Source organism: Yersinia thracica (assembly GCF_902170565.1).
GTDB lineage: Bacteria > Pseudomonadota > Gammaproteobacteria > Enterobacterales > Enterobacteriaceae > Yersinia > Yersinia thracica.
In genome coordinates, this window is sequence record NZ_CABHXX010000067.1 from 1 (window position 1) to 57,671 (window position 57,671).

Consider the following 57,671-nt stretch of genomic DNA (forward strand, 5'->3'; position numbering starts at 1 on the left):
GTCTATAGTTAATAATAAGTAAATAATTGAATCGTTGCACCAAAATGATATTTTTGCACCATTTTGGGGTGTCAATTTGGTGCAGTGATTGCAGCCTAAGTATTTGGCGACTAATTACTTAGAGAAAAGTCTTTATTTTTAAATAACTTGCATTTCTGGCACGTTTTTTTCATATTGCACACTGAAACATAAAAATGGATCCCCATGCCCCACGTCATTGAGGTTGCAGTTTGACTGCAATATCGACAACAAAGGGTATATCCACAAAAGCACAAAGGAACTCCCACTTATGAAGTCACTTGTCAAAGTTTCATTGGCCGCTCTCGCGCTGGCCTTTGCCGTTAGCTCCCACGCCGCAGAAAAAGAACTGATTGTTGCTACAGACACCGCTTTCGTCCCTTTTGAGTTCAAACAAGGGGATAAATACGTCGGTTTCGATATCGATTTATGGGATGCCATCGCGAAAAAACTGGATCTGAAATACACCCTGAAACCAATGGATTTCAGTGGCATCATTCCTGCGTTGCAAACCAAAAACGTGGATCTGGCACTGGCTGGGATCACTATCACCGACGAACGTAAAAAAGCCGTCGATTTCTCTGATGGTTATTACAACAGCGGCCTGCTGGTGATGGTCAAAGCGAATAACAACGACATCAAAGGCGAAGCTGACCTGGCAGGCAAAGTGCTGGCAGTGAAAAGTGGCACCGGCTCCGTCGATTATGCTAAAGCCAATATCAAAACCAAAGACTTGCGCCAATTCCCGAATATCGATAATGCGTATTTGGAATTAGGCACCGGCAATGCTGACGCTGTTTTGCATGACACCCCCAACATCCTTTACTTCATCAAAACTGCCGGTAATGGCCAGTTCAAAGCGGTGGGCGACTCCATTAAAGCTCAACAGTATGGTGTAGCTTTCCCACAAGGCAGTGACCTGCGCGAAAAAGTTAACGTAGCTCTGAAATCCCTGAAAGAAGACGGCACTTACGCTGCAATTTATAAAAAATGGTTCGGCGTAGAACCTAAGTAATTTATTTTTTGCCGTTTTTAGACCAGGAGAATATCCATGCAGTTTGAATGGAGCGCTATTTGGCCCGCCATCCCAATCCTGCTTGAAGGCGCCAAGTTAACCCTATGGATTTCGGTCCTGGGGTTGCTTGGTGGCCTGATTATTGGGGTTATAGCAGGTTTTGCCCGCGCCTATGGCGGTTGGCTGAGCAGAAATATCGCATTAGTGTTTATTGAGTTGATCCGTGGCACGCCGATTGTGGTGCAGGTGATGTTTATCTACTTTGCGCTGCCGATGATGATGCCGGTGCGCATCGATCCCTTCTCAGCAGCCGTTGTGACGATCATGATTAACTCAGGCGCCTATATTGCGGAAATCACCCGTGGTGCAGTGCTGTCAATCCATAATGGGTTCCGTGAAGCCGGTCTGGCGTTAGGTTTGTCCAAACGCGATACCTTGCGCTACGTGATTGCGCCTTTGGCTCTGCGCCGCATGTTACCGCCATTGGGTAACCAATGGATCGTCAGTATCAAAGACACCTCACTGTTTATCGTGATTGGCGTAGCCGAACTGACTCGCCAGGGTCAGGAAATTATTGCCGGTAACTTCCGCGCCATGGAAATTTGGAGTGCGGTTGCGGTTATCTACCTGATAATCACCTTGGCTCTGAGCTTTGTTCTGCGCCGGTTAGAAAGAAAGCTGAAAATAATATGATTGAATTCAAAAACGTCTCCAAACACTTTGGTAAAACCCAAGTGCTCCACGACATCAATCTGAATATCACCAAGGGAGAAGTGGTGGTGATTATTGGTCCTTCCGGCTCGGGTAAATCCACCTTGCTGCGTTGTATTAATAAGCTGGAAGTCATTACCAGTGGTCAGTTGATTGTTGATGGCCTGGATGTCAATGATCCCAAAGTGGATGAACGCCTGATTCGCCAGGAAGCGGGTATGGTGTTCCAACAGTTTTATCTGTTCCCACATCTGACTGCGCTGGAAAACGTGGCATTTGGCCCGGTTCGCGTGCGCGGTGCTTCTAAGGAAGCCGCCAATAAACTCGCGATGGCGTTATTGACCAAAGTCGGGTTGGAAGACCGCGCCCATCATTATCCGGCAGAGTTGTCCGGTGGCCAACAGCAGCGTGTGGCTATCGCCCGTGCATTGGCGGTAAAACCTAAGCTGATGCTGTTTGATGAGCCGACCTCGGCACTGGATCCTGAGTTGCGTCATGAAGTTTTGACCGTAATGAAGGATTTGGCCGAAGAAGGCATGACCATGGTCATCGTCACCCACGAAGTGGGCTTTGCGCAAAAAGTGGCATCGCGCCTGATCTTTATTGATAAAGGCCGGGTAGCACAGGATGGTGACCCAGATAGCTTGATTTCAAATCCACCCAGTGAACGTTTACGGGAATTCCTGCAACACGTCTCCTGATGTGTATTTTATCATCACGTTAAAATCACGACGTTAAAATCACGACGTTAAAATCAAGAGATGGCGGGTATCTTCACTGATATCCGCCATTTTTTATGCTGACAGCCGGTTATACATGAGTTTGCTGATTCTTGACCTGAGAAAACGCCGTCATCAACTTCACCACATCCTGCATCCCAATATTCACCTGATGAATAACTTCACCGGCATCTTGGGTCAGTGTAACCCCGCCTCCGGCCTGCTCCACACAAACGCCCATCCCCTTGATGGCCGCCATAACACCATTCTGAATAGTCTTGGTCATATGCTCGATTTCAGTGGCCGCCTTACGTGAGCTTTCTGCCAGAATTCGCACCTCACTGGCCACCACAGAAAAACCTTTGCCGTGTTCACCCGCATGGGCAGCTTCTATTGAAGCATTGATCGCCAATAAATTAGTTTGCGAGGAAATTTTGCGAATGGCTTCCACGATGGTGCCAATCTCTTTCGAGCAACGCCCTAACTCACTGATAACAAGCGAGGTTTCGCGCGCTACAGATTCCACTTCCTGCATACCGCGCACCGCCTGTTGAACAATCGCCGCCCCTTGTGATGCCGAGCGGTCAGTGGTTAATGATAAATGGTGTACATCGCGAATCAGGTTTTCTTCGTGTTCCTGCTGCAACATCAATTGTGTAATATCCTGAGCAATCTTCACCACTTTGAGCACCTGCCCCTCTTTATCCATAATCGGGTTATAGCTCGCCTCCAGCCAGACCCGCTCGCCGCGGCTATTCACGCGTTCAAAGCGCCCGACAATAAACTCACCTTGAGCTAATCGCTGCCAATGCTGACGATATTCATCTGAGTGCGCAAATTCAGGGAGACACAAAATCTGATGAGACTGATGCTGAATATCGGCCAGTGAATAACCAATAACATGGAGCAAATTATCATTGGCGTCCAAAATAATGCCCTGCGGCGTGAAAGTAATCATTCCCATTGAACGATTAAGCGCAGCTAATAAACTCTGGTGCTCCTGAGATTGCACAATACGCTCAGTCACATCACTGGCAATCTTAATAATTTCCATCACTCGCCCTTGATTATCGAGCACCGGCGTATAGGTTCCTTGCAGCCAGATAATAGAGCCATCTTTACGAATGCGCTTAATATTATCGGTAATAGGGCGCCCTTCATTGAGCAATTGCCAGTGACGACGATAAGCATCACTTTGCACATAATGCGGGTCACAAAACAGTTTATGATGCTTCCCGAGCACCTCCTCCCGTTGGTATCCCATTGCTTGTAAAAATAAGGTATTAGCGTGTTTTACTGTGCCATCCGGTTTGAAAATAATCATGGGGACTGCACTGTCAATCGAGGTCAGTTCGGCGCGCTTCGATGCATGAGATGAGCTGAAATTGAACAACATAAGTCGCGTCCTTATGGTGAAAGATTGAGCTGCAAATAAGTCATGTGACCATCAACGTGTTTGCACGACAAAAAACCAGAAAATCAGAATAGAATTTTCTTTAAGTTTTATTCTTCACCCTGGACGATGAGATAGTTGGTTAATAAAAATAAACACCGAAAAAATCAAAATAAAACCTACACTTGTCAGCTATTGTGCGGACTAAGAATTATCTTAATCAGCATAGCCGAAAGTATTTAGATTGACAGCCAACTGGGCAATATTGAAATAAAACAGTAGATAATAGGGCAATATCCAGATAATCGAATATTGCCTATAGGCGGCCTGTAAATATATCCCGATGAATGAGGTTGCTGTTATAGCCCGGAGACTGGCGGGGCGACTGCACCGATGGGCACTCAGGTCGCTTACGCCACTTGTATCTTAGACCCTACGACCCATTCGGCACATTTCCCCGCAAATCAACTTTGTCAGCAGTCTGTAAATCTATTTATTTTCAGACCAACGTGCAGTCAGTGATTCGGGTAAGTGTACGCAGCCAACACCCCTGCGGCGCCAAGGACGACGGGGATTACCAGCGCTCGGCTTTCCAGGCGACCTGCTGCTCCGGCGTCAGGAAAGTCCATGCCACAAACCGGCTGACTTTCTGCCCCTGTGCCATATCAATGGTACGAACTTCAACCGCATTGGCATAACGCAGCGCGTGATAAATCGCCGGTAATGTGGTTTTTTTCGAAATAAGTGCAGTAAACCAGAAGCAATTTTGTGCTTTCGTCGCGCTCTCTGCCACCATGCGGCTAACAAAACCTTCTTCCCCGCCCTCACACCACAGCTCACTATTTTTTCCGCCAAAGTTTTGCACCGGCTTGGCGGCAACTTCACCTTTACCCAACTTGTGCAATTTACGGCGGGTGGTGGCGGCCGCTTCTTCTGCTGAAGCATGGAACGGCGGGTTACACAATATAGCATCGTAACGTTCATTCACCGCCAGAATGCCTGCGAAAATCGCCTGCGGATCTTTTTGTTGCTTAAGTCGCAGAGTATTTTTCAGTGTTGGATTCATGGATACCACCATTTTCGCCGCACTGAGGGCTTGCGCGTCAATGTCAGTGCCGGTGAAACGCCAGCCGTATTCCCGTTGACCAATAATGGGGTAAATGCAATTGGCACCGACGCCAATATCCAGCACCGTAATATTCTTACCTTGCGGGATAACACCGTCATTGCAGCTAGCTAATAAATCAGCCAGATGATGCACATAATCCGCACGACCAGGAATGGGGGGGCACAAAAAGTCTGCTGGAATATCCCAATATTCAATGCCATAGAAATGTTTTAACAATGCCTTGTTCAGCATTTTTACCGCCAGCGGGGAGGCAAAATCGACAGAAATATCACCGTAGGCATTCGGGGCCAAAAAAGGGATTAATTCAGGACAACTGACTGAAAGCGCATCAAAGTCATAACGCGAGCGATGACGGTTGCGCGGATGCAATCCACTTTTTTCTTTAGGGAATACTTTTTTGTTTTCCATCGTACTGACTCTCTGATAGGCATTTTCTGGCGCGTAAGATAGCATAAATTCGCGGTGAGCGGGCCAGCAGCGCAAGAGACAGCTCACTATCTGCCGATTTATCTCAAAGATTGCCGATGGTGTTCACTTTGATTTTTTATGTCCTGAGGATATGAACCTAAACAATTATCAATCAAATAATCTGAACGATTAACTCAATTCTATCCGGTTTTAAAATCTCCGCAAGGGCGTAACATAGCTTCTATCGAAAGGGAACGCCCTTTCAACCTTAAAAACCGAATAGGAATACATCATGAAAAACATCAAAAATTTCGTTGCAGTTATCGCCCTGTCTACTCTGTCTTTCGCTAGCTTTGCCGCAGAACACATCAACAGCCAGGATGCGGCTAAATTAGAACAAGTCGGTGTTATCTCCGTCAGTGGCGTCACTGACCTGAGCAGCTTGAAAGCACAACTGGCCGAAAAAGCAGATGCTGCCGGTGCTAAAGCTTTCACTATTACCTCAACAACCGGTAATAACTTGATGCACGGTACTGCAACCATTTATAACTAATTGATCTTTAGATGATATTGCAGCAATGCTAGCCACTCTTATTGAATCGTAGCATTTCTACAAAAGAAAAAGCCCATCAGCCAACCTGATGGGCTTTTTTATGTCAACAAAACACTGAATCACATTGCCAGGAGCCGGGCATTTATTGTGCTGGCAAATGTGCGGCACATGGCCTCATCACCTTGCTGATTATCAGCCAGTTGCTCATCCCCATCAACCACCCGCATAGTCACGTTTAAGTCAAAATCTGCTGCCGGTTGTGGGCGCATTGCCGCCAGTTCAATTGTTTTCAGGGCTTCATCCCAAGCTTCTTCAACGGTTTGATTACAAACCTTAGCCAGATAATCTGGATTGAAGCCTTCCCCTGTCAGACTGCGCAATGCTTCATCGTGAGTGACACTGTTGCCGGGCCGCCAATAATGCTCGGCGAGATCGGGGCCAATAGCGGGGTTGTCCGTCAGATAACCATCGCGTTTGAGGAAGAATGCTCGCGTTTGTTCTACCGCCATCAATGCCAATAAATAACCTTGATAGGAGCAAGCAGACTCCATTGATAATAAATGCGGAATAGCCAGTGTCGGGCGTGGGCTACCACTGACACCCAGAATTTTTAATTCAATGTCTCGGGCCAATTGAGTTATTGCTTCTGGTGTGCGTTGTGCATCATCCCACTGATAAAGTTGCCATTCAAAATAGGGCACTAATAAAATATGTCGGTCATTAAAAGCTCGCATGGGTTGCCGCGCCTGAATGCTTTCCTGAATCAATGCATCGGGAACCGATTCGCCCTGACTGTTCTTAGCATAACGTTTCAACCAATCGGCATCATCAAGCAAGCTATCGCAGAACATGGATTGCGTTTCGGCGTAGGCCATTGAAGTTGGAGGGAATTCTTGTGAAAAACAGGGAGCATTTTGCACAATATTAGAAAAATGGGCCGCATGCCCACCTTCATGAAATAAGGTATTTAGCCCCGACGCCCCACTTCCGACCTGATCGGGCTTGGCCAAACTGGTGAAATTGATGCGCGCCGGGACCCAGTGACCTTGGTCGACAAAAGGCGGCACCGGCCCATGCATAAAACCATTTTCATATTTCCCTTTACGCACCAGAAGATCCAAATTCATCTGTGCGCCGCGGAAACCAATATGCAGCCGCTTAAAGCTATTAACCCAGCGGTCAAGTGACTCGGCAAAGGGAAAATAAGGATCGAGTAGGCGGGTGACATCTCCCCCGCTGGCAAAGCGAATATTCCACGGTTCCAGCGTTTCAGGGCCTTTTTCCTCAACGAGTTGCTGCAAGCTGCGCAGATTAGCCGCGCGAGTTTGTTCCTCGAAAGGCTCCAAAATGGCAAATAACTGTTCCGGTGTCATCTGCTCGGTTTTATTCACTTTGTAATCAAAGTAATTGCGATAACCCAATTTCCGCGCAAAACGATTACGCAAACTAATTAATTCTGGCAAGCCATTGTGCAATAGCCATTGCTCCAACTCCCGTAATGCCAAGTGCGAACTGTGCCGACATTCTGCATTTTCATTGGTGCCCTGGTTAGTCAATAACTCACCCAGAGAGGCGGAAACCCGCTCACCAGCAGCATTTAAATGGGTTAGAGTAAAGCTTTTACGCCGCAGGTAAAGGGATGATTCTGCAGCAATAATTTCATCAAGTAGGGCTTGCGTGTTGGGATCTTCAATAGCATTACAATCAAAAAAGCGATACCACCCTTGCAACCCGTGCAGTAATGCATCGCGATCCGCGGTGGATGGCTCGTTTTCTAACTGGGCTATCTGGTCACGCAATTCTTTTAAACGGTGGCTTTGTGCGATAAAACGCTTATAAACACTCTCGGCTACAGAAAATTGCTGAGCAATATCTTCCTCACCTAGCCCCATATAGTTCTGCCAAAAAAGATCTTCTTTGGCCTGATGGACGGCAAGATAATCCTTGTTCAGAGCAGTAAAGTACTCCAAAGCTTGTCGCATAGTATTCCTTTTCAGCAATGATTCATTAATATTAATTTAAGCTGGGAAAACCCAAACAATAATGAGTCTAACATCCGCAAAAAAAGACAACAAAACATGATTAACTTAAATTATTAAAATCATTTAAATCAAACACCAATGAAAAAATAAACACAAAAAAAACAATCTTAAATATAATATTAATCCTACCCACTAAAAATATACATTAACTATAACCATCTACCGAATAATAGTAATGCCTTATAGGTCATTAATCTGTTGCCGTGCCAGCTCGACAGTCTCCGCCCGCCCAACGGCCACTAAACAGCAAGCAAGCTGTTTTTGGATAGAATCAGGAATGGGTGCAACACCGGCTAAACAATCTTCAATCCAGCGGGCGGTAATGACAGCCTCTTTCGACGAGGGTAATGCCAGCCCGGTTGGCTCGGGTTGGCGTTCCAACAAAATTTGCTGCTCACCATTATTGATATAATGAATGGGTGGGCAACGTAATGGGTTGGCATAAACCTCTCCTTCAGTCCCTTGCTGTAACAGGGCCGGTGCGCTGATCGCCTGGAAGAAACCGCCGACTTTTTGCATATATTCTGGATGAGAAACACTGGCAAGGCGCAGCGCTTGATCCTGAACAAATGGCGTTGCCAACTTAGCCAATGTGTGACTGCTATTTCGCACCCCCATACGCCAGCGTTGCTGTAATTGCTGGTCTAATTGAGTGGACAATGCTGAAACCGGAATAAACACCGGCAGCCCATCATCCAGGCGCTGTTGAGCCTCTGTTGCGCTGTGTGACCAAGGAATGTTCAGATGTTGAAAAATCTCGGCGCTGGTCACCCGGCTACTGTCTTCTGTCACGCCGTGTACCACCACCGGTAGCCCAAGGCGGGATAGTAATAACGCCAATAATGGGGTGAGATTAGCTTGTTTACGCGCGCCGTTATAGCTCGGAATAACCACGGGTAATGGGCGACTTTGCGGTGCCCGCAGTGACATCACCTGTTCCTGCATCGCTTGATAAAAACCCAAAATCTCCTGTTCAGATTCACCTTTAATACGAAAGGCAATCAGAATGCCACCCAGTTCCAGCGCCGGTACTTGTCCGGCCAGCATGGCTTTATACAGTTCATAGGCGGTCGCCTGATCCAGATCCCGGGCATGATTTTTACCGCGCCCAATCTCTTTGATAATTTTGCTGTAATCCATGGTGCGGTATTTCTCCTATCAATGTTCCGTAACGCTATACCCGTCATCCTGCAAGTTGCCTGTGTTGGCTTTCTTCATTACAGGGTCCATCCATGGGCCTTGCCTCTGCGAGGCCGCTGCAACTCGAATTATTTAGAGTATAAATAAGTTGAATACTCTTGAAACTTTATCACTGATAGTGATGAATGTGCCCGAAATTGTTACCACGGTGAATGTGGAGTAAAGGCCCCGACCAAGGCGTCACCCGCTAACCAACGGGGCAACAAAGCAATCAAGGGCAGCTAAAGCACGAACGCAATCGGCATAGAAAATGCGGCCCTCATCAGTCAAAGATAAACTCATAAGCGCACTGATCACCGCTCCTCCAGCCGAGCAACAGCTTTACCGACAGTTGATCGAGACATTTGGCTTGTCCTCTTTAAGCGCAGGTTTAAGGTGTTCTGAATGGATGGCGCTTTATTCAAGAGGCCGCGGTGCCCGCCCTGCCTTGATTATGGGGGTTATTGGCCGTAAGTTGGCGGGGAAAACAGGCCACGGCAGAGTGTGACCCGCAGCAATGAGCTGAATATCTCTATGGATTGTCCAGCTCTTCGGGCGGGCTGAAGAGTACTTGATAAATAGCGCCGCCCAAGGCTCCCCCCACCAAAGGGGACAACCAAAAAACCCATAATTGTTGTAAGGCAATTCCACCGGCAAAAATAGCCACACCGGTGCTACGAGCAGGATTTACCGAGGTGTTATCCACTGGAATACTGATTAAATGAATTAGTGTATAACACAGACCAATGACTAAGGGGCCGACAACTGCCGGGAAAGCTGTATCCGTCACCCTCATAATCACCATGACAAAAACCATGGTTAAAATCACTTCGGCCAGCAATACCGAGGGTAAACTGTAACCTCCGGGGGAGTGCACGCCAAAGCCGTTACTGGCAAACCCGGCACTGGCATCAAAACCGGCTTTGCCACTGGCAATTAAATATAAAACGGTTGCGCCGGCTAATCCCCCAAACACTTGCGAAAGAATATAAGGCAATAATTGCGCGCCGGAGAAACGGCCACCGACCCATAAACCGAGTGATACCGCAGGATTAAAATGCGCACCAGAGATATGCCCTAATGCATAGGATACCGTGACCAGCGTCAGCCCAAAAGCCAGCGCCACACCGAGAAACCCAATCCCCGCCTCCGGGAACATTGCCGCCAAGACTGCACTACCACACCCGCCTAACACCAGCCAGAAAGTGCCAATAAATTCAGCCATTAGCTGTTTCATACTGATCGACCTCAGTCCGCTAAATATATTGATAGCAGTTAGCATCGCCGCTAATCAATAGCCAGCAATCTACACCGAAGGTCCCATCTGACGTGTTAGTGTCTGCTTACCTGCGGCTGGTATAAGCTTAGTCACTGAATTTATGTCCATCAGAGAAGATTTCAGATCAAATGATTTTTTTGAGAAATTATCGACAAAAAGAAGAAAAATTTGCAGGGGTATTACAGTTAAATTCGGGGGAAGTTCAAATGTCCGAGGGGCAACCTCGACGATGAAGAATCACTCGCCCCGCGCTGATAACCAAACCCTATTATAAAGACGCCCGTTTTTTCCGCACTCTCTTACCCGCCTTCGCGGCCACTTTCACCGGCGGTGCAGGAATACTTTTTCCCTCTGGCATATCTGGCTGCTCAATGGGGAAAATCGGCAACGCCGCCAATAACCGCGAACCATAGCCCTTGGTTAACAAACGCCGGTCATAAATAACAATTTCACCGTGACATTGGTGACTTCGAATCAAACGCCCGACCTGCTGTATCAAGTTAAATGAAGCACTTGGCAAGCTTTGCACTTCAAACGGATAGCGTTTCAATGACTTAAGCCATTCGCCCTCGGTCAAAATAACCGGGCTGTCGATAGGAGGAAATGAAATTTTGTGAATATGAACCTGAGTCAATAAGTCCCCTTTCAAATCCAGCCCCTCAGCAAAAGATTGCAAGCCAATCAACACACTGGCGGTGCCATTCTTCACCCGCTTACGGTGCTCTTCAACCAGCCGATAGCGCGGTTGATCGCCCTGAACTAACAGCATTAAACGCAAATCGGTGACATGGCTGAGAAAAGTTTGCATCGCCCGATGACTGCTAAACAGGATCAACATGCCTTTATGTCGCCCACTGGCTTGCTGCGCGCGGAAGAAATGCGCCATTTCTGCCAAATGCTCAGCTTCATGAGCCATCGTCGGCTCAAAGCGCATTTTGGGAATAATCAGCTTCCCTTGCTCAATATGATTAAAGGGTGATGATAAGGTTTCAAACCGGTCTCCGGCCTTTTCGCTCAAACCGCTCAATTCCTGCAAACGTGCAAAACTATTGAGTGAACGCAATGTGGCTGAAGTGACTATTACATGGGGCACTTTGCGCCACAGCATTTTATCTAGTTGATCACTAACACGAATTCCCACGCAATGAAAATAGAGATGAGTTTGGTTTTCGCGATAATCCCGGGTAATCCACTTGGAAATCGGTGCATTCGATGCTTTTTCCATCGCGGCTAAACGCCAAAGCTTACTCATGGCCTCGAGATAGCCCAATGTCCGGCTCATTTGCAAAATGGCACGATGTAACCGCACAATATCGTGCTTACCGGTTTGTTCACTCAAGTCATTAAGAACAAACTCAGCCAGGCCACGTAGGGCATCCGTCAACTTGAATAATTTGGCACAATCTTCCGTCAAACTGCCCGGTAATTCGCCCATTTCGAAGCGATATACAGCCGGACTACCCTCGGCGGGTAAAAGTTGACTAACTTGCTGCTCTACACTCAACATTAGCTCACGCAATTGCTCGCAATGATCCTTCAAACGCTCAGGATTCGCCAGGCCCGGTGGGCTTTTTGGCCGGTATTGCACCATGCATTGATCTACCAGCCGAGTCATCATATCCAACTGCATATTGGCAAAAACAGCGGTGATTTCACCCTCAATTTCTAGCGCATCCCGTGCCACATCGGGCAGATGATGGCCCTCATCCAACACCAACAGCAGCTCTTTGGGATTGGGCAATACGGATTCAGTTTCCAATGCCGCCATGACTAATGCATGGTTGGCGACCACCACATCAGCATTTTCAATTTCTTTGCGGGCAATAAAAAATGGACATTCACGAAAATAATGGCAATTACGCCCGAGGCAGTTGGCCTTATCAGTACTTAATTTGGCCCACAAACTGTCACTGAGTGATAGCTGATGATGGTCACGCAGACCATCCCAAACATGACTATTCAAAGACTTAGACAGGGCCAGACACGTGACCTGTTCCTCACCATTAGCAGGAGCTAATTCATCACCGAGAAAAAGTGATAAATCCCCTTGTCCGGACACATCAGTGCACATCGCCGCAAGATTACGCGGACAAACATACCGCCCGCGCCCAAAGGCACCGGTGAACTTGAGGTCAGGAATAATCTTCTTCAACAGCGGCAAATCTTTACTGTAAATCTGATCCTGCAATGCCACATTTGCGGTACTCACTACCAGTGGCTTGCTTTCTGCCCGGCTGACGGCAATGCCGGGGATCAGATAAGACAGAGTTTTGCCAACCCCCGTCGGGGCCTCAATAGCCAAGTGACGGCCTGCATCACCGGCCAGTGTTTTTGCCACTTCGGCGATCATCTGGCGCTGTGGAGCACGGGAAATAAAGTCCGGGATCTGCTGCGAAAGAGCCTTATACCACTGACTAATTTGTTCTTTTACTGCCGGGGATAACGCCATGCATATCTTATCTAAACTGAGTGTTGCCCTATTGTCCCACACCGCAACGCTCACGTCAGCCCGAAAGCACCACATGCATTAGATGAAGTATCAGTTTAGTGCAAATAAAAATGAACAATATTTACGCAAAAACGCAGTTATTTATACTTTGTCATAAATATATCACACAGATGCGGTAAAAATTCTGCGCTGGATGAATTCAGACAGATATTGAATACAGCAAAAAATTCTACTATTGGCGTCTTTTCAAATAAGAGAAACAGGGCATAAATATGAAACGTAATATTCTGGCAATCCTGATACCGGCTTTATTAGTTGCCACTTCTTCACACGCAGCAGAAATCTACAATAAAGATGGTAATAAACTTGATTTATACGGAAAAGTGAAAGCGCTGCATTATTTTTCTGATAATAGTAAAAGTGATGGTGACAAATCTTATGTTCGCCTTGGCTTTAAAGGTGCCACCCAAATTACCGACCAATTAACCGGTTATGGCCAGTGGGAATATAACTTTGCCGCTAACTACGCTGAAAGCCAGGAAACAAAAGACAACAAAACACGCTTAGCATTTGCGGGTTTACGTTACGGTAAATTAGGTTCAATCGATTATGGTCGTAACTACGGCGTATTATATGACATTGCCGCCTGGACCGATATGCTGCCGGAATTCGGTAATGACAGCTACACCAGAACCGATAATTTCTTGACTGGCCGTACTACTGGCGTGGCAACTTACCGTAATACAGATTTCTTCGGTCTGGTTGATGGGCTGAAATTCTCCCTGCAATATCAGGGTAAAAACGGCAGCGAATCCGACAATACAAATGGCCGTGCAGATGCGACCAAACAGAATGGTGATGGCTTCGGCATGTCCTCCAGCTATGCGCTTGGCGCGGGTGTCAGTGTAGGTGCAGCTTATTCCTCATCTAACCGCACCACAGCACAGAAAGAAGGTCGATTTGGTAAAGGCGATAAAGCTGATGCATGGACAACTGGCCTGAAATATGATGATAACGGTGTTTACTTAGGGGCAACTTACGCTGAAACCCGCAATATGACACCTATTTCTGGCACTGCGGTTATTAATAATGTTTCAACTGGTGTAAGTGGTTTTTCTAATAAAACCCAAAATATTGAATTGGTCGCACAATATCAGTTTGATTTCGGTTTAAAACCTTCTTTGGCTTATATTCAATCTAAAGGAAAAGATATCGAAGGTGTTGGCGATGCTGACCTGGTCAAATACATTGACATCGGCGCTATATATTACTTCAATAAAAATATGTCAACCTATATCGATTATAAAATAAACCAGCTGAACAATGATAATAAACTGAAACTGAATACAGATAACGTTGTCGCGGTTGGTTTAGTCTATCAGTTCTAATCATTGTTGATACTCGTCATACTTCAAGCTGCATATGCGTTGGCTGCTTTCGTTCCCCCCAATCACTTACCTGTGTAATTGACTGGGGACTTGTGAATTTATTTCATTTGCAGTCATCACATTTTGCCGGGAGGTCACTCCCGGTTTTTTATGACTTATTAATAATCATTTTATCAATAATCATTTATTAACAGGAACAGATAATAACCCGACGTCACGCAGCGCTTCAGTTACCGCACCTTTTTGTTTTTTCTCCGTTTTGCTCGCTGTATCGGAAAAATCAGCTTGTGCAATCCACTGTTGATAACGATTTTCACCCAATGCTTTGTCTGCTTGAACCATTAGAGGGACTAGCCGTACACCAATATGATCACGGCTAGGATAGGGCCATTTGCTCTGCACAACAGAAAAAGGAGCCATAAAATCAAGGGTTTTAATCAAACCACTGCCATTCGGTGTTTGATAATGCCATAAATCGACTTGAACTTTATCAGCCAATTGGGCCATCAGTATGGCTGCTTGTAAACTGAAATAGCTGTAATGGAAAGAGCGCGTTCGCGCTAGCTCCAGTGGTTGGGAGCCATCTGCTGCTAATTGGACATTCAATTTATTTTTCAACAAATTAGCCATATCAACCAGGATCTGTGGCTGTTGCAAATACCAGGCGATACCCGCCACTTGTACCCCATACCAATTGCCATGATTATTCTGTGCCGCTGCTTCTTTTTTACCTGCTGGGCTGAACTGCAGCCACTGTAAATAGGCCGTCATCCACTGCCGAATTTGCTTTTCATCTTGCTCCGTCCAATGTTTATTCTGCCGTAACATTATCAATGAATCGACAATGCGAGTGGCAAAATAGCGTCCATCCAAGATCCCAGTTCCACGCCCTGCAGCAATTCCCGGCACGCCTTGAGCAAAATCTAGATTAGGATTCATTCGAGTATCAGGATCAATAAACCAGCTTCGAATCATGCTGATAGCTTTATCTGCATATTTCTGTTGGCCGGAAAAATACCAAGCTAATGTTAATGCTTGCACCTGAGTCGTAAAATCCGCCAAACGCACGCCATCACTATCGTCATTTTTACTGGCGGGGTTAATTTGCCCATCTTTATGTATCCAGGGTAAACCATCGCTTTTTTGACTATCTGGCCACCAATATACACTGAGACTCAGATAGTCATGTTTAGAGCCACTCGGCGGTACTCTATTTTTATCCATAACACTGGGGTCTGCCCGCTTTAGCGCTTTATCCGCTTGCTGCAATAACTGGCGATAGGCCAGCAGGGTTGCCAACGGCATCTGCCCTCGCTCTTTATCTTTATCTTCCGCGATAACCCGGTGGTTATGCTGCAACGCACTGGCAGATAAAAAAGCGTATTCACTCTGTGCTGCCTCGGCGATCGGCATAAAAAGCAGCGCCAGCAGTGTCGCCAGGCCGGAATAAGGACGTGTCAGATTAATAATACGCATCCTAATCTGGCTCCCCATTAGCAAACATATTGTTCCCATAAACCACTCACCTTATTTGATAATTGTCATATAGGCCCAGTTGAGTACCCTGATTTTATGCATCATGCCTGAAGCAATTTTTGCTTTCTTGATAAGAGTAGGTTTTGTCACTGATTATTAAGCCAACTATTGTTAACCATAAGAATAACTCTCTGTTTTAGACGAAAAATTAAAACGTAAATAAATGATAAAAACCTTTGCTAACGACAGCTATTCTCATGTTTACTGGTGCATGTCTGTTTTATTGTTCCTTTCCTATTGAATAACTATGCTAAAGCAAAATAGCCGTAATCTGTGGTTGCTGGTCGGTTCACTTTTCACCTTATACTTCGTCTGGGGTTCTACTTATTTGGTCATCCGTATCGGGGTCGAAAGCTGGCCGCCGTTGATGATGGCAGGATTACGCTACCTGATTGCCGGGGTATTATTGTTCAGTTTCCTGGCTATTCGTGGCCATGCCCTCCCCACTTTGCGCCAATGGATGGGGGCCAGCGCGATTGGTATTTTATTATTGGCTATCGGTAATGGGTTGGTCACCATTGCAGAACACCAGCATGTTCCCTCCGGTATTGCCGCCGTGATGGTTGCAACTGTCCCACTCTTCACTTTGTGTTTCAGTATGTTATGGGGCATGCGCAATACTAAATTGGAGTGGTCAGGTATTGCTCTTGGGCTGGTAGGTATTATATTGCTCAATACCGGCAGCAACTTATTAGGCAACCCATTGGGCGCACTGCTGATATTACTGGCTTCTGCCAGTTGGGCATTTGGCTCGGTCTGGAGCTCACGAATCGCGTTACCTAATGGGCCGATGTCCGGTGCAGCGCAAATGCTGGTCGCTGGCGTTGTTCTGCTGCTTGCCAGTACGCTAAGTGGTGAAGAACTAACCCAAACTCCCTCGATGGCGGGTATTCTGTCACTACTTTACTTGATTGTTTTTGGCTCTATGCTTGCCATCAGTGCCTATATGTTCCTACTGAAAAATGTCCGCCCAGCGGTGGCAACCAGTTATGCCTATGTAAACCCAGTCGTTGCAGTATTGTTGGGCATTGGTTTCGCCGGTGAAAATCTATCTACCCGAGAATGGTGGGCATTAGCCGTCATTGTTTCTGCGGTGGTTTTGGTAACCTTGGGGAAATTTCTGTTTAAATCTCGTTAATCTCTATGCTCTAAATAATTCGAGTCGCAGCTTGGAGCATCACGAGTATATACAGCAAGAATGCAACATGGTTGTTTCATTTAGTAAACGGGATATAATTCACGCTGTTTAGATAAAAAGTGAAAATAATTATGCTGAGAAAAGCACTCATTATTCTGATTGCAGTCATGGCTCTGAGTTCATTAGGTGGCGTTTTTCTGGCTGGGTTGAACATTTATACCCGTTCAACGACCCCACATGAAACTGAAACCACGGAATCCAGTCCATTGTCTGATATTGGCCCTGCGGGCTTGTCCAACAATGGTCAGGAATCACCGTAATCACCCATCCAATAACGGCATTTCTGCTATAAAAATCTGCAAGCCCCTGACCCGTTCAGACACCAATGAACAGTGGGGGCATAATAGATTTAAGGGCAAAACTTCCCCCTATCAATGCCCAATACCCGGCAATTTCACCATCATCATTGATATATTCGCCAGACCATATTTGCACAAGTGAGTGTTTTACTGTCAATGGTAGAAATGAGGCAATAGATTGATGTTGCTAGTAATTTTATATTATCACTGGAAAATAGCCGCATAACTGGCTGCATGATTGAAGTTTAAGATGGCAGTTTTTCTATTGTTTTTATACCTCTGCCTTAGCCTATTTCATCGAGAATCAGGGCTTCCTTATTGCCTGTTTTAAAGGGTTATTACGCCTAATGCAGCAGCCTTTTCTTGCATCTGTTTAATAACGTTATAAGCCGACCAGGGTAATACGCTAAATCCATTTATCAATAATATAGCCTTAGCTGAAGTTGCCTCTGGCGAATTGACTGTGACTCTGATGGCCTGACGTATCTGGATAAGCTCTTTTTCAGATGTTGTCACCGAAGTAATAAGTGGCAACCCAGGTGCGATGTCAGTTTTCGCGATAATCTTTAACCCGACAACGGCTGATGGATCATCACGCTCTAATAATGCGAAGCTAATACAATCTATCGCAGCAATATCTGCTTGCCGCTGTTGAATCATTTCAATTGAACGATAGTGACTACCCGAGGCTATATTGCGCGAAAAAAAACGCCCATTAACCGCTAATGGGGCAATCAAAGCACGTAACGCATTATACCCTGACTGGGAGTCTGTGCTGTTGTAGGCAACTGTCCGATGACGAAAGTCAGACAGTTGCTCGCCTTGTTCGTCGTCACGAACAACCACTAAACTGCGGTAGTACTCACCTGAACAATAAGGTGATTGATAACTGAATATCCCAACCAACCGTACCTGTTGTTGCAGTTGAGTCACCAAAGGAAAACCACAGGTCTGGCTCAAAAGCAGTGTAGGGTCACGCCAATGCTGCAATAAATCTAAAGGCCAGAGTAACTTTTCACTGGCTCCTGGCACACCATGCCTGTGCAACTGTTGCGATAATAATTGCCAAAAAGGCCGTACATCTTGTTCCGGCCGAACCCCATACATGGGCAGTGAAATCATTATAGGCACCTACTTAAGAAGAGCAGCAGACTGGAAGATCAGTTATGTTTTACGGCAGGGAGAGATTGTAATTCCCGCCAACGAGACAAACGCCGGTTCCAACGGGTAAAAATCATATCCGTAATAATGGCTAATAAGGCGACTATAATTGCGCCCTGGATAACATAAGCAGTATTAAAACCGCTTAGTCCGATAATAATTGGAGAACCTAGAGTTTTCGTCCCGACAGTTGAAGCAATAGCAGCAGTACCAATATTGATAATGACTGACGTTCGGATGCCCGCGACAATAACCGGTGCTGCCAAAGGCAATTCTACACGCCATAAAATCTGCCAGGCGCTCATCCCTACCCCTTCAGCTACCTCACGGATATCCCTGGAAACAGACTCAATACCCGTAATAGTCCCTTGTAAAATAGGTAATAAACCATAAAGTACTAAGGCAATAATGGCAGGTTTTTCGCTAAAGCCCATCACAGGTACGGCAATAGCAAGCACCGCAACAGGTGGAAATGTCTGCCCCATCGCGACAATAGTTTCTACCACCGAACGAAACTCTTTCCCTGCCGGGCGAGTCACTCCAATACCTGCGCTAACCCCAATGAAAACAGCGATAATACTGGAAATCAGTACCAACAAAACATGGGCAACCACCAGTGACCAAAATGTATCCTGCACATAAATAGGTCTGTCGAGATCAGGGAATAGCGCCGAAAAAACCCCGGCCAAGGAAGTCATACCAAAAACCAGACCTGCCAGTAAGAGTAATGCCCAACAAAGGGGGTCTTTTAAACAATACAATAATCCTGACTTGAGTTTTTCCAGAGGAAGCTCTTTCACATCCCCCATTTTGACAGCAGTCGGTTTCATGATCCCCTCTTATCCGCATCAGCTATCAGATCAGCAAAGTAAAGCACCCCTAATGATTGCCCATATTCGTCAGTAACCAGTAATTTATCTGTCTGACGCGACACAAACAGGGAAAGTGCTTCACGCAAGCTAGTCGTACCAAGTATTGGTTGTCCAACCAAAGTTTCACCACGCCTGACACGTTGTTCAGCTCGCCCGAGTGATAACAGCTTAATACCAAGATCACTGCGACCAAAGAAATCACGAACAAAATCATTAGCAGGTTGAGTTAACATTTCAAGAGGTGTCCCTTGCTGGATAACTCGCCCGCCATCCATCAAAACTATACGATCAGCCAAACTTAAAGCTTCATCAATATCATGAGTGACCAAAACAATAGTCCGACCCGATAACTGGTGAATACGGGTAATTTCGAACTGCAATGCTGAACGTGTCACTGGGTCTAATGCACCAAATGGCTCGTCCATCAACAACACTTCTGGATCTGCCGCCAAAGCTCGGGCAACACCTACCCGTTGTTGCTGCCCGCCTGACAATTGATGAGGATAACGATGAATAAACTGTTCGGGATCCAGATGCAATAACTCAAGCAATTCAATAACTCGTTGACGAATTCGCTCTTGAGGCCATTTAAGCAATTGCGGTACGGTGCCAATATTGCGTTCCACAGTCCAATGGGGGAATAACCCTATAGATTGGATTGCATAACCCATGCGACGCCGTATATCTTCAGGCTTATAATTACGAATTTCCTCGCCAGCAAAATGGATCTCCCCCTCATCATGTTCTATAAGCCGGTTAATCATTTTTAATGTGGTTGACTTACCGGAACCTGAGGTGCCAATCAGCACAGTAAATTCCCCTTTAGCGATCTGTAACGTTAGGTTATCTACTGCCCGTTTGCCGGCAAAATATTTAGTTACCTGATGGAAATGAATCATCGATGTGAAGTATCCATAAAAATAATGATGAATTTAAACAGCGAATCAACTACTACCGCCATCACTATCACGGGGATTACACCCAACAGCACCAAATCCAATGCACTGCTCAGTAAACCTTGAAATACAATCGCGCCCAACCCACCCGCCCCAATCAACGCAGCGACAACGGCCAACCCGACGGTTTGCACAGCAATAATACGAACTCCGGATAAAATAAATGGCATGGCAATCGGTATCTGAACCCGAAAGAACAACTGAGTGCGGGTCATTCCCATCCCTCGCGCTGATTCAACAACACTGTCAGGTACCGCTTCTAACCCGGCAACTACATTGCGTACTAATGGCAATAAAGCATAAAGCACCAGTGCGACGATAGCCGGAGCTAACCCGATACCACTCACCCCATGCTCCGCTAACCGAGGAATAGCCGCGGCCAGCCCAGCTAAAGGGGCTATCAGCAGGCCAAACAAAGCAATGGATGGAATAGTTTGAATAATATTCAATGTTGAAAAAATAGTGCCTTGAAAACGATGAGAGCGAAAGCAGAATAGACCAAGGGGAATGCCCAAGAGTACAGCAGGTATCAGTGTTGCCAACAAGATTTGAAGGTGTCGCCATAATGCATCATCAAACACATCTTGGCGATTAACGTACTCTTTCATTAATGACAATTGATCAAGCTGCCCGGTTGCCAACAATATTACAACTGGCAGAACTAACAAAACATTCGCCAAACTGCGCCAAACAGGATTCATAACCGCACGAGCCAAGCTATCGACCGCAATCAATATGCTCATCCCACTCATCAACCAAAACCCACTACCAAGTGACGTGCGCGCGAGGCTTTCTTCGCCTCCAGCAAGTTGTGTAGCTGTTTTTCCAGCCAGTAACAACAGGCCGAACAACAGTATTGCGGCTATCAAAACTGTCAACCAAAGCACCACAATATTTTGTTTAAAGAATGCAAAAGCAGATAGCATCAATATCGGCACTAACAGCCACCAAACAGGCCCAGCTATCAATGATATTAATGAAACTCCCTGACCAGAGATCAACCGATTCGGTGCATGGCTCATAAACGAAAAGCCCCCCCCAGATAGAATCATCAAAAGAACCAGCGCCAGTAGAACTCGGTTTTTTACAACCATAAACCCCATCTCCCTGACAGATAATCTTTTTATAACAATAGATTATCTGTTTATTTAATGGCGCTATAGGCAATAAAATAGATACCTATAGCACCATCTCTGATATACATCACTATCCTTTAACAAACCCTTTTTCTTTCAGGTAATTAGCAGCAACTTTCTTCGCATCCTGACCTTCTACTGCAATGCGAGCATTGAGTTTTTGTAAGGTTGCACTATCAAGTGTGGCAAATACGGGATCAAGCAAAGCAGGGATATTAGGATGCGCTTTCAGTGTGGCCTCACGGATTATTGGGGTTGGCGCATAGATAGGTTGTACACCTTTAGTATCTTCCAATGTTCGTAGCCCTAATGCAGCGACCGGACCATCAGTTCCATACGCCATGGCGGCATTAACTCCGGAGGTTTGCTCGGCAGCCGCTTTAATTGTTACCGCCGTGTCACCACCAGCCAATGATAACAGTTGGTCTTGATTCAATTTGAATCCATATGCTTGTTGGAAAGCTGGCAGGGCATCAGGTCTTTCAATAAATTCAGCTGAGGCAGCCAATTTGAATTTACCACCTGCATTTATCCATTTACCTAAATCATTTAATGTTTTCAAATTATTTGCATTAGCTAGATCTTGGCGAACAGCAATGGTCCAAGTGTTGTTCGCTGGCGCAGGTGAAAGCCACACCAGTTTATTCTTCTCATAATCTAATTTTTTTACTTTTTCATAGCCTGCTTTTGCATCTTTCCAAGCAGGATCTTTTTCATCAGAGAAGAAAAAAGCACCGTTACCCGTGTATTCAGGGTAAATATCAATCTCACCAGCAGTGATCGCTCCGCGCACCACTTTGGTGGTGCCCAACTGGGATTTATTGGTTGTTTTAATCCCATTAGCATCAAGAACCTGCACTATAATATTGCCCAGCAATGAGCCTTCAGTATCAATTTTTGAGCCAACACGGACAGTATCAGCAGCCTGTGATGCTCCACCTGACACAGCCAATATTACTGTGGCTAACGCAAAAATCCGGCTACGAGTTAGGGTCTTTGCCATGCTTTACCTCTATGTGCTCAAGGGTTAATGAAAGTTATCTCGTTAATGTCTGTAAAACGCCAATGCCAACAAGGCATAAAACCATAAACAAATCAGCAGCCATATTAGATTTAGTCAAAAATAAACCAAATAACCAATTGATATTAAATATATTATTCAAGTCACACTAGGTTAGAAGGCCAATCTATTTTATGCATAACAGTATGATAGCTAAGTATTTAAAAGGGTTTCGCTGATAAGATTGACCGTTAAGATTACACAAATAACTGTATATAACAACAGTAAAATACAGGTAAATGAAAACAAGTCCGATAGTTTTGCAGGTATCCCAGCCTCCTCGCTTTCACTTTGATAAGCGCTTTAGACTGACTCGGTATGCCTATCTCCACTGCCAATCACCGTGTCCTGTATCCTCTCAGTCAGAGCTTTATTTTCACTATCGTAAAAGGGATGAATTTCTATCTCCAAAGCTGTAAAAAAAAATGCTTCGAACCATTCAGTATAGCCGTTCACCACGAATTGCTCGCTGCGATGCTGATATTGGACTCGATTTTCCAGATAAATCTGGTGCAATCCATACCAAGGTAAAGCCGGTAAATCATGATGGACTAGATGATAATTGAGGTTTAAAAATAGTAGTCGCCACGGCCATGCAGCCTCATTTAAGGTCGAACGAGCGGCGCTATTTTCAGCAGCACGATGCTCGAAAAATGATCTTACTTTAGTCAGACTAAGTGCTGGATAGCTAATAACCAAAATATAAAAAATAGCCGAAATACCATAACCAGCCATCCAGTGAAACAATAAACCAAGTAAACCAAAATGAACCAGCCACATTGCAATAGCAGAGCGGTCACCCGTACTGATTGCACTGCGGATAGTGGCAATGATATCCAGTGCAGGCCCTAGAGTTAATCGGCCAATAAAAGTATTGCTAATACGCACTATGCTTTTGAATAATTGGGGAAAATTCTGCCATTGTTCCGCAGTGTAATAATAGCACTCTGGATCTTTTTCTGGATGAGTCAAGTCTTCGTCTTTGTGGTGCTGAATATGGGAGTCACGATAAAGACCATAGGGATACCAAACTGCTAATGGCAAAGTCCCTAATAGCTGATTAACCCGTCGCCAGCGAGTTGGATGACCGTGGATCAATTCATGTTGTAGTGACATATACCACGCGCTTAATAATATTAGCAATGTACTACCAAGCACTAAGCCTAATTGCTGCCAATAAATAACGCAGGCAAACCAGCCAGTATAAATAATCCCAATCAATATCCAGGTAGGCAATTCCAACCGCCATATCCAAGAACGAGATAACAATTTTATCCGCGCCCGTTGCTGCTCGCTAAGATAATAAGCGGCTCCGGCTTCACGGCCATTCAATTTGGTATCAGCAGAAGACATATTAAAAGCTCATACTTGGCATAATTCCGGCCAGTATCAACTTAATTATCTCTGCTGCTAACTAACTTAAAATACTATGTAAATCTGAGAATGAGATAATCACCCTATATAATGATGTAACAGAGGTCGAAAAACATTGAGCTATTGTCAACCATATCAATCTTCTACTACATTAACCCAGCACAACTCTTCTGCTGAAATAGCAATAGCATCTAGCACTCTGGAAACTTTCCAACCTTCTTCGAAATCTGGCCACATACGATCCCCGGCAGCAATTCCGTTAATCAAATCGCGGACTTCGACCGTTTTTTGGTCGTTAAATCCAATACCATGCCCAGAACTCACACAAAATGCTGCGTAGTCTGGATGTAATGGCCCTGTAAGTAAGGTTTTAAATCCTTGCCTGGATTGCGGTTCATCATGACGATAGAGCTGTAATTCCGCCATGCGCTCTTGGGAATAACTAATTGTGCCCTTAGTTCCAGTGACCACATAGGTCAAACCCATTTTGCGGCCACATGCAATACGTGATGTCTCTATGGTCCCCATTGCTCCATTAGCAAAACGCACGAGTGCTCCGGCTTGATCTTCATTTTCTACCGTCCGTAACAAAGAGGGATTTTTCGGGTCGGGCCGCTGTTTAATGACAGTCTGCATATCCCCACATACCCTAGTGATATCACCTACCAGATAATGGGCCATATTGACTATATGCGCGGCCAAATCGCCTAATGCTCCTAACCCTGCCTGAGCCTTAGTACAATGCCAATCTAACGGCGTCTGCGGGTCTGCCAGATAATCTTCATTATGAGTACCGTAAAAATGCACGATATCACCAATCTCACCATTGGCAATAATCTCGCGTGCTAGCTGAGTGGTGGGATTCTTTATATAGTTAAATCCCACCAACGTTTTTACACCTTTTTCACGGGCCGCTTCCGTCATTTCTTTGGCATCTGCCGCATTAAGAGCCAGAGGCTTTTCGGAATAAACATGCTTACCATGGCTTATAGCCGCGAGAGCAATTTCCTTGTGTAAGAAATTTGGTGCACAAATATCTACTACATCAATAGCTGGGTCGGCTACCAATTCTTGCCAACTTGCAGTCGATCGGGAGAAACCAAACTCAGCAGCACGTTGCCAGGCCAATTCAGGCGTGATTTCTGCCAACATTTCTAATATTGGAACCCCCTTTAAAGGAAAAACAGTTGCAACCTGTGCATAAGCAATGGCATGGCAACGACCAATATAGCCGGTGCCGATAAGGCCAATTCGGACCTTTTGCATTTTATTCCCCTGTTTGTTTAAGATTAAATCCACACCAAAAAACTTTGCATGTTAAGGGTTATACGAAGTTAAAATTTCACTATCAAGTAGAAAGTGAAATTAAAAATCCATTTTGCGAGCTAGTACAATTAATCGGTTAAACCCAATGAAAATTTGCATTAATAAGTATTAAACCTCATCATCTAGCTCACAAAAATAAATTATAAAATACAAAAAATGAATTATTTATTTTCTTTTATTATTATTATGAAAAAAACGCCTCGATTTGCGATGCGCTACGCATCACTGATAACTCAAGGTTTCAATACCGCCATTTCGTTATATAGTAAGCACCGCGATGAAGCATTTAACTAAGCTGCTTCTGTATAACTTCGACAGGAAATTTGCAATGAACTCACCTTTTCTGGTAACACCACAATGGCTGGCAGATCATATTAATAATATCGATATCACTATTCTGGATGCCAGAATGTCACCACCCGGGCTAACCCCTAAAAGAAATATTCAGGCCGAGTTTGAGCAAGGGCATATTCCTGGAGCTGTTTACTTTGATATTGATGCAGTTGCAGATAGCAGCACCGATTTGCCTCATATGCTGCCATCCCCACAAATATTCAGTGAGATGGCTGGCCAATTAGGGATAAATGAACAGCAAACCCTAGTCATTTATGATGATGGCAATTTGTTTTCAGCACCGCGCGTTTGGTGGACATTCCGTATATTTGGTGCCAAAAACGTATATATTTTGGCTGGGGGTTTTAGTGGGTGGCAACAGGCAGGCTTCGCATTAGAGAGCGGCCCGAGATACCCTACACCTCAAACCTTCAAAGCAATATTCAATGACGCAGCAGTCAAAAGTGTTGATGACGTTTTAGCCGCACTCGGGAACAATGAAATACAAATTATAGATGCTCGCCCGGCGGGTCGATTTAAAGCACAAGATCCAGAGCCGCGCCCCGGCCTACAGCTGGGCCGTATTCCCGGCAGTATTAATGTGCCTTGGGGAAACCTGATTGAAAATGGCAATCTGAAATCACCACAGGAACTGAAGAATATTTTTGCCAGCCAAGGTGTGGATTTGGCCAAACCTATTATTACCAGCTGTGGCTCGGGGGTTACGGCTGCGGTGGTTGCTCTGGGATTAGCCGCAGTAAATGCAACGTCGGTATCTTTATATGATGGCTCTTGGGCCGAATGGGGAGCATCAAATTCGCTACCAATCGATAACACTCGACTGTCATAAAATCACTTAAATAGCGGTCAGGACACGGGTACTATCAAGCTCGATATGAGTACCCTGTCCTCCCACTCTAGATAAAAGTCGAACGAAGTTTTAATTCCTAGAGATTTATATTCTAAATATTATTACTGTGCAAAGAAATCTCATAAAGTCTCATTAGCTGTGTGCAAGTCAATATATAGAGTAAAATACTTTACCTCCCCACGATTCTCGAACAATGGGTATTCATCAACAGGAGTGAGGATTACATTTAAATAAAAAAGGCAGAAGATTAAAATCTTAAATATATTAAACTATAAAAAATACAATTAAATCAATTTAAATAAAAAAAGGAATAGCATAATGCTACTCCTTTCTTACTTGCAATTAATATTAGTCTTTTATATCAATATAATTACTTTTATTTTTTAGGGCCACGGATACGCAATGTCAAACCTTTCAGGAAATAACGCAATACCTGATCACCACAAGGGCGGAAGTTTTTGCTGCCTTCTTTACGGAACAATGCATTTAACTCAGGCTTAGATACTGGGAATTCGACCGCGTTGAAAACATCGTGCATATCGGTATCTTTCAATTCAAATGCCACACGCAGTTTTTTTAGCACGATATTGTTCGTAATGACTGGTTCTACCGCTGGTGCCGGGAACTTGTCATCCTTACCACGTCTAAAGAAAATCAGGCCATTGAGGAAATGTGCCATCACCAGATCAGGGCAATCCTGATATCCAGCTTCGTCTTCTTTTTTAAGAAAATTAACGACATCCGCATTGTCCACATCAAAATCAGCCAGCTTAATGATCTCTGTTATCTTGGTATCGTTTACGTTAAGCATATAGCGAACACTACGGAGCACATCGTTGTTGATCATATTACTGCCCTATTCCTATTATTTAGATTAGGCGCGCGCGAATATCGCAAGAAAAAAATCGTCTTTAACGCCTAGCGGGCAGTATTGTATAGATCAACACCGATTTTCTCAATGCAAATCTGGCTGATAATAAAAATACACATATAGCAAAAATGGGAAGCTATGACGTATAATTATTTATTAGTTATTTTTGATAAATAACTAATAAAGGCAAGAGATAAACAAAAAATCACCTTAACTATTAAAATACAGATTAAGTCTTAGGTTTAATATTATTAGTTGGTTGATAAAGTGAAATTTCCTCACCAACAATATACTTCTTCCGCAAAGTAGAAGAAACTTTATCCATGGTCATTACAATGACAACCATTATTAAGGTAATAAACATCACGACATCCCAATTCCATAGTCTCATATTCTCAGCATAAACTAAGCCTATACCGCCAGCCCCCACAAAACCTAATACTGCGGCCGAACGGGTATTGGATTCAATCTGATAGAGGCTGAGGGCTAAGAAGATGGGAAAAGACTGAGTGAAAATGCCAAAACGCTGTTTTTGTAAAGCATTAGCTCCCAGAGCAGTCAAACCACGATTAGGTGATTTATCTACCGCTTCATGCCCTTCTGCATAGAGTTTACCGAGCAAGCCCATATCTTGCATAATAATCGCCAGCACCCCAGCAAGTGGCCCCATCCCGACAGCACGTACAAAAATCAGCCCCCAAATGGCCATATCAATACCACGGAAAATATCTAAGAAACGGCGCACGACAAATGAAATAAGGCGTAAACCCGGCGTCGACATCACATTTCGCGCAGCCAAAAATGATAGAGGCAAAGCAATCAAGGTCGCAGTGATTGTTCCGGCAAAAACAATGGCTAAGGTAATAAAAATCTGACCAAAGTAATATCTAAATGGCCAATTAACAAAATCATGCCAAACAAACATCCGTAAAAAGTACCGGCTTATTTGCTGGCTACCATTAACAAATGTCTGCCAGGGAATACCAAAGGTTTTGAAGAAAAAAAGATAATATAAAAAAATGCCTACAGCAATTATCGTGGCCCACTTTATATAGCGTTTTTGCTGTAAGAAAATCTGTGGATGCTGCTGTTTCACTGTTGCTAGCTGCTCTGCGCTCAAGTGGTCTGTCAGCATTATAACGCGCCCTCCACAACTCGTTTGCGTAATTTACCGGATGTATAATCCAATAACGAAACTACAATAATAATCAGTAGTAATGTCATACTCACCTGATCATAACGATCCAATTTTATTGAGGTCATCAATTCCTGACCGATTCCCCCCGCTCCCACCAAACCTAAAATGGTCGATTGGCGAAAATTAATTTCCAACCGCATAAAACTATAGGAAAGAAATATGGGTTTTACTTGCGGCCAAAGCGCAAAACGCATTCGTTGTAATTTGCCGGCACCACAAGCAGCAAGACCGCGAACAGGTTTATCCGATGCAGTTTCCAATGATTCGTAAAACAACTTAGTTAAGCTGCCAATAGTGTGTAATGCCAACGCCAAAAAACCGGGAATAGCCCCAATGCCAAAAGCCATGACGAACATCACCGCCCATGCCAATTCTGGCATAGTGCGTAAAAAGGCAACAAAGGTGCGAATAGATAATCTCAACCACGATGGAGTTTGACTATTATTCGCCGCTAAAAAGGCCAAAATAATAGCAACCATAACCGACAAAATTGTCGAAGCCACCGCCAGCTGTAGAGTTTCCCAGATTAGCGGTAACTGAATTGGCAAACGATAACCCCAATAAGCCAAGGAGCCTTCCGTATGACCATCTGCAAATAATTTATGCCAATGGAGCACAGGAATAGTTTCAACTAGATAATCAAAAAAATGTGGAATAGAAATAAAAATAGTATGTAAATTAAACTCAGCAATGTTTCCAGCACCAAGATAGATAATTGCCAGCACCAATGACCAAATCAGCGTTTCACGTTTTTGTTTAGCGCGAACCTTTTGATAGTAATAGTTAAAGTCTGTATTCAAAATTAGCTACCACCTAAAAATGATTGCCCCGGTAAACCAGAGCCATCATATTTTATCCGCAGGACCGACTTAACGGTCGCCTTTGGTTAATTCACGCTTCATATCAATAATAGTTTGATACTCGCTGAGTGATGTTTCACCAATATGCTGTTTGCCACCCATCGCTTTGATGAAACAACCATGATCTTCTTTATCCAATCTTTTAACCGCAGCCACCAGTTGCGCTTTAAACTCAGGTGGCAATGCACCGCGGACTAAAATCGGGCCATTAGGAATAAGGGGAGATTCCCAGATAATACGAATCTGTTTCATTAAATCTGGGTGATCCATACGAATCATGCGGGTAAATGCACCGCTGGTATAGCCCGTATTATAGTCACCAATCATCGATGCCCAAGTTACTGCACCATCAAATTGGCCATTAATGACACCAAGAATATCTTGCTCATGTCCGCCGGAGAATGTCACGCTAGAGAAGAAATTGTTATATTTGTTATCTGGTGTCCCGCCTAATTTCTGTTTGAATATTTGATTAGGGATCAAGAAACCAGAGGTTGAGTCTGGGTCAGCAAAGCCAAATGCTTTACCCTTTAAGTCTTCAATTTTCTGATAAGGACTATCTGCTTTTACAACGACGACAGAGTGGTAGCCGCGAGATTGGTCAGTATCATCAATAGCAATACCTACAATATCAACAGCTTTAGGATCTTTGATATAAACAGAGGCAAAGGAGGAGGGAGACATACTTAATACCAGGTCAATCTTTCCACCTAATAAACCTTGAATAACGCCGGAGTAGTCAGATGCGTTATGTAAATTTGTTTTAACATTTAATTCCTTATCTAAGAATTCCTTAACACATACATTATCGCCAATTTGCTGTGTTGCATTCTGACCGCCAAGGATACCCAGATTAATTTCTTTTGGCGCATCCGCTGCTGTGACATTAAATACCATTAAACTTGCCACTAATGAGGTAAGACAAAGTACTTTTTTCATTAAAATAACCTATTCTGATAAAGGGATAAGTGGGAGTTAATGCAAAAGCTCAGGTGATTCGTCACTATATATATCCTGAATAATGGTATCATTTAGCATAGAGGGGGGACCGTCAAAAATAATTCGTCCATGAGCGATACCAATAACTCTGGTACAATAATCTTTCACTAAATCGACAGAGTGTAAATTAACAACCACCGCAATATCATTCTCGCTTATTTTCTGTAATGTATTCATAATACGAGTCGTATTCTTAGGGTCCAAAGAAGCGACTGGCTCATCAGCCAATAATATTTTGGGGTTTTGCATCATGGCGCGGCAAATAGCAACACGCTGCATTTGTCCACCCGAAAGGTTTTCTGCGCGTTGCAAAGCATGCGGCAGCATATTAAGCCACTGTAATAACTCGATGGCTTTGGCGCGATCCTGGTCCGCAAATATCTTAAAAAATGATTTTAGTGTGGAGGTGTAACTGAGGCGGCCTAATAAAACGTTAGTTATAACATCAAGGCGCGGAACCAAACAGAAATCTTGAAAAATCATGCCACATTTAGCTCGCCATTTACGCATCTGCTTTGTTGTCAGGGCTGCTATATTTTGTGTTTCGCCGTTGTCATGGTAATTGATAATTTCACCCGCACTGCTGGGAATAGTACCATTTAAAACATGTAGTAATGTAGATTTACCGGCACCAGAACGGCCAATTATTGCGACAAACTCACCCGAATGAAGCTCAAAATTAATATCATCCAGAACTCGATGTTGTGACTTATACGCCTTAACCAAACCTTTAACAGCAAGTACCTTTTTACGCGGTTCTGACACCGCAGCTGGATAATCAGCCACAGTGAATTTACGTAATGCTTGGCCCATGTCATGTTTCTCAAATTGCCTGTAGTCATGTGCCATTAAAGAATATGTCTATTGCATATTGATGATAGTTTTATGAGAGAATGGTGACAAAATTCAGCCACCTTTCTTATATTCTTGATGAGCGAGCATTTTCTTGTTTAATACTTATTTAGTCAAAATAATGATTATTTAAAATCACTATAATAAGCACCTAAAAAATTGCTAACTTCTTAATTTTCGATAGACAAGCAGCACGACCAGTGAGCCAATAACCGCTACCACAAAGCTACCAAGGTTAAACCCATCAACCTTACCCATCCCAAAGAAAGTGCTAATATAGCCACCAACCAGCGCCCCTACCACGCCGAGGATTATAGTCATAATAAAACCACCACCATCCTCTCCTGGCATAATCCATTTAGCTAAAATCCCAGCGATAAGACCAAAAATAATCCAAGATAGTATGCCCATAAGTACCTCCATAAAATTAATTTTCACTGATAGCTGGCTTGCCTATCTCACTCATTACAAACTCAACATTACGGCCTTAAACCGCTATCGTCATTGTTAAGTTAAGACCCGAATAACAAAATCTGCAAATCAGATCTATCATGTTCAGTTAAAATTAAATAATGGGCTCACGGGGTGAGAAAATATGATTAACCCCCTGTTGCCGCAGTTTTTTCAGCAAATCATACCCGCCATTCGGTACACTATGGGCAAATTCTCTTTCACTGGCAAAAACGGGACTGGCCCAATATATATTAACCGGGTCATCTTGCTGGAGAGGCAATATTAGGCTATCTGCATTAGTATAAAGCTCTGATGACAAGATATAACCCTCATACCCCTGAGGGGCGACCTCTGATTCCAATGTGTGCCCCTCCCCCAGCCAAGTTATTTTACTCCAGGGTACATGAGCAAAACCTGCCAACGCACTAGCCATATAGATAGCGTTATCCTCATTAACAAATTGGCTATCAATCGCTATAGCCATTTCGAAACGCCGATATTTAGCAGCATCGTCATTAAATAATATTTCAACCCATGGTTGGGGACGAATACTGACCCCCAACGTCAGAAAGTAATATATTCCATCTTTTTCGTGCTGTGAGATAGCCATAGGCGGCCACTTACCTTGATCAATCGCATAATATTTAACCGATGAACCAAAGTGTTGTTCATAGCACTGAATATATTCAGCCTGTAATGCAGACCATGGATTCCCTTCCTCCTGCTGCCAAACCCGCCAAAATTGGCGAGTATTTTGTGCATGGGTATATTGGGTATTAGTGGAAGCAGACCCCAAAGGTAATGTTAGTGGGTTGTCTTTAATGCAACTGGCGGAATAACAAACCGAGTGATCAATATATAAACTCCAGCCGGGAATAATCGCCAGTAATTGCCCCTGATACCATAATGCTGCGCCGTCATCACTTTCTGACCAGATAATCGAAATAAACTGCGCATCAAGTTCAGCCTCGCCAGCCACATTACGGCAAAACTCTGCAGCCAAACGCGGAGCTAGTCCTTGTTCAAGGGCGGTATTATCAGCCAATATTGGCGCTGCGACCAAATTTCTCACCCAGCAAGCGCGGACGGGGAAACGTTCTTCAAACGCTTCTTGCGGATAAATATAGAAGTATACTACCCGTTGGTCTTGTTGCACCACAGCTACTAATGTCTGGTTTTCATTACTGACTTCGACCAGTACCTCAGATTCTTTCATATCGCCTCAACTCTATCGGCAAAGGATTTCAGGCTAAACACGCTGTATTGCATGCCGTAAAATAAGTTTATTAGCGGGAGTACACATAATCTTACGCCAATAACTCTATACTGGATAATATAAAAAGGTGACCGTAAAAACTCAGTGATAGTGTAAAACGACTTATCCCTTTAAATCATCAGCAAAAGTCTCAAAAATTATCAGTATCAACATGAATATCCAGACACCTATTTTTATAATTGATTCAATATGTTCCTATAGAAGCAGGTTCTAATGAAGAAGTCTGGCCTAAATATTAATAGCCAATAGTTGATAGTCTGCCGTCTGTTTTCACGCTAAAATACAAACATTGTTTCTCGCAGAATTGAAGGCTGATATGGCATATATACCAAAGAACTACGCGCGTCTGGAAAGTGGGTATAGGGAGAAAGCATTGAAGATCTTTCCGTGGGTTTGTGGTAAATGCTCACGAGAATTTGTTTATTCCAACCTGCGAGAACTAACAGTTCACCATATTGACCATGATCATAGTAATAACCCAGAAGATGGCAGCAATTGGGAGATGTTATGTCTTTTTTGTCATGATCATGAACACTCTAAATATACCGAAGCAGACCTTTATGGCTCGACGGTAATTGCCGGGGATGATGCGCAGAATGATCAGGGTGTTGCCACCCACAATCCATTCGCCAACTTGAAGTCTTTGATGAAAAAATAAACCTATTTGGCCGTGATACACAGAGCGGCCAAGACTTTATGATGACAAATCATACAATAATTAGAAACCGAGCAATTGCCGGTATGAACGGTTTTCTTGTTGTTCTATTAATAATCCTAATCGGTTAGCTAACTCTCGGCATTCTGCCTTAAGATTATCAAGGGCAGTAAAATCATCAGTCATGATGGCTATCTCAGCAAAATTGCCTAACTTCGCCAGACTATCAACCGTGACGTGAAACTTCCCAATAAAATAGATGCTACGTTGTTTTTCTAGTGTAAACGCAGGTTGATACCCTAACGTTGACAACATGCTCTTCACTTTATCGATATCTTCAATATTGCTCGCTTCACAGCGTTCCGTTCCCGGCCCCTTGACTATCCATAAACGAATACCTGATGGATTCATTTCACGTAAAAGCATACTGATCTGTTTAGCGGCTAAATCGCCACTATTCGCTTCCAGATAGATATCTTTTTCATGATTATTGACCGTAAATGGCACTGCTTTATGCATTGCTAACTGTTCATGTAATTGGGTGATGTTCGATACTTGGAACTTTAACTCAACTTCATATTTACCCACAAAATGCTCACTCATAAAATACCTTATTAATCAGCGTAGTTCTTGTATCTGATCCTATACCTCGGCGCGTAATGATCAAAACTCTTATCAAGATATTAAAGGATGAATCCATCACAATTCTCAGTCTTGTCCTCTCCATTAATCATCATAGTTAGTAATTTTTAAAACACAGCGATGCGAAGACTGAATGCTTTTTAAGCAAAAATAATGCGTGTGAGTTCACAAAAAACACGTTTTATCAGGAAAGCATACCGCCCCTCATGTTTACTTCATTGCACTAAAATAGTTGTTTCATACCGGGCTGAACGTGGGTATGAAAAGTAAATGTCATTACAGGGAGTCGCACGAATGAATCACTCTTATGATGAAAAAACGCAAACCTTACTGACTCAATTACAAGATATCGTAGGTGCGCGCTACTTATTGACTGGCGAACGACAAACTGAACGCTACCGTTCGGGTTTCAGATCAGGGGCTGGTTCTGCTCTCGCTGTAGTGTTCCCTTCTACGTTGTTACAGCAATGGCAATTGCTACAAGCCTGTGTTGCAGCTGATACAATCGTTATAATGCAAGCGGCTAATACAGGGCTGACTGAGGGGTCTACCCCTAGCGGTGATGATTACGACCGCCCCATTGTTATATTGAATACATTGCGGCTTAATCAAATTCAGCTACTCAATGATGGCAAACAAGTCATTGGCTTTCCTGGTAGCACATTGAATCAATTGGAAAAATGCTTAAAACCTTATGATCGAGAACCTCATTCCGTCATTGGTTCTTCCTGTATTGGTGCTTCGGTCATCGGAGGTATTTGCAATAATTCAGGCGGTTCATTGGTTCAAAGAGGCCCTGCATACACGGAAATGGCTCTATTCGCACAAATTGATGCACAAGGTGAGTTGCAATTAATTAATCACTTAGGAATTTATTTAGGCGATACACCAGAAGAGATTTTACAATGCTTGGAGCGAGGTAATTACCCTGTCAGTGATATTGATCAGGGCACTCAACATGCATCCGATCATGAATATGCGACACGGGTGAGAGATATTGATGCGCCAACGCCTTCTCGTTTTAATGCTGACCCACGCCGCCTCTTTGAAGCCTCTGGATGCGCAGGTAAATTAGCAGTATTTGCAGTACGGTTAGATACATTCCCCAGTGACAAACAGCAGCAAGTTTTCTATATCGGTACCAATCAAACTCAGGTCTTAACTGAGTTACGACGTGCTATTTTACGTGACTTCAAACATTTACCCGTTGCGGGCGAATATATGCATCGCGATATTTTTGATATTGCAGAAGTGTATGGCAAAGATACATTTGTGATGATCAACAAAATGGGCACCAATAGCATGCCGCGTTTTTTCACCTTAAAAGGTAAAATTGATGCCCGCCTCAATAAAGTTCCCTTTCTAATAGATCATTTAACTGACCGTATTATGCAAGGTTTCAGCCAGGTACTCCCCAACCATTTACCCAAACGTCTTAAGAGTTACCGTAGTAAATATGAGCATCACTTAATGCTAAAAATGTCAGGTGAAGGGATAACTGAAGCACTGCAATTTTTAAAAGATTTTTTTGCCACGGCGGAAGGTAACTTTATTACCTGCACTGCCGATGAAGGCAAAAAAGCTTTTTTACATCGCTTTGCCGCGGCAGGAGCAGCTGTTCGTTATCATGCCGTTCATGCCGATAAAGTTGAAGATATTCTGGCACTGGATATTGCTTTGCCACGTAATGAAGAACAGTGGTTTGAGACGCTACCGCCCGAAATAGATCAATGTCTGGTCGCCAAACTCTATTATGGTCATTTTTTGTGCCACGTTTTCCATCAGGATTATATCGTGAAGAAAGGGGTCGATACGCACGCCCTAAAACAAAAAATGTTGGCGCTTTTGAATGACAAAGGGGCGGAATACCCAGCTGAACATAATGTCGGGCACCTCTACATAGCCAAGCCGGCATTGAAGACGTTTTATCAGCAGATAGACCCTACTAATAGTTTTAATCCTGGGATCGGCAAAACCTCGAAACTTAAATATTGGCAGACAAAATAACTGAGGTGGGGATGGATATCTGACAAGTTAGAATAACTTAAGCATTATCCGAATTCCTACAACATACCCGATGAATTCTGCCAGACAAACTATAGTCATAGTCTGATACCAACGAAAGTTGGTATGGCTATCACATGTTGGTTTTATACGGAGTCTGGGAGAACAAATGAAAATAATACTGTGGATTATCGCGATCATTTTTATTGTCGGTTTATTGACCATTACTGGTGTATTTAAACTGATTATCTAATTGTTATCAGTAAGGCAAGAGCTATTAATCAAATACTATCGGCAGAGTTGCAGGCTGGTTGCAAACTCTGCCTTTCAATGACTATGACTGTATTTATTCAGTCACCTGGGCTAAACGCCCTTGAGCATCTTTTTGCTGACGATAACTTTTTGCAGCTCCAGGAATTGGTGCAGCCTTGCCAGTTTCCATCCAACTGCGCAGGCGGTTTGCATCCGCAAAATGCGTATATTTGCCAAAAGCATCCAAAACAACCAATGCAACAGGGCGATTACCAATAACGGTACGCATTGCCAGACAATGCCCTGCCTGATTGGTAAAACCGGTTTTAGTCAGCTGAATATTCCATTTATCGTTATAAACTAAATGGTTAGTATTGCGGAAAGGCAACGTATAATTGGGATCACGGAACGTAGCCATTTTCTCGGTAGTGGTACTTAATTGACCAATCAGTGGGTATTGTTTGGTCGCTATCAATAATTTAGTGAGGTCACGCGCCGTCGACACATTATTAATCGACAGACCGGTTGGTTCGACATAGCGAGTTTTCGTCATTCCTAGCGATTTAGCTTTTGCATTCATCGCCTTAATAAAGGCGTTATATCCACCGGGGTAATGATGAGCCAAACTAGCTGCGGCACGGTTTTCCGACGACATGAGCGCCAGCAACAGCATATCTTTGCGGCTAATTTCACTGTTCACTCGAACCCGAGAAAATACCCCTTTCATTTCTTTGGTTTGATGGATATCAACCGAAATAATCTCATCAAGCGGCAACTTGGCATCTAATACCACCATTGCTGTCATCAGTTTGGTGATTGAAGCAATCGGCACAACTTCATCTGCATTGTTGGCATAAATGACTTTATTTGTTTGTAAATCAACCACCATCGCGCTCCCCGAAGCCAATTCAAGAGGAGCCTTTCCTTTAACTTCATTAGCTCCGCCACTCGCTATCGCAATAGGAACGACACTGATAGAGGTAGATAAAAGCAAGAAACTTAATAGTGCAAAACGGATTTTCACATGCATGTTAGTCAGCTTAAATAGGTTGTCTGGAGACATTATGGTTGATCCGGCGCATTATAAATTACAGTAATGCCCTGCGCACCACACATTCTTAAAATGATTGTTACAAACATTAAAGCTGCCTAGTCATTGCTCAACAGTAAACATTTCCGAAAGAAAACAAAGCTAAAGTTATGATAGTGACTATTTTAAAAGATAGTTTTTGTTTATAAAACAATCAATATGCTCTGGTAGACTGGCTTATGCTGTAAACATTAAATTTTAGTCAATTTATCACCGGGCATTTTAATTAATCAAAATAATCTCAACAGTGCCTCAATAATGAGAAAAAATATCTGTATCAGACTAAATATCATCCTATAATTGCCAACATAAACTTTATGATAAATCTAATTTTTAGGTGTTTATATGGGAACAACAATTTTTGGTATTCTCTTCGGCGTATTTTTAATCGCAGCGGGCCTTGCTGACATTCATGATGAGAACTTGGCATCTTTGACATTTTGGGTTGATGCATTGCTGATTTTTGTTGGGGCAGTATTCCTATTGGGTATTGCTAAATTTATCGGCCGCAAGAAAAAGTAACATCCGGTTCTTTATCAAAAAAGGCGTTTAAAGCGCCTCAGACTGCTGACAAACCCCAATGACTCGATCTCGGGTGGTGAGGACGGGCAGAAGAGTAAAGCGTCCGCGCCAGGGATGGCGCGGCTCGAGCCTACAGGGATGCTTGTTTTTACAAAGGAAGTACGGTGTCTTTACGATCTGCCTGTTTTCACCGCTGCAGGCACTTTGTCAATAACCTCAGGCGCTTAAAGCGCCTTTTATTTCCGTTTACCTTATGCCAAATCTGTCATCACCCGTTGAGCAATTTCAAAGTAAATAATCAGACCTGTGCCATCAATAAAGGTCGCAATAAAGGGGGCAGACACCACCGCAGGATCTATAGACAAGCGCTTTAATACCATCGGAATAATGGAAGAAATAATGGCGCTCCATACTGTGATCGCAACGACAGTTAAGCTCACGACGATAGTGACTTCCATTCCTACCCCAAGGAACCAGGCGCGGATCCAAGCAGCTAAACCAATAGTTGCCGCTACCATTAGAGAAGTAGAAACCTCTTTACGCAATACTGCGCCAATATTGCGTAAACTAACTTCACCTAATGCCATTGCTCGTACTAAAGTGGAGGTAATTTGTGTTCCACTGTTCCCACCCGTACCAATTAATAATGGGATAAAAAATGCCAAGGCAATAGCGGCTTCGAGTTGTTCCTCAAACGCTTTTAATACCGTGCCAGTATAAGCCTCTGCGACAAATAACAGTAATAACCAAACAACCCGTTTGCGCCATAATGTTACTGGGCTGGTTTGTAAATATGGCTCATCCAGGGGGAAACTAGCGCCTTGTCTTTGAGCATCATCGGTATTTTCATCTTCAATCAACTCAGCAATATCTTGAGCCCTTAATACTCCCATTAATTTACCGTGACTTAATACTGGAACGATATCTAAACCGTTTTTTGACAATAGGCTGACCGCCTCATGACGCTTCTGATCTGGTGATACAGAGAAATAACTTTGATTGATAATTTGAAAAACTTTTATATCTTGCTGTTCTTCCGTCAATAATTTTTTAACTGAGAGTAAACCAAGCAAATGCCGATTATCATTAGTGACCAATAATTGTGTCGGTATTTCATCATCAGAGATATTCTGCAAGAAATAAGTTTTAGCCTCAGCGACTGACATATCAGCAGACACCGTAATATAGGCATCACTCATATAAGCGCCTAAAGTCGATTCCTTATCTTCGCCTGGATGGAACTGGCCTTGCTTTTGCAAGGCTAAATCGAGATGTGAACTCATAAAAGACCCTATTACTGTTATTAATCAATTAAACAGTCCTCACATAGGGGCGTAACCAGATTAGAGAGTGCTCCATGGCTATCTCCGTGTCTAAGTTTTAGCACTATACAACGTATCTGATTTCTCAGAAGTTACTTTGGGCTATACCTTAATCCGATATAGCCTGTCCTAACCTTGGGCGTCTCTGGACGTCATCAGATCAGTAACCTGTGTTTGTATAGGAGCCTCGCCTAACGAGATACTGCATTTAAAATGCCCACACACTATAAGCGTGATACTTAAAACAAATCAAAAAAATAACCATTCTCGTTTAAGGTGTATTTAGTTTTCGCCAAGAAACAATAGTTAATGTTTAGTAATGATTTATTGTTATTTAATCAATGTTAAATAATACCAGAGGTGGTCATTATTCCTACTGTACGAGTATATCCACTTAGGCTATATTTCTTTAAATCCCAGTAAAAATGCCATTATGGCATGGCATAAAATCACCATGATAAGAAGGAACTTATTGATGCGAATTTTAGTTAATACATCTATATTATTTATGTGTTCTATAGTAGGGGTGGGGTCTGTATCTGCTAATGAAATAATCTTATGGCGAGAACCCGCCCCTATGGTGAAAGAAGGAAAATATTACAGTCTTATCGTCGATCGAGGGCAACTGCAAAAAGCAGTCAAGAACACCAATAATGATTATCTTTTTTCTGAAAAAGGGAACGGTATTAAGCCGTTAGTGTTAATCGGCTCTCCTCTTGAGATTTCAGAGTTTTTGATTAAAAACGAAACTCGTGGTATCGAAAATCATATCAAAGAACTGCCAGATATCTATATGGGCATCACAAATTATGTCCCCCAAAAACGTTTTACCGGGTTATTTCCATTACATGACTTATTAACCAAAAGTGTTGAGCAGGCACTAAAATTCGTGCCAGTAGGCACTATTCTGACTGATACGGCCGGTATTCCTTCAGATCTAAACGAAATGTACGACGTTATTAAGAAATTGAAAAATAAAGATAAAATTGATGGAAAGCTTCTTTATGTCAAGTTTAGCTATCTACCGGAGGATGGAATGAAAAAGGTGGGTAGGAAAACAGTCAGTTTCGGTAAAATACTTAAACAAATGCAGGATGGAAATAAATAAGCCAGCAAAAACGGCCCCCTGGCAAACACTTTCAATTAGTCCCAGGGGCAGTGTTTGATAATGCCTAAAGCTAAATACGTTGGATAGCGAGCGCAATATCTTTCGAGGTTTTTAACGCGCGTATTTCGCCAAATAAATCCGTGGCTTCAGCATATTCTTTACGCAGATACCCTAGCCACTGTTTGATGCGGGCTACATGATATAAGCCCGTATCGCCCTGCTTTTCTAGCTGAACATATTTTTTCAACAGTTTGACCACTTCCGGCCACCGCATTCGCGGTTCGTTATACTTCACAACTCGGCTCAAGTTTGGCACATTCAGCGCCCCTCGGCCTAACATCACGGCATCACAGCCCGTCACTTTCATGCACTCTTGTGCGCTCTGATAATCCCAAATTTCACCGTTGGCGATCACCGGAATAGTGAGCCGCTGGCGGATCTCACCGATCGCCTGCCAGTTAATGCGTTCAGCTTGATAACCATCTTCTTTGGTACGGCCATGTACCGCCAGTTCTGTTGCACCCGCTTGTTGTACCGCATCGGCAATTTCAAACTGACGATCGCCCGAATCCCAGCCTAGACGAATTTTTACTGTTACCGGCAAATGAGCCGGAACAGCCTCACGCATGGCTTTGGTTCCCCGATAAATCAGCTCGGGATCTTTCAGCAATGTAGCACCGCCACCGCTGCCATTAACCAATTTTGACGGGCAACCACAGTTCAAATCGACCCCGTAAGATCCCAATTCAACCGCACGAGCGGCGTTTTCCGCCAACCATTCTGGGTATTGGCCTAACAATTGGATACGAACCTGAGTGCCGGAGGAAGTGCGGCTCTGATGATGCAGTTCAGGGCACAGACGATAGAAAGATTTTGCCGGCAATAACTGATCGACTACCCGTAAAAACTCGGTGATACAAAGGTCGTAATCATTGACTTCACTAAGAAGCTCGCGCACCAGTGAGTCTAATACACCCTCCATCGGCGCCAGTATTACCCGCATGCTAATGACCCCCGCCCCTCTATCCACGCCATGAATACACCCTGCCCAGTACCTATAAAACCAACATAGTATAATAGTAAAAAAGACCGGCAATGATACGGGGGAAGCAGGGAATAAAACAAGGGATAACCCAGTAATGACATGAATTCAGATGAAAAAAAACCGCCTCCGAAGAAGCGGTTTTATCAGCGAATACTTTCTAGCTTATTCGCCTGGTTTGCGGCTACGACCACGTGAAGACGGGCCTGCTGGGCGGCGTTGACCATCAGCCTGGCTGCGCGGGCGGCTGGCACGGCTATCACCGCGACCTGCTGCACCACCACCATTTTGTGGACGACCCGCACTGCTACCACGGCCCATTCCAGGGCGCTGCGCACCACGGCCTTGGCGACCATTTTGAATCGGATCCGCTTTAATGCTTGGGTCCGGCTCATAGCCATCAAGTGCAATACGCGGAATTTCACGTTTCAGTAAGCGCTCAATATCACGCAACAGTTTATGTTCATCAACACAAACCAGTGAAATCGCCTCGCCAGTGCGTTCCGCGCGGCCAGTACGGCCAATGCGGTGCACGTAATCTTCTGGTACGTTTGGCAATTCATAGTTAACTACATGAGGTAACTGATCAATATCCAAACCACGCGCGGCGATATCAGTCGCTACCAATACACGGATTTTACCATCTTTAAAATCAGCCAATGCACGGGTACGCGCCCCTTGGCTCTTGTTGCCATGAATTGCGGCGGCAGTAATACCGTCTTTATTCAATTGCTCGGCTAAATGGTTAGCGCCGTGTTTGGTGCGGTTGAACACCAATACTTGCTGCCAGTTACCTTCGCCAATCATCTGAGACAGCAGCTCACGCTTGCGGTTTTTATCAACAAAATGAACGCTTTGTGCAATTTGTTCCGATGCGGTGTTACGGCGCGCGACTTCAACAGAAGCCGGGTTGTGCAACAACTTGCTGGCTAAACCTTTAATTTCATCAGAGAAAGTGGCAGAGAACAGCAAGTTTTGGCGTTTGGCTGGCAGTTTGGCCAAGACACGACGGATATCGTGAATAAAGCCCATATCCAGCATGCGGTCAGCTTCGTCCAATACCAAAATTTCAATTTTGGACAAATCAACAGCGTTCTGATGTTCCAGATCCAGTAAACGGCCTGGGGTGGCGACCAAAATATCCACACCACCACGCAATTTCATCATCTGTGGGTTAATGCTAACGCCACCAAATACCACCAGCGAACGCAGCTTCAGGTATTTGCTGTAACTCTGTACGTTTTCGTCAATCTGCGCAGCCAGTTCGCGGGTTGGCGTCAAAATCAACGCACGCACCGGACGACGGCCTTTAATTGGCTCTTGGTTCTGGCTCAGCAGTTGCAACAACGGCAAGGTGAAACCAGCGGTTTTACCCGTACCGGTTTGCGCACTGGCCATTAAATCACGGCCTTCCAGTACCACAGGGATTGCCTGACGTTGAATCGGTGTCGGCACAAGGTAGCCCTGCTCTTCAACAGCACGCAGGATGTCGGCGTTTAGGCCGAGAGAATCAAATGACATATTACGAGAAGCTCCAGATCTTCCCAATCCTGGCGATAACGTCAGGTGCAGTTTCAAGGGAAGATTATCAGACGAGGCATGAATTGAGGCATTACCACGAGGATTGGCACAAACTGCAGTGCACCATTGCGGCTGATTATAGCAGATGTTGGCAAGAAAAGGGAGATTTACGCGTTTCTTAAGAATTTTATTAACTCAAACATCAACAGAATTGATTTATTAGCATCTATTAACCCATTCAGGATCACAAAAACAGGGCGAATTGCGGCCATAGCTTTACATATTCTCAGCAGAGACCTAAAGTTAATCATACGATTGATTTATTATTTAGCTATTATTATTAGCGCAAATCTTATCCATTTTTACCCAAATTTTGGGGAGTTACATTGAGTATGGAGCCTATGTCCCATTCCACACCTCACGATTTAACACCATCAATACCAGTGACCAGCCGCGGTGAACAAGCGCGCCAACAACTGATACAAGCTGCGACCGAACTGTTCGGCGAACAGGGTTTGAAAGGGGCAACCACCCGCGAGATTGCACAGCGGGCAGGACAGAATATTGCCGCGATTACTTATTACTTCAATTCTAAAGAAGGTTTGTATCTGGCGGTGGCACAACAAATTGCGGATTTTATCCGGCAAGCATTTGCGCCACTGGCAGTGGAAATTGACCAGTTTCTACGGCTGCCGAGCCAGGAGCAAAGCCCAGAGCAGCAGTTACATTTTATTCGCCGTGGTTTGCTGGAATTCAGCCATTTAATGACACAGCCGGAAACGCTAAATATCAGCAAAATCATGGCGCGGGAGCAACTCTCCCCCAGTGATGCATACCCGCTGATTCATGCTCAGGCCATTGCGCCCTTACACCAAAAACTGAATTTGTTGCTGGCGGCATTCATTGGTGCCGATGCAAGTGAGACGAAAACCATTCTCCATACCCATGCATTGATTGGTGAGGTTCTGGCTTTCCGCATGGCGCGGGAAACTATCCGCCGGCAAGCGGGTTGGCTGGAAATTGGTAAATCTGAAAGCGAGATGATTAATCAAGTGCTTATTGAACATATTGACCTGCTGCTTTATGGGCTGCGGGCGAAAGCATCGCAGTGAACTCATTGACCTTATAGTTATAAAGAATTGGTTACAGATAGGGAGCATTATGAATCGCAAGAAGATTATAGTGGCCGTCGTCATCGTCGCTTTGCTGGCGACCCTCGGTTACGGATGGAATTATTATCGTCAACAACAGGACGCGACATTGACATTATATGGCAATGTCGATATTCGCACCGTGAATCTGGGCTTTAGAGTCGGTGGTCGGCTGGCTTCTCTGGCGGTTGATGAGGGGGATAAAGTTCAGCCGGGCGAAGTCTTGGGCAAACTGGATGACGGCCCGTATCTCAATGCCCTCAAGCAGGCTCAGGCCAATGTGCAAAGTGCGCAAGCCCAGTTGGATTTACTGAAAGCAGGTTACCGGGAAGAAGAAATTGCCCAAGTGCGGTCTGAAGTCTCTCAGCGCGAGGCCGCATTCAGTTATGCCGACAGCTTCTTAAAACGCCAACAAGGGCTGTGGGCAAGCAAGGCCGTATCAGCCAATGAGCTGGAAAATGCCCGTACCGCGCGCAGTCAGGCCCAGGCTAATCTGCAAGCATCAAAAGATAAACTCGCCCAATATTTGAGCGGTAACCGCCCGCAAGAAATCGCGCAGGCCGAAGCGAATCTGGCGCAAAGTGAAGCTGAATTGGCACAAGCCCAACTCAACTTGCAAGACGCCACCTTACTTTCGCCTTCTGGCGGGACAGTGCTGACACGCGCAGTTGAGCCGGGCACTATTTTGTCTGCCAGTAATACCGTCTTTACACTCTCGCTGACGGATCCGGTTTGGGTGCGGGCCTATGTCAGTGAGCGCCACTTGGGGCAAGCCATTCCGGGGACTGAGGTCCAAATCTTTACCGATGGCCGCCCAGGCAAGCCTTATCACGGAAAAATTGGCTTTGTTTCGCCGACTGCCGAATTTACCCCTAAGAGTGTGGAAACACCGGATTTGCGCACCGACCTGGTTTATCGTTTGCGAATTATTATTACCGATGCTGATGAGTCACTACGCCAAGGTATGCCGGTCACCATCAGCTTTGCACAACCTTAAGGCGGCATAAGTTATGAATGGCATTCAGCATCTTATTACTCTGGAAGGTGTCGAAAAATCTTTCCCCGGACTAGAAAGCCCGGCGGTTGCCAGCCTGACTACTGAAATCCGCAGCGGGGCCGTCACCGGTTTGGTCGGGCCAGACGGCGCAGGTAAAACGACGCTGTTACGGATGTTGGCCGGGTTGCTGAAACCCAGCCAAGGTAAGCTAACGGTCGTCGGCCTTGACCCTGTAGAAAATGATCGCCAGTTACATTCCATCCTCGGCTATATGCCGCAAAAGTTTGGTTTATATGAAGATTTGACGGTGATGGAAAACCTGACGCTGTATGCCGATTTACGGGGCGTCACCGGTGAACAGCGCCGCCAGACCTTCGAGCGCCTGCTAACTTTTACCGATTTGACCCGCTTTACGGAGCGGCTGGCGGGCAAGCTATCCGGCGGCATGAAACAAAAATTGGGCTTGGCCTGTACTTTGGTCGGGCAGCCCAAAGTCTTGTTGCTGGATGAGCCGGGCGTTGGTGTCGACCCCATCTCACGCCGCGAGCTATGGCGCATGGTTCATGAGTTGGCAAGCGACGGTATGCTCATTCTCTGGAGCACATCTTATCTGGATGAAGCCGAGCAATGCCGCGAGGTTTTGCTGCTCAATGAGGGGAAATTGCTCTATAGCGGCGCGCCACAAGAGCTGACGCAGCGCATGAGCGGCCGGACTATTCTTGTCGCAGCCCAAACCGGCACTAACCGCAAATTACTACAACATGCTTTGGCGCTACCTCAGGTCAGTGATGGGGTTATTCAAGGTAAATATGTGCGGCTGATCCTCAAACCGGACGTAGACCATAGCCAGATATTATCCCTGTTAAATCAGTCTAATGGCGGGATTATGGAGGCTGAACCGCGCTTTGAGGATGCCTTTATCGACTTGCTGGGTGGCGGCCCGGCCAGTGAATCCGCACTGGCGAAAATCATGCCCAAAGTCGAGGGCAGCCATGATGAAACGGTGATTGAGGCCCAAGAGTTAACCAAGAAATTTGGTGACTTTGCCGCCACCGACCATGTGAATTTTCAGGTCAAACGCGGGGAGATATTTGGTTTGCTCGGGCCGAACGGTGCCGGTAAATCGACCACATTTAAAATGATGTGTGGCTTGCTGGTTCCCAGTAGCGGCAAGGCTTTGGTGCTGGGGATGGATCTGAAAACCAGCTCCGGTAAAGCGCGCCAACATTTGGGTTATATGGCGCAGAAATTCTCACTGTATGGCAATCTGACGGTGGAGCAAAATCTGAAATTTTTCTCCGGTGTTTATGGCCTACAAGGGAAAACTCAACGCGAAAAAATAGCCGATATGACGTCGGCGTTTAATTTCACGCCAATTCTCAAGCAAACGCCCGACTCACTGCCACTTGGGTTCAAACAGCGCCTGGCGCTGGCTTGCGCCCTGATGCATGAGCCAGATATTCTGTTTCTGGACGAGCCTACCTCCGGTGTTGATCCCCTCACCCGCCGTGAATTTTGGCTGCATATCAATGGGATGGTAGATAAAGGAGTGACTGTCATGGTCACCACCCACTTTATGGATGAAGCAGAATATTGCGACCGTATCGGGCTGGTTTATCGTGGCAAAATTATTGCGGCGGGCACGCCAGATGAGCTAAAGCAGCAAGTTGCCACGGGTGAAGCCCCTAATCCATCAATGGAAGAAGCATTTATCGGGTTGGTTCTGCGCTATGACCAACAAAACGATAAGGAGCAACAATCATGACCGAGCCACATGATTTCCATGTAAATAAAACCCCGGTAAATGAGAGTGAAACTTATCAAGACACCGGATTTTCTTGGCGTCGCCTGCGGGCGCTATGTCGTAAAGAAACCCGGCAAATTCTGCGCGACCCCAGCAGTGGGTTAATCGCCTTTGTTATCCCATTGTTATTGTTATTTATTTTTGGCTATGGCATCAATCTGGACTCCAGCAAACTGCATGTCGGCATTTTAATGGAGCAACAGAGTCAACCGGCGCAAGATTTGGCTAATGCGTTCGCCAGCTCGCCCTATATCTCCCCGCAAATCAGTGATAACCGTCAAGCGCTGATTCAAGCGATGCAAGCCGGTAAAATCCGCGGACTTATTGTGATTCCGAATGATTTTGCCGAGCAACTCGCACGGCCAGAGAGTAAAGCACCCATTCAGGTGATTACTGACGGCAGTGAGCCGAATACCGCCAACTTTGTGCAAGGTTATGCCCAAGGTGTGTGGCAAATCTGGCAACAACAGCAGGCGCAAAATCTGGGGCAAAAGAATGATCCGCTGATAGAAATTCAGGTGCGCTATTGGTTTAACCCCGCCGCCATCAGCCGACATTTTATCATTCCGGGGGCCATTACCATTATCATGACAGTGATTGGCGCGATCCTGACGTCACTGGTGATCGCGCGCGAGTGGGAACGCGGCACCATGGAGGCGCTACTTTCTACTCAGGTCACACGCAGTGAGTTATTACTGTCAAAACTTATCCCCTATTATGTGCTCGGGATGGTCGCCATGACGTTATGTATGGTGGTCGCGGTATTTATCCTCGGTGTACCTTATCGCGGCTCATTGTGGATATTATTTGTCATGACCAGCTTATTCTTAGCCAGCACACTGGGCATGGGGCTGTTGATTTCGACTATCACCCGCAACCAGTTTAATGCGGCCATGGTGGCACTGAACGCCGCATTCCTGCCCGCGGTTATGCTGTCAGGATTTATTTTCCAAATCGACAGCATGCCCGCCGTGGTCCGCGCCGTAACCTATATCATTCCTGCCCGCTATTTTGTCAGCAGCTTGCAAACTCTATTCCTGGCGGGAGATATCGGTACCGTTTTGGTGATTAACCTGTTGTTTTTGGTTGCATCCGCAACCGTGTTTATCGGCCTGACAGCATGGAAAACAAATCGTCGATTAGATTAGGTCGTCGGCTAGATTAACGGAAGGGAGTTAACGATGTTTCATCGCCTTTACACATTGATTATTAAAGAGTTGCAATCGCTGCTGCGCGAACCGCAAACCCGGGCGATATTAATCATGCCAGTGATATTGCAGGTGATTTTATTCCCATTCGCCGCCACATTAGAAGTGACCAATGCCACTATCGCCATTTATAGCGAAGACAGCGGTAAGGCGTCAATAGAACTCACTCAGCGCTTTGCTAAAGCCGAAGCATTTTCTCATGTGTTGCTGCTGCACAGCCCACAAGAGATTCAGCCAGTGATTGATAATCAGAAAGCCTTGCTGTTAATTCGCTTTCCTGCGCAATTCAGTGCGGACTTGGCAAATAGCAAAACCACTCAGTTACAGTTGGCTCTGGATGGTCGCAATTCTAACAGCGCCCAAATAGCCGCGAATTACATTCAGCAAATCGTGCAAGAATACCAATTAGAATTGACCAAGGGGCAAATCAAACCCAATAACAGCGAGCTAGTGATTCGAAATTGGTATAACCCGAACTTGGATTACAAATGGTTTGTGGTGCCATCATTGATAGCGATGATTACAACTATTGGCGTATTGATTGTCACGTCACTGTCGGTCGCCCGTGAGCGGGAACAAGGGACACTGGAACAGCTTTTAGTTTCACCACTGACCACCTGGCAGATATTTATCGGCAAAGCAGTTCCGGCACTGATAGTCGCCACTTTCCAGGCCACTATCGTGTTGTTTATCGGCATATTTTTCTACCAAATCCCTTTTGCAGGGTCACTGGCACTGTTTTATGGCACTATGCTGCTCTACGGCTTGTCATTGGTCGGTTTTGGCTTATTGATTTCATCGCTATGTTCTACTCAGCAGCAAGCCTTTATTGGCGTATTTGTCTTTATGATGCCCGCAATCTTGCTTTCTGGTTATGTCTCCCCAGTAGAGAACATGCCTGTTTGGCTGCAAAATATCACGTGGGTCAATCCTATCCGCCACTTTACTGATATCACCAAACAGATTTACCTCAAGGATGCCAGCTTCGACATCATCTGGCACAGTTTGTGGCCGCTGTTGGTGATAACCGCCACCACAGGGAGTGCGGCCTACGGGATGTTTAGACGGAAAATCGCGTAACACAGCAATTTTCTGTACTCACAAAAAACAAAAAGGACACCAATTAGGTGTCCTTTCAAATTTAGAGTTGTGTTCGCCGCGCCGCAGCTCTTAATCAACCAGCTTAGCGGCGGTTGCCGAAAATCCGCAACAGCATCAGGAACAGGTTGATGAAATCCAGATACAAGGTCAATGCGCCGACGATGGCATACTTACGGAAACCATCTTTATCATTGGCATCTAACTGCGCACCCATGTTTTTCAATTTCTGGGTATCGTAAGCTGTCAGGCCGACAAACACTAAGACACCGATGTAAGTCACAGCCCACATCAACGCCGGGCTTTTTAGCCAAATGTTAACCAAAGACGCCAGAATGATACCGATCAGGCCCATAAACAGGATGCTGCCCATACCACTCAAATCGCGTTTAGTGGTGTAGCCATAAAGGCTCATAGCACCAAACATCCCGGCACAAATGACAAAAGTACTGGCGATTGATGCGCCGGTGTACAGTATCAAGATGCTGGAGAGCGTCAGCCCCGTTAGCGCAGAGTACAGCATAAACAGTGACGTTGCGGCTGAACCACTCAGGCGATTAATCATGCCGGAGATAACAAAAACCAAACCAAGCTGAGCAATAATCAACCCGAAGAACAGGATTTGATTTGACTGCAAAGCAAAAATAATTGAAGGGGTGTTCGCTGCGTACCATGCGACTACCGCCGTTAATAACAGACCACAGGTCATCCAGCCGTATACCTGCGCCATATATGCCTGAATGCCAGAGTTGGCACGTTCGACAATTGAACCATTAGAGCGTGGATAGCGATCCATGGTAGTTACCTTATGCATATAAATAATGATACAGGCCATCAACTGACAGCCCACCGACTCTTTTAGGGTACCACAGAAATAGGGCAAACAAGGGAGTAAAAATAGGTATTTAGGGCCAATCTTTACACGGGTTTACTTACAGTTTACCAGCGCTTGGCTGCCGCATGATCACTGTCGCGTGATTCAACCCAACGTTCGCCGTCGGTGGTTGCTTCGCGTTTCCAAAATGGTGCCCGTGTTTTCAGATAGTCCATAATAAACTCAGCAGACTCAAACGCCATGCTGCGATGAGCGCTGGTCACGCCAACAAAGACGATTTCATCTCCGGGGAATAATGGCCCAACCCGATGAATCACTGACACGCGCTGTAAGGGCCAGCGGCTACGTGCTTGAGCAATAATTTCAGCCAGCGCTTTTTCTGTCATGCCAGGGTAATGTTCTAGTGTCAACGCACTGACATTGCTGCCCAAATTATGGTTACGGACTTTGCCGGTAAAGGTCACCACCGCCCCATCTTCATCACATTGCGACAACCAGGAGTATTCTTCGCCGACATTAAATGCTGCCAGCCCGACACGAATGCGCGTGTTGTCCATTATTAACCTCCCGTCACCGGAGGGAAGAAAGCGACTTCATCCCCTGCAACCAAGGGGTGTTGAGCATTGACCAGCGATTGATTCACCGCCGTGAGCAACTTCCCTTCTTCCAGAGCCAATTGCCAGCGGTCACCCCGTTGACACAAGGATTGGCGCAAAGCATCAACGGTTGAAAACTCCGCAGCCACTTGCAAGCGGTCAGTCCCTACCAACTCACGCACCTGAGCAAAAAATAGAATCTGAATCATGGACTTACCTTAAAATAACCAGATTTTCCGCCACTTTTCGCCAACAGGCGAACCGGGCCAATTATCATGTCTTTTTGTACGGCTTTACACATGTCATAAATGGTCAGCGCTGCGACGGATGCCGCAGTCAAAGCTTCCATTTCCACCCCAGTTTTACCCGTCAGGCGGCAGCAGGACTCAATGCGAACCCGATTGTGTTCCGGCTGTGCTTCCAACTGAACTTCGACTTTAGTCAGCAATAGCGGGTGGCACAGGGGAATTAATTCCCAGGTTTTTTTTGCGGCTTGAATACCGGCGATCCGTGCGGTGGCAAACACATCGCCTTTATGATGGCTGCCATCGATAATCATCGCCAATGTCGCGGCATGCATTTCAACAAAGGCTTCCGCACGTGCTTCACGCACAGTTTCCGCTTTGGCGGAGACATCCACCATATGGGCTTCGCCGGCGGCATTAATGTGAGTTAATTGGGTCATATATAACCTCTGTTCTTGATATTGCAGCCGATCAGCCACCAATAAATGATAAATTTTGCGTAATGCCGCTATTCCCTTGATGCAAGAAATGAGTTTGCTTCTTGGTTTGCAATGCACTTTGAATTCGCGCCATTAATTCATATTGCTGGTCATCACTGCCTAACAAATCACGCAGCGTGATACCCTGCTCGCCAAATAAGCATAAATGCAGGTTTCCCAGTGCTGAAACACGCAGGCGGTTACAACTGGCACAGAAGTCTTTCTCATACGGCATGATAAGCCCAATCTCCCCTAAATAGTCCGGGTGATGGAACACTTGAGCTGGGCCATCACTGCGCGCACGCTCTTGCTGTTGCCAGCCTTGCAGGAGTAATTGCTGACGGATGACATCACCGGAAACATGATGTTTACGGAACACATTGCCGCCCTCACCGGTCTCCATCAATTCAATAAATCGTAGTTGAATGGGGCGAGATTTTATCCAGTTAAGGAATGCTCCGAGATTCTTGTCATTGACATCCCGCATCAGCACGGCATTGATTTTGACTTTCTCAAAACCCGCATCAAAAGCCGCATCAATACCTTGCATCACTTGATGGAATTTATCTTGCCCGGTGATGGCATGAAATTGTCGAGGGTCGAGGCTATCAACACTGACATTAATCGCCGTCAACCCCGCCTCGCGCCACTGAGCGGCATCACGCGCTAAACGATAACCATTGGTGGTCACCGCCAAAGTGCGGATCGCGGAATTTTGACGAATGGTGGCGATAATATCGGTGAAATCGCGGCGCATAGACGGCTCGCCACCGGTTAAACGGATTTTTTCAGTTCCTAGCATGGCAAATGCACGGCTGACGCGACTTATTTCGTCAAGGCTCAGGAAACTTTTTAATCCGTCCGGGCGATAGCCATCGGGCAGGCAGTATGTGCAGCGAAAATTGCACACATCAGTAATCGATAGGCGCAAATAATAGAACTTGCGCGCAAATGCGTCTGTAAGTTGTACCATAACACCTTTCCAAATACGGGAGATGCAGGCATTTCCACCTCGCACCCTGGTGGCATAAAGCCACGGCCAGAGCATCATATTGTCCATAAAAGCAACAACGTAGACACCAAGGCTAGGAGTTTGTGCTCAGCTGCTGTTTGCTCACAGCTAACTGAACCATGGTTAAAAAGCAAAATTCGTTACAGCGGCTAACCGCTAAAAACCTTACTTTCTTTGCAGATTCTAACGCTAAAACGACAAGATAGCCAATCGCTGTTTTTCGCTATATATTTTTATATACAACGACTTATATAACAAAAATCAGCATTATACCCAAAGTAATTGGAGTTGCAGGTAGGCAGCAAGCAAGCAAATCCCGATGAGCTTACACTGGTAAGTAATTCGGGTTAGTGCGCGTAGCTAACACCCCTGCGGCTCCAAGTATGAAGGGTATTTTGAGCTTATTTTATTCCGAGGCTAATACTTTGTTTAAAATCACGAAAATCATGGCTTTTATCGCGTTTTGGCAGCAAATCCGTTAACTTATGCAGCAATTTCCCCATTAGCTATGCTTATTACAATATTTAGGCAGGAAAAATATGCGAAATCGCACATTAGCGGATCTCGACCGGGTCGTTGCATTAGGTGGAGGCCATGGGCTGGGGCGGGTGATGTCAGCTCTTTCTTCTTTAGGTTCACGCCTGACCGGTATTGTTACCACCACTGATAATGGGGGTTCGACTGGCCGCATACGCCGTTCCGAGGGGGGAATTGCCTGGGGGGATACCCGTAATTGTCTGAATCAATTGATCACTGAACCCAGTGTCGCTTCCGCCATGTTCGAATACCGTTTTACTGGCAATGGTGAGCTAGCGGGCCATAATCTGGGCAATTTAATGCTCAAATCGCTGGACCATCTTAGCATCCGCCCTCTTGAAGCCATTAATCTGGTGCGTAGCTTGCTGAAAATCGATGCCTGGTTGATCCCTATGTCAGAACAACCCGTCGACTTGATGGCCATCGATAATGAAGGGCACCCGATTTACGGTGAAGTCAATATTGACCAACTTGCACATATGCCGAAAGATTTGCTGCTATCCCCCCATGTCCATGCGACCAAGGAGGCGATTGAAGCTATCAGCCAGGCGGATGTTATCTTAATCGGGCCGGGCAGTTTTTTGACTAGCTTGATGCCACTATTATTGCTCGACGATCTCACTCAAGCTCTACGGCGCAGCTCTGCCAGTATGATTTATATTGGCAACCTGGGGCGCGAGCTAAGTGTTGCTGCCGCTGAGCTGTCTTTGCACGAAAAATTGGCAATAATGGAAAACAAGATTGGCAGAAAAATCATTGATGCCGCAATTGTCAGCCCACACATTGATATCAGTGGCGTTAGGGACAGAATCATTGTACAGCAGCCCTTGGAAGCCAAAGATATCCCCTATCGTCATGATCGGGAGCTACTGCGCCAAGCACTGGAAACCACCTTGCAGCAATTGGGTGGTGCAAATTCTGTGTCAGTGGACTAGTCCTGTGAGTGACGAAATTTTTCTTCCAGAGCCGCAGTATCATTCATGTGGATATATAGCTCTTCCACTTTAGTGCGCGCCCACGGAGTTCGCCGCAAAAACTTCAAACTAGATTTAATACTCGGTGAGCTGATGAAACAGTTGATCCGAATGCGGTGTGCTAACTCTTCCCAGCCGTAGTGCTCGACCAGTTTGGTCAACAGTTGTTCAAGGGTAATGCCGTGTAACGGATCTTTTGATACATGGTCGCTCATCATTTGCCCTGTTTATTTATCTATTAACCCTAAATTTAGCGGCACACCTTACGAGGAATCGAGGTATGCCGCAAGATATTAAGATATGGCGATGAATTGCTGGCGCAACTGGTGTACTTGATCGCGTAATTCTGCCGCCTGTTCGAACTCCAGATTTTGCGCGTGTGTGTACATTTTCGCTTCCAACTCGCGGATTTTTTGGTCAAGCGCTTTCGGTGCCAGAGATTGGTAATCATGGGTATCAGCCACTTTACCGCCCCGCCCTTTCCCTTTACCGCGCAGTGAAGGTTGGCCCAATTGCAGAAGATCGCCGACCTTCTTGTTAAGCCCCTGTGGAATAATGCCGCGCTCTTCATTGTAAGTTTGCTGCTTAGCCCGGCGGCGCTGTGTTTCACCAATGGCTTTTTCCATCGAGGCCGTAATTCTGTCACCATAAAGAATTGCTTTACCATTGAGGTTACGTGCTGCACGGCCAATGGTCTGGATTAAGGAGCGCTCGGAGCGCAGGAAACCCTCTTTATCAGCATCAAGGATGGCGACAAGAGAAACCTCCGGCATATCCAGCCCTTCTCGCAGTAAGTTGATCCCCACCAGCACATCAAACTCGCCCAGACGCAAATCGCGAATAATCTCTACGCGCTCAACGGTATCAATATCCGAATGCAAGTAACGCACCCGCGCACCATGTTCTACCAGATACTCCGTTAAGTCTTCAGCCATCCGCTTAGTTAGCGTGGTCACCAATACCCGCTCATTAATCGCGGCGCGGATGCGGATCTCTGACAGCAAATCATCCACTTGTGTTGCCACTGGGCGCACTTCAATCAATGGATCGAGCAAGCCGGTTGGGCGCACTACCTGCTCAATAATATCACCACCGGATTTCTCCAGTTCATATTTGCCGGGAGTGGCAGAGACATAAATGGTCTGTGGCGCCAGAGCTTCAAATTCTTCAAAGCGCATTGGGCGGTTATCCAGCGCCGATGGCAGGCGGAAGCCATATTCCACCAAGGTTTCTTTCCGCGAACGGTCACCTTTGTACATCCCGCCGATTTGCGGGATGGTGACGTGGGATTCATCCACAATCAGCAAACCATCCGCCGGTAGATAATCAAAGAGGGTTGGCGGCGCTTCACCCGGCCCACGGCCAGAAAGATAGCGGGAATAGTTTTCAATGCCGGAGCAGTAGCCCAGTTCATTCATCATTTCGAGATCAAATTGAGTTCGCTGTGTAATACGCTGTTCTTCAACCAATTTATTGTTGGCTAACAACACCTGACGCCGCTCAGCCAGCTCAACTTTGATGTCTTCCATCGCCTGTAAAATACGTTCCCTCGGGGTAACGTAGTGCGTTTTAGGATAGACCGTAAAACGAGGAACTTCATGCTGTAGCTGGCCGGTGAGAGGATCAAAAATGGACAGTCGCTCAACTTCCTCATCAAATAATTCAACCCGCACTGCCCACTCATCAGATTCCGCCGGGAAGATGTCGATAACCTCGCCCCGCACCCGGAAAGTGCCGCGCTGAAATACCTGGTCATTGCGGCTATATTGCAATTCTGACAAGCGCCGTAAAATTGCGCGCTGATCGATTATCATGCCCTTGGTTAAATGCAGCATCATTTTCAGGTATAAGTCGGGGTCACCCAAACCATAAATGGCGGAGACCGAGGCAACCACCACTACATCGCGCCGCTCCAGCAGGGCTTTAGTCGCCGACAGCCGCATTTGCTCAATATGCTCGTTTACCGAGGCATCTTTCTCAATAAAGGTATCAGAGCTTGGGACATAGGCTTCGGGCTGATAATAGTCATAGTAGGAGACGAAATATTCCACCGCATTATCGGGGAAAAACTCTTTCATCTCGCCATAAAGCTGTGCCGCCAAGGTTTTGTTGGGCGCTAATACCATCGTGGGTCGATTCAAATCAGCTATAACATTGGCAACCGTAAAGGTTTTGCCCGACCCCGTCACCCCCAACAGCGTCTGGTGGGCCAGACCATTCTCCAGCCCCTCCTCCAGTTTGCGGATGGCCTCAGGCTGATCACCTGCTGGCTTAAACTCAGAATGTAGTTTGAATAATTTACTCATGAATTTGCTACCCGCCGGAGAAATACACACTGTCAGGAGGCTAATTATGAAAGCCCCATAGATTTTTTCCACTGCTATGATACTGGATATAAAACCAGCTTCAAGCAGCAAAATGCCAAAATCGCTCTCAATGCGATGTCCTTTGCATTGTTACAGTGACATGTAACTGATATTTTCACCCTAAATGTATTTTATCCCCAGCCGTTAACATAAATACATTATTGATAGTTAATTGATTAAAGATCATCCATATGTGCGGGCTATATTTTTTGAGTGCTTGATTTTAATTAACTCATTGAAAATTAAATAAATTACCAAAAAGTCGAGAATCCGGACAACATGAGCGTAAGCCGCGTCCGCTCTCGCTTGCCATCAGTTTTCTATGGCTAATGCACAAGGTTATCCACAGGAATGGTGGATAACTCATTCAAGCCCATAAGGGCCGCGTGTTGGCGAAAAGCAAAGCTTAGCGATGTAATAGTGACAAACTGGCTTTTTTAGTGTTTTTTTTACATTTTTATTTCACCGCATATTTCAATTAGTGCTAACAAATCTATTTGCTAATTCTATAATTTCAGCATTCTACGTGTACAAATTGAACAGTCACCTACGTGACTGTATCTTTTGCACCATGTTCTGCTTGATAGCACTGCTTAAGTGCAAAGAATGCCCACTCTCCTGCTATCCCTCCCACGACTTGAGCTGTTTGAGTCTATCCTCGCGAGCCAAAACTATTTACAGCCCATTAACATACGCATTTTAGCTCGGTTCACCGCAACTTGGCCCAAGAGTTGCTTGATCTTGATAGAGAGATACTCACAACCACTCGTCAGAAAGATGGTTTTTATGCTGTGCTGCCGCTACCCAGTATGCAGATTTGCTGGTTAATCCTCACTAGCCGTTACAGAACACCGGGATACCTGTGAACAACTGAGACTGACTAAGGAGAAGCACTGATGCTGAGTTTAACCGCTGTAAATCAATACTATGGGCAGAATCATATCCTTTGGGATATCAATCTGGAGATTCCTCGCGGCCAATGTACCTGCCTAATTGGCCGCAACGGCGTAGGGAAAACCACATTAATTAATTGCATCATGGGCCATCTGCCGATTAAAAGTGGCACCATGACCTGGCAGCCTAACCATGAACCACCACAGAATTTGCTACAGCACCCTGTCGAGGAGCGCACCGCACTGGGCATCGGCTATGTTCCTCAAGGGCAACAGATTTTTTCCCAAATGAGTGTCGAGGAGAATATGTTGATAGCCGTGTTGGCTGGCCGCCATCAATCGCGCCATATTCCGAGCTGGGTTTTTGAGTTGTTTCCCCAGCTATATGACAAACGCAGTCTGCG

Annotated in this window: 53 protein-coding genes and 2 riboswitches (1 of these 55 running past the window's edge); of the genes, 20 read left to right on the plus strand and 33 right to left on the minus strand. The window is 45.2% G+C overall.

The window, feature by feature from the left end; all coding sequences use genetic code 11:
- Positions 1-289 precede the first annotated feature (289 nt).
- Genes glnH through glnQ form a run of 3 tightly spaced genes read left to right on the plus strand, consistent with a single transcriptional unit; the run spans position 290 to position 2,445 of the window.
- Positions 290-1,033, plus strand: coding sequence for a glutamine ABC transporter substrate-binding protein GlnH (glnH, locus tag FTA91_RS07650; protein ID WP_050112848.1), 744 nt, complete (start codon positions 290-292; stop codon positions 1,031-1,033).
- Positions 1,034-1,069: 36 nt separating this feature from the next.
- A complete protein-coding gene (gene glnP, locus FTA91_RS07655) occupies positions 1,070-1,726 on the plus strand; it encodes a glutamine ABC transporter permease GlnP (protein ID WP_005168189.1) in 657 nt (218 codons plus the stop codon).
- Complete coding sequence (gene glnQ / locus FTA91_RS07660; RefSeq protein WP_050112846.1) at positions 1,723-2,445, plus strand: glutamine ABC transporter ATP-binding protein GlnQ; 723 nt, start codon at positions 1,723-1,725, stop codon at positions 2,443-2,445. The genes glnP and glnQ overlap by 4 nt, the downstream gene beginning before the upstream one ends.
- Before the next feature lie 109 nt (positions 2,446-2,554).
- Here glnQ and FTA91_RS07665 read toward each other — a convergent pair whose 3' ends face one another.
- Positions 2,555-3,859 (minus strand): methyl-accepting chemotaxis protein, encoded by a 1,305-nt coding sequence (locus FTA91_RS07665; RefSeq protein ID WP_050112844.1) that lies wholly within the window; start codon positions 3,857-3,859, stop codon positions 2,555-2,557.
- A gap of 571 nt (positions 3,860-4,430) precedes the next feature.
- Complete coding sequence (gene rlmF / locus FTA91_RS07670) at positions 4,431-5,393, minus strand: 23S rRNA (adenine(1618)-N(6))-methyltransferase RlmF (protein WP_174635040.1); 963 nt, start codon at positions 5,391-5,393, stop codon at positions 4,431-4,433.
- Positions 5,394-5,685: 292 nt separating this feature from the next.
- Here rlmF and bhsA point away from each other — a divergent pair, with 292 nt between their 5' ends.
- Positions 5,686-5,946, plus strand: coding sequence for a multiple stress resistance protein BhsA (gene bhsA, locus FTA91_RS07675; protein WP_004391492.1), 261 nt, complete (start codon positions 5,686-5,688; stop codon positions 5,944-5,946).
- A 119-nt stretch (positions 5,947-6,065) separates the two neighbouring features.
- On the opposite strand, the gene FTA91_RS07680 is transcribed toward bhsA, so the two are convergent.
- From FTA91_RS07680 to dinG, 4 genes are all read right to left on the minus strand, one after another.
- A complete protein-coding gene (locus FTA91_RS07680; RefSeq protein WP_145535606.1) occupies positions 6,066-7,928 on the minus strand; it encodes a M3 family metallopeptidase in 1,863 nt (620 codons plus the stop codon).
- A gap of 240 nt (positions 7,929-8,168) precedes the next feature.
- Entirely contained in the window at positions 8,169-9,128 is a 960-nt protein-coding gene (ybiB, locus tag FTA91_RS07685; RefSeq protein WP_145583145.1) for a DNA-binding protein YbiB, read from the minus strand.
- A 571-nt stretch (positions 9,129-9,699) separates the two neighbouring features.
- On the minus strand, positions 9,700-10,404 hold the full coding sequence (aqpZ, locus tag FTA91_RS07695; protein ID WP_050112837.1) for an aquaporin Z: 705 nt from the start codon (positions 10,402-10,404) through the stop codon (positions 9,700-9,702).
- Between the two features lie 310 nt (positions 10,405-10,714).
- A complete protein-coding gene (gene dinG / locus FTA91_RS07700; protein WP_050112835.1) occupies positions 10,715-12,895 on the minus strand; it encodes an ATP-dependent DNA helicase DinG in 2,181 nt (726 codons plus the stop codon).
- Positions 12,896-13,167: 272 nt separating this feature from the next.
- Between dinG and ompF2 the strand changes: the two genes are divergently transcribed.
- Complete coding sequence (gene ompF2 / locus FTA91_RS07705) at positions 13,168-14,283, plus strand: porin OmpF2 (protein WP_145583146.1); 1,116 nt, start codon at positions 13,168-13,170, stop codon at positions 14,281-14,283.
- Positions 14,284-14,463: 180 nt separating this feature from the next.
- Here the strand turns inward: ompF2 and FTA91_RS07710 are convergent, their stop codons facing one another.
- A complete protein-coding gene (locus FTA91_RS07710) occupies positions 14,464-15,759 on the minus strand; it encodes an alginate lyase family protein (protein WP_186377351.1) in 1,296 nt (431 codons plus the stop codon).
- Between the two features lie 307 nt (positions 15,760-16,066).
- On the opposite strand from FTA91_RS07710, the gene yedA reads away from it, so the two are divergent.
- Both yedA and FTA91_RS07720 read left to right on the plus strand, forming a co-directional pair.
- Positions 16,067-16,957 (plus strand): drug/metabolite exporter YedA, encoded by an 891-nt coding sequence (gene yedA, locus FTA91_RS07715; RefSeq protein ID WP_145535601.1) that lies wholly within the window; start codon positions 16,067-16,069, stop codon positions 16,955-16,957.
- Between the two features lie 131 nt (positions 16,958-17,088).
- Complete coding sequence (locus FTA91_RS07720) at positions 17,089-17,277, plus strand: hypothetical protein (RefSeq protein ID WP_025377722.1); 189 nt, start codon at positions 17,089-17,091, stop codon at positions 17,275-17,277.
- 366 nt (positions 17,278-17,643) lie between these two features.
- Here the strand turns inward: FTA91_RS07720 and FTA91_RS07730 are convergent, their stop codons facing one another.
- From FTA91_RS07730 to FTA91_RS07760, 7 genes are all read right to left on the minus strand, one after another.
- On the minus strand, positions 17,644-18,438 hold the full coding sequence (locus FTA91_RS07730; RefSeq protein WP_186377352.1) for a phosphate/phosphite/phosphonate ABC transporter substrate-binding protein: 795 nt from the start codon (positions 18,436-18,438) through the stop codon (positions 17,644-17,646).
- A gap of 38 nt (positions 18,439-18,476) precedes the next feature.
- Positions 18,477-19,175: an ABC transporter permease gene (locus FTA91_RS07735; protein WP_072082463.1), complete on the minus strand. Its 699-nt coding sequence runs from the start codon at positions 19,173-19,175 to the stop codon at positions 18,477-18,479.
- A 128-nt stretch (positions 19,176-19,303) separates the two neighbouring features.
- On the minus strand, positions 19,304-20,248 hold the full coding sequence (locus tag FTA91_RS07740) for an ABC transporter ATP-binding protein (RefSeq protein ID WP_050112825.1): 945 nt from the start codon (positions 20,246-20,248) through the stop codon (positions 19,304-19,306).
- Positions 20,245-21,399 carry an ABC transporter permease gene (locus FTA91_RS07745; protein WP_145583150.1) on the minus strand — a complete coding sequence of 385 codons (1,155 nt, stop codon included), beginning with the start codon at positions 21,397-21,399 and terminating at the stop codon, positions 20,245-20,247. Before FTA91_RS07745 ends, FTA91_RS07740 begins: the two co-directional genes overlap by 4 nt.
- 112 nt (positions 21,400-21,511) lie before the next feature.
- Positions 21,512-22,444 (minus strand): glycine betaine ABC transporter substrate-binding protein OsmF, encoded by a 933-nt coding sequence (gene osmF / locus FTA91_RS07750; RefSeq protein WP_145535595.1) that lies wholly within the window; start codon positions 22,442-22,444, stop codon positions 21,512-21,514.
- A 360-nt stretch (positions 22,445-22,804) separates the two neighbouring features.
- Positions 22,805-23,854: a fatty acid desaturase gene (locus tag FTA91_RS07755; protein WP_145583152.1), complete on the minus strand. Its 1,050-nt coding sequence runs from the start codon at positions 23,852-23,854 to the stop codon at positions 22,805-22,807.
- A gap of 156 nt (positions 23,855-24,010) precedes the next feature.
- Positions 24,011-25,141: a Gfo/Idh/MocA family protein gene (locus FTA91_RS07760; protein ID WP_050112817.1), complete on the minus strand. Its 1,131-nt coding sequence runs from the start codon at positions 25,139-25,141 to the stop codon at positions 24,011-24,013.
- 388 nt (positions 25,142-25,529) lie between these two features.
- Between FTA91_RS07760 and sseA the strand changes: the two genes are divergently transcribed.
- Positions 25,530-26,384: a 3-mercaptopyruvate sulfurtransferase gene (gene sseA / locus FTA91_RS07765; RefSeq protein WP_145583154.1), complete on the plus strand. Its 855-nt coding sequence runs from the start codon at positions 25,530-25,532 to the stop codon at positions 26,382-26,384.
- Between the two features lie 397 nt (positions 26,385-26,781).
- Here the strand turns inward: sseA and FTA91_RS07770 are convergent, their stop codons facing one another.
- The 7 genes from FTA91_RS07770 to FTA91_RS07800 form a co-directional block, all read right to left on the minus strand.
- Positions 26,782-27,252 (minus strand): YehS family protein, encoded by a 471-nt coding sequence (locus FTA91_RS07770; RefSeq protein ID WP_032820273.1) that lies wholly within the window; start codon positions 27,250-27,252, stop codon positions 26,782-26,784.
- Positions 27,253-27,505: 253 nt separating this feature from the next.
- Complete coding sequence (gene phnE, locus FTA91_RS07775) at positions 27,506-28,411, minus strand: phosphonate ABC transporter, permease protein PhnE (protein ID WP_050112814.1); 906 nt, start codon at positions 28,409-28,411, stop codon at positions 27,506-27,508.
- Positions 28,411-29,274 carry a phosphonate ABC transporter, permease protein PhnE gene (gene phnE / locus FTA91_RS07780; RefSeq protein ID WP_050112812.1) on the minus strand — a complete coding sequence of 288 codons (864 nt, stop codon included), beginning with the start codon at positions 29,272-29,274 and terminating at the stop codon, positions 28,411-28,413. Before phnE (FTA91_RS07780) ends, phnE (FTA91_RS07775) begins: the two co-directional genes overlap by 1 nt.
- 69 nt (positions 29,275-29,343) lie before the next feature.
- Positions 29,344-30,273: a phosphonate ABC transporter substrate-binding protein gene (gene phnD, locus FTA91_RS07785; protein ID WP_050112810.1), complete on the minus strand. Its 930-nt coding sequence runs from the start codon at positions 30,271-30,273 to the stop codon at positions 29,344-29,346.
- Positions 30,274-30,309: 36 nt separating this feature from the next.
- Complete coding sequence (gene phnC / locus FTA91_RS07790; protein ID WP_145536251.1) at positions 30,310-31,146, minus strand: phosphonate ABC transporter ATP-binding protein; 837 nt, start codon at positions 31,144-31,146, stop codon at positions 30,310-30,312.
- A gap of 201 nt (positions 31,147-31,347) precedes the next feature.
- Positions 31,348-31,596: a GlsB/YeaQ/YmgE family stress response membrane protein gene (locus tag FTA91_RS07795; protein WP_004391521.1), complete on the minus strand. Its 249-nt coding sequence runs from the start codon at positions 31,594-31,596 to the stop codon at positions 31,348-31,350.
- Positions 31,597-31,750: 154 nt separating this feature from the next.
- The gene (locus FTA91_RS07800; protein ID WP_145536249.1) at positions 31,751-32,854 is read right to left on the minus strand and encodes a suppressor of fused domain protein; all 1,104 of its coding nucleotides are present in this window, start codon (positions 32,852-32,854) and stop codon (positions 31,751-31,753) included.
- A gap of 376 nt (positions 32,855-33,230) precedes the next feature.
- Between FTA91_RS07800 and yajD the strand changes: the two genes are divergently transcribed.
- Positions 33,231-33,572 carry an HNH nuclease YajD gene (gene yajD, locus FTA91_RS07805; RefSeq protein WP_005158894.1) on the plus strand — a complete coding sequence of 114 codons (342 nt, stop codon included), beginning with the start codon at positions 33,231-33,233 and terminating at the stop codon, positions 33,570-33,572.
- A gap of 60 nt (positions 33,573-33,632) precedes the next feature.
- On the opposite strand, the gene cyaB is transcribed toward yajD, so the two are convergent.
- A complete protein-coding gene (gene cyaB, locus FTA91_RS07810; protein ID WP_050112806.1) occupies positions 33,633-34,172 on the minus strand; it encodes a class IV adenylate cyclase in 540 nt (179 codons plus the stop codon).
- 333 nt (positions 34,173-34,505) lie between these two features.
- Here cyaB and dld point away from each other — a divergent pair, with 333 nt between their 5' ends.
- Positions 34,506-36,218 (plus strand): D-lactate dehydrogenase, encoded by a 1,713-nt coding sequence (gene dld, locus FTA91_RS07815; RefSeq protein ID WP_145536248.1) that lies wholly within the window; start codon positions 34,506-34,508, stop codon positions 36,216-36,218.
- 166 nt (positions 36,219-36,384) lie between these two features.
- Positions 36,385-36,468, plus strand: a complete 84-nt coding sequence (locus FTA91_RS20620; RefSeq protein WP_456294432.1) for a small membrane protein YohP — start codon at positions 36,385-36,387, stop codon at positions 36,466-36,468.
- 93 nt (positions 36,469-36,561) lie between these two features.
- Here FTA91_RS20620 and pbpG read toward each other — a convergent pair whose 3' ends face one another.
- Entirely contained in the window at positions 36,562-37,497 is a 936-nt protein-coding gene (pbpG, locus tag FTA91_RS07820) for a D-alanyl-D-alanine endopeptidase (protein WP_145583160.1), read from the minus strand.
- 405 nt (positions 37,498-37,902) lie between these two features.
- Between pbpG and FTA91_RS07825 the strand changes: the two genes are divergently transcribed.
- Positions 37,903-38,079, plus strand: coding sequence for a hypothetical protein (locus FTA91_RS07825; protein ID WP_004391528.1), 177 nt, complete (start codon positions 37,903-37,905; stop codon positions 38,077-38,079).
- 251 nt (positions 38,080-38,330) lie between these two features.
- Here the strand turns inward: FTA91_RS07825 and FTA91_RS07830 are convergent, their stop codons facing one another.
- Positions 38,331-39,362, minus strand: coding sequence for a magnesium transporter (locus FTA91_RS07830; protein WP_145536247.1), 1,032 nt, complete (start codon positions 39,360-39,362; stop codon positions 38,331-38,333).
- A 75-nt stretch (positions 39,363-39,437) separates the two neighbouring features.
- A riboswitch (M-box (ykoK) riboswitch) is annotated at positions 39,438-39,607 on the minus strand.
- Between the two features lie 269 nt (positions 39,608-39,876).
- On the opposite strand from FTA91_RS07830, the gene FTA91_RS07835 reads away from it, so the two are divergent.
- Positions 39,877-40,509, plus strand: coding sequence for a hypothetical protein (locus FTA91_RS07835; RefSeq protein WP_050112801.1), 633 nt, complete (start codon positions 39,877-39,879; stop codon positions 40,507-40,509).
- Positions 40,510-40,579: 70 nt separating this feature from the next.
- On the opposite strand, the gene dusC is transcribed toward FTA91_RS07835, so the two are convergent.
- On the minus strand, positions 40,580-41,512 hold the full coding sequence (gene dusC / locus FTA91_RS07840) for a tRNA dihydrouridine(16) synthase DusC (protein WP_050112799.1): 933 nt from the start codon (positions 41,510-41,512) through the stop codon (positions 40,580-40,582).
- Positions 41,513-41,716: 204 nt separating this feature from the next.
- Positions 41,717-43,072, minus strand: coding sequence for an ATP-dependent RNA helicase RhlE (gene rhlE, locus FTA91_RS07845; protein WP_050112798.1), 1,356 nt, complete (start codon positions 43,070-43,072; stop codon positions 41,717-41,719).
- Between the two features lie 401 nt (positions 43,073-43,473).
- Between rhlE and FTA91_RS07850 the strand changes: the two genes are divergently transcribed.
- From FTA91_RS07850 to FTA91_RS07870, 5 genes are read left to right on the plus strand one after another with little or no spacing between them, the layout of a single operon-like run.
- The gene (locus tag FTA91_RS07850) at positions 43,474-44,184 is read left to right on the plus strand and encodes a transcriptional regulator (RefSeq protein WP_145534679.1); all 711 of its coding nucleotides are present in this window, start codon (positions 43,474-43,476) and stop codon (positions 44,182-44,184) included.
- A 49-nt stretch (positions 44,185-44,233) separates the two neighbouring features.
- A complete protein-coding gene (gene hlyD, locus FTA91_RS07855; protein ID WP_145534676.1) occupies positions 44,234-45,220 on the plus strand; it encodes a secretion protein HlyD in 987 nt (328 codons plus the stop codon).
- A gap of 13 nt (positions 45,221-45,233) precedes the next feature.
- The gene (locus FTA91_RS07860) at positions 45,234-46,985 is read left to right on the plus strand and encodes an ATP-binding cassette domain-containing protein (protein ID WP_050112795.1); all 1,752 of its coding nucleotides are present in this window, start codon (positions 45,234-45,236) and stop codon (positions 46,983-46,985) included.
- Positions 46,982-48,172, plus strand: a complete 1,191-nt coding sequence (locus tag FTA91_RS07865; protein WP_050112793.1) for an ABC transporter permease — start codon at positions 46,982-46,984, stop codon at positions 48,170-48,172. The genes FTA91_RS07860 and FTA91_RS07865 overlap by 4 nt, the downstream gene beginning before the upstream one ends.
- Positions 48,173-48,205: 33 nt before the next feature.
- Positions 48,206-49,312: an ABC transporter permease gene (locus tag FTA91_RS07870; RefSeq protein ID WP_145534673.1), complete on the plus strand. Its 1,107-nt coding sequence runs from the start codon at positions 48,206-48,208 to the stop codon at positions 49,310-49,312.
- Positions 49,313-49,415: 103 nt separating this feature from the next.
- On the opposite strand, the gene FTA91_RS07875 is transcribed toward FTA91_RS07870, so the two are convergent.
- From FTA91_RS07875 to moaA, 5 genes are all read right to left on the minus strand, one after another.
- Positions 49,416-50,126, minus strand: a complete 711-nt coding sequence (locus tag FTA91_RS07875; RefSeq protein WP_038639638.1) for a Bax inhibitor-1/YccA family protein — start codon at positions 50,124-50,126, stop codon at positions 49,416-49,418.
- 143 nt (positions 50,127-50,269) lie between these two features.
- A complete protein-coding gene (gene moaE, locus FTA91_RS07880) occupies positions 50,270-50,722 on the minus strand; it encodes a molybdopterin synthase catalytic subunit MoaE (RefSeq protein WP_050112790.1) in 453 nt (150 codons plus the stop codon).
- Positions 50,723-50,724: 2 nt separating this feature from the next.
- A complete protein-coding gene (gene moaD, locus FTA91_RS07885; protein WP_050112788.1) occupies positions 50,725-50,970 on the minus strand; it encodes a molybdopterin synthase sulfur carrier subunit in 246 nt (81 codons plus the stop codon).
- On the minus strand, positions 50,967-51,446 hold the full coding sequence (moaC, locus tag FTA91_RS07890; RefSeq protein ID WP_145534670.1) for a cyclic pyranopterin monophosphate synthase MoaC: 480 nt from the start codon (positions 51,444-51,446) through the stop codon (positions 50,967-50,969). Before moaC ends, moaD begins: the two co-directional genes overlap by 4 nt.
- A 31-nt stretch (positions 51,447-51,477) precedes the next feature.
- The gene (moaA, locus tag FTA91_RS07895) at positions 51,478-52,458 is read right to left on the minus strand and encodes a GTP 3',8-cyclase MoaA (protein ID WP_050112784.1); all 981 of its coding nucleotides are present in this window, start codon (positions 52,456-52,458) and stop codon (positions 51,478-51,480) included.
- Positions 52,445-52,589: riboswitch (molybdenum cofactor riboswitch) on the minus strand. It overlaps the preceding gene by 14 nt.
- A 447-nt stretch (positions 52,590-53,036) precedes the next feature.
- Between moaA and FTA91_RS07900 the strand changes: the two genes are divergently transcribed.
- Entirely contained in the window at positions 53,037-53,969 is a 933-nt protein-coding gene (locus FTA91_RS07900) for a gluconeogenesis factor YvcK family protein (protein WP_050112783.1), read from the plus strand.
- Here FTA91_RS07900 and FTA91_RS07905 read toward each other — a convergent pair.
- Entirely contained in the window at positions 53,966-54,223 is a 258-nt protein-coding gene (locus FTA91_RS07905) for a VF530 family protein (RefSeq protein WP_038634553.1), read from the minus strand. The genes FTA91_RS07900 and FTA91_RS07905 overlap by 4 nt on opposite strands.
- A gap of 78 nt (positions 54,224-54,301) precedes the next feature.
- Entirely contained in the window at positions 54,302-56,314 is a 2,013-nt protein-coding gene (gene uvrB / locus FTA91_RS07910; protein ID WP_050112892.1) for an excinuclease ABC subunit UvrB, read from the minus strand.
- Positions 56,315-57,270: 956 nt separating this feature from the next.
- Between uvrB and FTA91_RS07915 the strand changes: the two genes are divergently transcribed.
- Positions 57,271-57,671 carry the 5' portion of an ABC transporter ATP-binding protein gene (locus tag FTA91_RS07915; RefSeq protein WP_145534667.1) on the plus strand. The gene runs 310 nt beyond the window's last position, so only the first 401 of its 711 coding nucleotides appear in the window; the start codon lies at positions 57,271-57,273; the stop codon falls past the right edge of the window.

Coding starts and splice junctions, on each gene's coding strand:
- rhlE (WP_050112798.1), bottom strand. CDS start 43,072: ATGTCATTTGATTCTCTCGGCCTAAACGCCGACATCCTGCGTGCTGTT.
- glnP (WP_005168189.1), top strand. CDS start 1,070: ATGCAGTTTGAATGGAGCGCTATTTGGCCCGCCATCCCAATCCTGCTT.
- bhsA (WP_004391492.1), top strand. CDS start 5,686: ATGAAAAACATCAAAAATTTCGTTGCAGTTATCGCCCTGTCTACTCTG.
- phnD (WP_050112810.1), bottom strand. CDS start 30,273: ATGAAAAAAGTACTTTGTCTTACCTCATTAGTGGCAAGTTTAATGGTA.
- FTA91_RS07850 (WP_145534679.1), top strand. CDS start 43,474: ATGTCCCATTCCACACCTCACGATTTAACACCATCAATACCAGTGACC.
- dusC (WP_050112799.1), bottom strand. CDS start 41,512: ATGCGGGTAATACTGGCGCCGATGGAGGGTGTATTAGACTCACTGGTG.
- glnH (WP_050112848.1), top strand. CDS start 290: ATGAAGTCACTTGTCAAAGTTTCATTGGCCGCTCTCGCGCTGGCCTTT.
- FTA91_RS07905 (WP_038634553.1), bottom strand. CDS start 54,223: ATGAGCGACCATGTATCAAAAGATCCGTTACACGGCATTACCCTTGAA.
- FTA91_RS07875 (WP_038639638.1), bottom strand. CDS start 50,126: ATGGATCGCTATCCACGCTCTAATGGTTCAATTGTCGAACGTGCCAAC.
- FTA91_RS07735 (WP_072082463.1), bottom strand. CDS start 19,175: ATGACTTCCTTGGCCGGGGTTTTTTCGGCGCTATTCCCTGATCTCGAC.
- FTA91_RS07680 (WP_145535606.1), bottom strand. CDS start 7,928: ATGCGACAAGCTTTGGAGTACTTTACTGCTCTGAACAAGGATTATCTT.
- hlyD (WP_145534676.1), top strand. CDS start 44,234: ATGAATCGCAAGAAGATTATAGTGGCCGTCGTCATCGTCGCTTTGCTG.
- FTA91_RS07760 (WP_050112817.1), bottom strand. CDS start 25,141: ATGCAAAAGGTCCGAATTGGCCTTATCGGCACCGGCTATATTGGTCGT.
- FTA91_RS20620 (WP_456294432.1), top strand. CDS start 36,385: ATGAAAATAATACTGTGGATTATCGCGATCATTTTTATTGTCGGTTTA.
- FTA91_RS07825 (WP_004391528.1), top strand. CDS start 37,903: ATGGGAACAACAATTTTTGGTATTCTCTTCGGCGTATTTTTAATCGCA.
- pbpG (WP_145583160.1), bottom strand. CDS start 37,497: ATGCATGTGAAAATCCGTTTTGCACTATTAAGTTTCTTGCTTTTATCT.
- uvrB (WP_050112892.1), bottom strand. CDS start 56,314: ATGAGTAAATTATTCAAACTACATTCTGAGTTTAAGCCAGCAGGTGAT.
- yajD (WP_005158894.1), top strand. CDS start 33,231: ATGGCATATATACCAAAGAACTACGCGCGTCTGGAAAGTGGGTATAGG.
- glnQ (WP_050112846.1), top strand. CDS start 1,723: ATGATTGAATTCAAAAACGTCTCCAAACACTTTGGTAAAACCCAAGTG.
- aqpZ (WP_050112837.1), bottom strand. CDS start 10,404: ATGAAACAGCTAATGGCTGAATTTATTGGCACTTTCTGGCTGGTGTTA.
- FTA91_RS07665 (WP_050112844.1), bottom strand. CDS start 3,859: ATGTTGTTCAATTTCAGCTCATCTCATGCATCGAAGCGCGCCGAACTG.
- FTA91_RS07865 (WP_050112793.1), top strand. CDS start 46,982: ATGACCGAGCCACATGATTTCCATGTAAATAAAACCCCGGTAAATGAG.
- moaD (WP_050112788.1), bottom strand. CDS start 50,970: ATGATTCAGATTCTATTTTTTGCTCAGGTGCGTGAGTTGGTAGGGACT.
- ybiB (WP_145583145.1), bottom strand. CDS start 9,128: ATGGATTACAGCAAAATTATCAAAGAGATTGGGCGCGGTAAAAATCAT.
- FTA91_RS07720 (WP_025377722.1), top strand. CDS start 17,089: ATGCTGAGAAAAGCACTCATTATTCTGATTGCAGTCATGGCTCTGAGT.
- FTA91_RS07770 (WP_032820273.1), bottom strand. CDS start 27,252: ATGATCAACAACGATGTGCTCCGTAGTGTTCGCTATATGCTTAACGTA.
- FTA91_RS07800 (WP_145536249.1), bottom strand. CDS start 32,854: ATGAAAGAATCTGAGGTACTGGTCGAAGTCAGTAATGAAAACCAGACA.
- moaA (WP_050112784.1), bottom strand. CDS start 52,458: ATGGTACAACTTACAGACGCATTTGCGCGCAAGTTCTATTATTTGCGC.
- cyaB (WP_050112806.1), bottom strand. CDS start 34,172: ATGAGTGAGCATTTTGTGGGTAAATATGAAGTTGAGTTAAAGTTCCAA.
- FTA91_RS07830 (WP_145536247.1), bottom strand. CDS start 39,362: ATGAGTTCACATCTCGATTTAGCCTTGCAAAAGCAAGGCCAGTTCCAT.
- phnE (WP_050112814.1), bottom strand. CDS start 28,411: ATGCTGACAGACCACTTGAGCGCAGAGCAGCTAGCAACAGTGAAACAG.
- dinG (WP_050112835.1), bottom strand. CDS start 12,895: ATGGCGTTATCCCCGGCAGTAAAAGAACAAATTAGTCAGTGGTATAAG.
- yedA (WP_145535601.1), top strand. CDS start 16,067: ATGCTAAAGCAAAATAGCCGTAATCTGTGGTTGCTGGTCGGTTCACTT.
- FTA91_RS07730 (WP_186377352.1), bottom strand. CDS start 18,438: ATGATTTCACTGCCCATGTATGGGGTTCGGCCGGAACAAGATGTACGG.
- moaC (WP_145534670.1), bottom strand. CDS start 51,446: ATGACCCAATTAACTCACATTAATGCCGCCGGCGAAGCCCATATGGTG.
- FTA91_RS07835 (WP_050112801.1), top strand. CDS start 39,877: ATGCGAATTTTAGTTAATACATCTATATTATTTATGTGTTCTATAGTA.
- FTA91_RS07755 (WP_145583152.1), bottom strand. CDS start 23,854: ATGTCTTCTGCTGATACCAAATTGAATGGCCGTGAAGCCGGAGCCGCT.
- FTA91_RS07795 (WP_004391521.1), bottom strand. CDS start 31,596: ATGGGCATACTATCTTGGATTATTTTTGGTCTTATCGCTGGGATTTTA.
- FTA91_RS07860 (WP_050112795.1), top strand. CDS start 45,234: ATGAATGGCATTCAGCATCTTATTACTCTGGAAGGTGTCGAAAAATCT.
- FTA91_RS07740 (WP_050112825.1), bottom strand. CDS start 20,248: ATGATTCATTTCCATCAGGTAACTAAATATTTTGCCGGCAAACGGGCA.
- FTA91_RS07710 (WP_186377351.1), bottom strand. CDS start 15,759: ATGCGTATTATTAATCTGACACGTCCTTATTCCGGCCTGGCGACACTG.
- dld (WP_145536248.1), top strand. CDS start 34,506: ATGAATCACTCTTATGATGAAAAAACGCAAACCTTACTGACTCAATTA.
- rlmF (WP_174635040.1), bottom strand. CDS start 5,393: ATGGAAAACAAAAAAGTATTCCCTAAAGAAAAAAGTGGATTGCATCCG.
- moaE (WP_050112790.1), bottom strand. CDS start 50,722: ATGGACAACACGCGCATTCGTGTCGGGCTGGCAGCATTTAATGTCGGC.
- FTA91_RS07870 (WP_145534673.1), top strand. CDS start 48,206: ATGTTTCATCGCCTTTACACATTGATTATTAAAGAGTTGCAATCGCTG.
- phnC (WP_145536251.1), bottom strand. CDS start 31,146: ATGGGCCAAGCATTACGTAAATTCACTGTGGCTGATTATCCAGCTGCG.
- FTA91_RS07900 (WP_050112783.1), top strand. CDS start 53,037: ATGCGAAATCGCACATTAGCGGATCTCGACCGGGTCGTTGCATTAGGT.
- ompF2 (WP_145583146.1), top strand. CDS start 13,168: ATGAAACGTAATATTCTGGCAATCCTGATACCGGCTTTATTAGTTGCC.
- FTA91_RS07745 (WP_145583150.1), bottom strand. CDS start 21,399: ATGGTTGTAAAAAACCGAGTTCTACTGGCGCTGGTTCTTTTGATGATT.
- osmF (WP_145535595.1), bottom strand. CDS start 22,444: ATGGCAAAGACCCTAACTCGTAGCCGGATTTTTGCGTTAGCCACAGTA.
- sseA (WP_145583154.1), top strand. CDS start 25,530: ATGAACTCACCTTTTCTGGTAACACCACAATGGCTGGCAGATCATATT.